The following is a 57,671-nucleotide window of genomic DNA, read 5'->3' on the forward strand; positions in this document are numbered from 1 at the left end:
TAACCTGACTGCCCCAAACGCAAAAGCCCCGGCCAAAAGGCCGGGGCTTTTCAAAAGTTTAATTTAGTTAAAAACTAAAATTAAGCTTTCTTAGGACGAACCAGAACGTCTACCAAAGTCCAAGATTTTTTCTTAGAGATCGGCGCACATTCACGGATAGTCACAGTATCACCTGCTTGCGCAGTGTTGCTCTCATCGTGTGCGTGCAACTTAGTTGTACGCTTGATGAATTTACCGTAGATCGGGTGCTTAACCTGACGCTCGATAGCAACAACGATTGACTTGTCCATTTTGTCGCTAACTACACGACCTTGAAGAGTACGGATCTTATCGCTCATTATGCACCTGCCTTCTGGTTGATAACCGTTTTAACACGCGCAATATTGCGACGTACTTTTTTCAGCTCGTGAGTTTGAGCCAGCTGACCAGTGCTCGCTTGCATGCGCAGGTTGAACTGCTCACGCAGAAGCTCTAGAAGTTCAGCATTTAGCTCTTCTACGCTTTTGTCTTTAAGTTCGCTAGCTTTCATTTACATTACCGTCCGAGTTACAAAAGTGGTTTTGAAAGGTAATTTACGAGCAGCTAGGTTGAATGCTTCGCGAGCAAGCTCTTCTGAAACACCTTCCATCTCGTAAAGTACTTTACCAGGCTGAATTTCAGCAACCCAGTATTCAACAGAACCTTTACCTTTACCCATACGAACTTCAAGCGGCTTTTCTGTAATTGGCTTGTCTGGGAACACACGGATCCAGATTTTACCTTGACGCTTGATGTGACGTGTCATAGCACGACGAGCTGCTTCGATTTGACGAGCAGTCATACGGCCACGGCCAGTCGCTTTCAAGCCGAAAGAACCGAAGCTAACTTTATTACCGCTAGTTGCAAGACCACGGTTGCGGCCTTTGTGCACTTTACGGAATTTTGTACGTTTTGGCTGTAACATTAGTCGCTACCTCTTACTTAGCACTTTTTTTAGCTTTCTTCGGAGCGCGCTTGGCTGGCTTCTCAGCTTCTTGTTTCAGTGGAAGACCACCGATAACTTCGCCTTTGAAGATCCAAACTTTAACACCGATGATACCGTAAGTGGTCAAAGCTTCAGAAGTTGCGTAGTCGATGTCAGCACGTAGAGTGTGTAGAGGTACACGACCTTCACGATACCACTCAGAACGTGCGATTTCAGCACCGCCTAGACGGCCGCTAACTTCAACTTTGATACCCTTTGCACCCAGACGCATTGCGTTCTGTACCGCGCGCTTCATCGCACGACGGAACATTACACGACGCTCTAGCTGTGAAGAGATACCGTCAGCAACTAGTTGTGCATCAAGCTCTGGCTTACGTACTTCTGCGATGTTGATTTGCGCAGGTACACCAGCAAGCTTAGTTACAGCGTGGCGAAGCTTTTCAACATCTTCACCTTTTTTACCGATAACAACACCAGGACGAGCTGTGTGAATTGTTACACGGATAGATTTAGCTGGACGCTCAATAACGATTTTAGACACAGAAGCGTTTTTCAATTCCTTAGTAAGGTATTGACGCACTTTGTGATCACCAAAAAGCTGCTCAGAGAAATCTTTTGAATTCGCGTACCAGGTAGAAACCCAAGGTTTAGAGATACCTAGGCGAATACCAGTAGGATGAACTTTTTGTCCCATTACTTATATCTCCTAGCTATCTGAAACCACAACAGTGATGTGGCTTGAACGCTTAAGGATGCGGTCTGCGCGTCCTTTAGCACGTGGCATAATACGTTTCATTGTAGGACCTTCGTCTACAAATACTTTAGCCACTTTAAGCTCATCAATGTCAGCACCTTCGTTGTGCTCCGCGTTAGCGATAGCAGACTCAAGTACTTTCTTAACTAATACAGCCGCTTTCTTTGGGCTGTACGCTAGGATTTCTAGCGCGCGATCAACCGGAAGTCCGCGGATCTGATCTGCAACTAGACGTGCTTTTTGCGCCGAACCAGAGGCGAATTTGTGTTTAGCTAATGCTTCCATCATACCCTCCGATTAACGCTTTTTAGCTTTCTTATCCGCAGCGTGACCGCGGTAAGTACGTGTAGGTGCAAATTCACCTAGTTTGTGACCGATCATTTCGTCTGTAACGAATACAGGTACGTGCTGACGACCATTATGGACAGCGATGGTCAATCCGATCATGTTAGGGATGATCATTGAACGACGGCTCCAAGTCTTGATAGGCTTCTTGTCACCGCTTTCCAACGCCTTCTCTACCTTCTTCAGCAAGTGTAGGTCAATGAATGGACCCTTCTTGAGAGAACGTGGCATGGCAATTCCTCAACTATTACTTAGTACGACGACGTACGATAAATTTATCAGTACGCTTGTTCTTACGTGTCTTAGCACCTTTAGTCGGCTTACCCCATGGAGACACAGGGTGACGACCACCAGATGTACGACCTTCACCACCACCGTGTGGGTGGTCTACCGGGTTCATGGCAACACCACGAACTGTAGGACGAACACCACGCCAGCGAGTTGCACCAGCTTTACCTAGTGAACGTAGCATGTGTTCAGCGTTACCTACTTCACCGATAGTTGCGCGACAATCCGCTTCAACTTTACGCATTTCGCCTGAACGTAGACGTAGAGTCACGTACTGGCCTTCACGCGCTAGGATCTGTACATATGCACCAGCAGAACGGGCAATCTGAGCACCTTTACCAGGCTTAAGCTCAACATTGTGTACCGTTGTACCTACTGGGATGTTACGCATAGGCATTGCGTTACCAGCTTTGATTGGTGCATCAACACCAGACTGGATTGCATCACCTGCTTTAACACCCTTAGGTGCGATGATGTAACGACGCTCACCGTCTGCATATAATACAAGAGCGATGTTTGCGCTACGGTTAGGATCGTACTCTAGACGCTCTACTTTAGCTGGGATGCCATCTTTAGTGCGTTTAAAGTCGATTACACGGTAGTGTTGCTTGTGACCACCACCGATGTGACGAACCGTGATACGACCGTTGTTGTTACGACCACCTGATTTAGAGTTTTTCTCTAATAGCGGAGCGTAAGGCTTACCCTTGTGCAGATCAGGGTTAACCACTTTAACGACGTGACGACGACCCGCAGAAGTTGGTTTACACTTTTGAAGTGCCATAATTCTAACTCCCCTTATTACTCGGCGCCGCCGACAAAGTCTAGCTCGCTGCCTTCTTTAAGAGTAACGTAGGCTTTCTTCCAGTCTGAACGACGGCCGAAACGCATGCCTGTACGCTTAGTTTTACCCTTAACATTTAGCGTGCGAACACCAGTTACTTCTACTTCGAAAAGCTTCTCAACAGCAGCTTTGATTTCTGCTTTGTTTGCATCTTTAACTACTTTGAAAACAATCGTGTTGTTCTCTTCAGCAGAGATAGTGCTTTTCTCAGAGATGTGTGGAGCAAGGATTACTTTTAAAAGACGTTCTTCACGGATCATGCTAGCGCCTCCTCAAGTTGCTTAACAGCAGCAGCAGTAATCAGTACCTTATCGAAAGCGATTAGGCTTACTGGGTCGATGCCAGCTACATCACGCGTGTCAACCTTGTACAGGTTACGTGCAGAAAGGAATAGATTCTCATCTACTTCTTCAGTCACGATTAATACGTCTTTAAGCTCAAGCTCTTTCAGCTTAGCTACTAGTTCTTTAGTCTTTGGTGCTTCTAGACCAAATTCTTCAACAACTACTAGACGATCTTGACGAACAAGCTCAGAAAGAATGCTCTTGATCGCACCGCGATACATCTTACGGTTAACTTTTTGGCTGTGATCTTGCGGCTTAGCTGCAAAGCTCACACCACCGCTGCGCCAGATTGGGCTGCGGATTGTACCAGCACGTGCACGGCCAGTACCTTTTTGGCGGAATGGTTTTTTACCACCACCAGCAACTTCAGAACGTGTCTTCTGAGCTTTAGTACCCTGACGAGCACCTGCTGCGAAAGCAACAACTACTTGGTGTACTAATGCTTCGTTAAACTCACGTCCAAAAGTAGCTTCGGAAACTTCAAGCGCACCAGCGCCTTTAATTGCTAATTCCATCACTAAATCTCCAGGACTTAAGCTTTAACAGCTGGTTTAACGATAACGTCGCCGCCGATAGCGCCAGGTACTGCACCTTTAACTAAAAGCAGATTACGCTCAGCGTCAACACGTACTAGCTCTAGGTTCTGAGTAGTTGTTTGCACATTACCCATTTGACCAGCCATTTTCTTACCTTTAAACACCTTACCAGGTGATTGGTTTTGACCGATTGAACCAGGAGCACGGTGAGATAGAGAGTTACCGTGAGTAGCGTCTTGCGTGCTGAAATTCCAGCGCTTAACACCACCTTGGAAACCTTTACCTTTTGAAGTACCAGTAACGTCTACTTTGTTTACTTCGTTGAATAGCTCAACAGTAAGCTCAGCACCTACTTCAAACTCACCTTCACCGCCGTTAAGACGGAATTCCCACAGGCCGCGACCCGCTTCAACACCAGCTTTAGCGAAGTGACCCGCTTCTGGTTTGTTTACACGGCTTGCTTTTTTCTCGCCTGCAGTAACTTGAAGCGCGTTATAACCGTCTGTTGCGTCAGATTTGATCTGAGTAACACGGTTAGGAGTCGCTTCGATAACTGTCACAGGGATAGATACACCATCTTCAGTGAAGATGCGTGTCATACCCACTTTACGACCGACTAGACCTAATGCCATTTTCCTAAAACCTCTCTAATCTTTCGATTAACCCAGGCTGATTTGAACATCAACACCAGCAGCAAGGTCTAGGCGCATTAGAGCGTCTACAGTCTTGTCAGTTGGTTCTACGATGTCGATCAGACGTTTGTGGGTGCGGATTTCATACTGATCACGCGCGTCTTTGTTTACGTGCGGAGAGATCAATACAGTGAAACGTTCAAAGCGAGTAGGAAGTGGGATTGGACCACGTACCTGAGCGCCAGTGCGTTTCGCAGTTTCCACGATTTCCGCCGTTGATTGGTCAATCAAACGGTGGTCAAAAGCTTTTAGGCGAATACGAATGCGTTGATTTGACATTCTTAAACCTCAATTAAAAGAGCATTTAAAAAGAGCATAAAAAAACCCCCGAGGCCATCTCAAAATATAAGAGGTCGGTTGTTCTTCTATTTCTACCATTGAACTCCAAATCGGAGTTCCTGTTTACGTGCCTGAAATCCAGGCCTATGTATGACTTTCTTGTGACGAATCACAGAAAGTTTGAGCATTATAATGAGACTGGCGATAAATGCAACAATTATTGCAAAATTATTTGCTGCATGCCTCGTCCTCACTGTAAGTGGCACAGGGCGTCTATACTTTGTACAAAGGATTGCCTACACCGTCCTTGTCATTGTACTGACACAAATGGTCAGTCCAGTTAAAGCCTGATATTCTATACAGCAAAAATACGAATCTGGTACTGCTATGCGCTTACTTTCTCAGGGGCTCAACCGAGTGGCCCAATGGACCAACTGCTTACTGGTCAGAAGCAAACTGTTGCCGGCTGACCCCGTGTCGCAGTTCAACCTGGACCCGAGCTTACCCACTTTTTACGTTGCCCGACTTAATTCTCGGGCAGATCTGGCTGCACTCAACGCGATGTGTAAGAAGCTGGGCTTGCCCAGCCCCATGCAAGATCAGGTTTTAGGAAGTAAAACACTGCCGCGCTTTATTGGTATCAAAAATCCAACGCCCCTGCTGAGCAAAACCGCGGGACCCAGCCCGGCTATTGATCAGGGTAAAGCGATTTTCTCTGCATTGCGTGCCCACCCGGACATCAAAGCACAAGTGATCCCCGTGACCGTGTTGTGGGGCCGTAATCCTGGTAAAGAAAAGCCCGGTATAGGCACCTTATTCAGCCACTCACTCACCCCCAGTTGGCTGCGCAAGGCTATGGTCGTGCTATTGTCTGGTCGCGATAACCTGGTGCGCTTCTCTGCCCCCATCGCTCTGGATCAACTCATGACAGACAAAGCGGACGTCGACGAGTTACCTCATAAACTGCTGCGTGTGGCTCGGGTACATTTTCACCGTCAAAAGTTGGCTGCAACCGGACCCAGGTTGCCGTCGCGCGAAGCTCTGTTCAATTCCCTGCTGGCTGCCCCCACAGTTAAACGCGCCATCGCCGATGAAGCCAAATCTAAGGGGCTAAGTCATGATGAGGCACGCTTAAAAGCGCTGGAGCTACTGGAGGAAGTTGCCGCCAACTATTCAGAAGCCATGGTTCGCGTGGGCGATCGCGTATTGACCTGGCTGTGGAATAAACTCTATAACGGCATCGAAGTAAAAAATGCCGATCGGGTGCATGACCTGGCCGATAAAGGCCACGAAATCATTTACGTGCCCTGCCATCGCAGCCACATGGATTACCTGCTGCTAACCTACGTGATTTATCACCAAGGCCTGGTACCGCCGCATATTGCAGCCGGGGTGAACCTGAACTTCTTCCCGGCCGGTGGCATTTTCCGACGCTGTGGCGCGTTCTTTATTCGCCGCTCATTTGCCGGTAACAAACTCTACTCCACCATCTTTAAAGAATATCTGACTCAGCTGTTCATCAAAGGTTATTCAGTCAAGTTTTACACTGAAGGTGGCCGCAGTCGCACAGGCCGCTTGTTGCCGCCCAAAACGGGTATGCTGGCTATGACGATGCAATCTATGTTGCGCGGGATCGATCGACCCATTTCTATAGTACCGGTTTACATTGGCTATGAGCATGTCATGGAGATCAATACCTACCTCAAAGAGCTGGCAGGCAACAGCAAAAAGAATGAATCCGTCGCAGGGGTCTTTAAGGCCATTAAAAACCTTAAAAACTATGGCCGGGGTTACCTGAACTTCGGTGAACCCATTCACCTCAATCAATATCTCAATGAACATCAGGCTGACTGGCGCGACGCCATCGGTCAGGGTGAGGGCGCCAAACCGCAGTGGCTCAATGGTCAGGTGGCTCTGGTGGCGGACCGTATCATGACCAACATCAATGCCAGCGCAGCACTGAACTCCATTAACCTGCTGGCTATGATATTGCTGTGTAATGAGCAATTTGCGCTGAGCCGACAAAAGCTGCTGACACAAATGCGCTTTTATCTCACCTTGCAAAGCCAGGCACGCTATGACGCCAATGTCACAGCGCCAAATGAAGATGCCGAGGCACTGTTGAATCACGCGCTTAAGCTGGATAAGTTCGATGTACTGGCGGATGAACTGGGCGAGATCATTACGATCAAAGAAAAAGAGCGCACCCTGTTTAACTATTATCGCAACAATATTTTGCATCTGTTTGCCGTTCCCAGCGTTATTGCGCAAATACTGTTTAACCGCTATAGCGTCACGGTCACTGAGTGTCAGGCGAGCCTGGGTACCTTATATCCGCTGTTTGCCAAAGAGTGGTTTATGCATGAGTTACGTGAAGACTACATTGAGGACGTATTAAACTGTTTCGCTCAGGAGGGCCTGATAGACTTTGATGGCCACCTGGCGACCGTCGTTAAAGACAACAAAGCACTGGCACAACTGGAGATGTTGGGTAAGGTGATCCATCTGACACTGGAACGCTATGCCATCAGTGTCAGCCTGTTGCTGCGTGATCAAGGCATTGCCCGCACCACACTGGAGAGTGAAAGTGAAGTGTTGGCTAAGCGACTGGGTACCTTACACGGCATTAAGAGCCCTGAGTTCTTTGATAAGAAGGTGCAGACTAACCTGATCAGCGTGTTACAAACACAAGGTTTTATCAGTATTTCTGAGCAGCAGACCATCACAGCGATGCCAACGCTCAGCACTTTGTCTGATCACCTCAATGATTTACTGCCAGCGAGGATCTGGCAGTCCATCCGCGATACCTTATAGAAGACGCTATGCTATAAAGGTATCATCTGTAGCGTCAGCGCGCTGCGCGCTGACGCATAACCCCTTCCTGAATAGTCGATGCCACTAACTCGCCCTGACGGTTAAAGAATTGGCCTCGAACCAGTCCACGACCATTGCTGGCACTGGGACTGTCTACACTGTAAAGCAACCACTCATCCATTCTAAATGGACGATGGAACCACATCGCATGATCTATGGTCGCGACCTGCATGTTTTTTTGCATAAAGGACACCCCATGTGGCTGCAACGCCGTGGGCAGGAACTCAAAATCCGACGCATAGGCCAGCAGGTAGTTGTGAATTCGACGATCGTCAGGCATGGCACCATTGGCCTTAAACCAGACATGGCGTGTGGGTTCCATCACCTCAGGCTGAAACGGATTATGAAACTCCACCGGACGCATTTCGATGGGCATCGGTTGAGTAAATTTAGCGCGTAGTGGCTCAGGAATTAAGTCTGCTTTGTCCTGATAGAACTCCAGCGATGATCGCAACGCTTCCGGGCCCGGAACCTCAGGCATCTCTGACTGGTGGGATAAGCCTGGTTCATCCCCCTGAAAAGACGCGGTCATATAAAAGATGGGTTTACCGTACTGAATAGCGCTGACCCTGCGAGTACTAAAACTGCGCCCATCACGAATATTCTCAACATCGTACACAATCGGTTTAGCCGCATCGCCGGGACGTAAAAAGTACGAGTGCAGCGAATGCACATAGCGCCCTTCTGGCAAAGTATATTTAGCTGCGGAGAGTGCCTGACCCATGACCTGGCCACCAAACACCTGCGGAAAGCCCAGATCCTGACTCTGGCCACGATAAATCCCTTGTTCGATTTCTTCGAGCTGAAGCAGCTCCAGCAACCCCTGTAATGCCTGACTCATTGCACACCTCTTACACTGTATAGCTAATCCTGTAATTATACACTATTGTGCAAGTAAAGAGAGGCATCACACGTTAAATCAGGCGCTTAACCCGGGCACGTAGCAGGCCGGACAAGAGTGCGATACACTGTGTGTCGGCTTATTCTGACAAGGTAACTGACATGGCATACTGGTTATTTAAAACCGAACCCGACGCATTTTCCATCGACGATCTACAGCAGGCACCACAGCAAAGTACGTTTTGGGAAGGAATACGCAATTATCAGGCCCGTAACTTTCTGCGCGATGATGTACAGGTGGGCGATCAGGTCTTTATTTACCACTCAAGCTGCAAAATCCCCGCTGTGGTCGGCATCGCCACGGTCACCAAAGGAGCAGAGACCGATCCCCATCAGTTTGATCTGAGCAGCGATTATTATGATGCCAAATCCAGTAAAGATAACCCTCGCTGGGTAGGCGTCACTTTATGCTATCAGCAGCATATGCCCCGACCAGTGACACTCAAAGCCATTAAAGCCGATGATGCCATCACAGAGCTTGCGCTAAAAAAGGCCGGGCGTCTGTCCATTATGCCTGTGACCGACGCTGAGTGGACACACATCTGCCAGCTCGGTGGCACTGAGTAACAGTGCCGGACCGGGAAGCAGCTCTGTCAGCGCTTTTTCTGCTTTCCCCCTTTGGGGATCATGGAAAAGTACAAGATCAGCGCCAGCCAGGAAAACAGCAAAGTGCCGATCAGCCAGCCATTTTTTTCATGACCCCGGGTGCGTTTGCTGCCAGCAACCAGTCCTATTGGCAGTAAATACAAGCACAAGGCCCCCATTAATAGCAGCAATTGATCTGTCATACTCGCTCCCAGTTCACTTCACTGTGAAGTACGCGTTGCGGTGCAATATAGTGTAATACATCGCCCCCCTGTAGCGCGTAATCCAGCGGTGGGTTTAAATCCATATCACGGCCACTGAGGTCGCGCGCCACCCCCAGTAAAATCGCATTATGATGCGTTTTGAAATACATAAAGAGCTGACCAAATGTCAAAGCTGTCAGCGACTTCGGCAACTGCAAACTAAACTGCGTGTCGCCATGTAGGGTAGAGAGTAGCTCTTCCTGAATACGACTTGAGCCCGGGTCCTGCATCGAACGCACCAGGATCTCAGCCGACATCGCTGTCGAACACTCCACATTACGGCAATGCTGGCGTAACAACTGTGCCTTGGTTTCATCATTAAAATGGGCACTGATGTGGGCAGCCTTTTTCACCATCGGACTCAGTTTCAGCGCTGTGGTAAAGGTTTGATCATCGTCCTGACCATCAACAATGATTTTATCCGCATTGGCTAACCCGGTGCGCGCCAACTGTTGATCATCGGTAAAGCTCAGCAGACGCACAAAATCCACCTCAGAAAAACGCAGCAGTGGGTGCTCCATCTCGTCACACACAGCCAATACAATGCGTCGTTCAATGCGTTTATTGTCGGCCAGAATATACTCAATCATGCGCTCAGTGCGTGTCGTGTGCCAGCCAAAGATGATGATATGATCGCTCAAATGTGAATAGTCTTTATCGCCCTTCATTGCTCTTTTTACCCAAATTGTAATTAACTGCCCAACTTTGCCTAGCAAAATGCCAAACAACGCCAGACCCAGCGGGATTTGAAATAAGGCCACAACCCAGCGTCCCAGATCGGTCGTGGCACTAAAATCACCATAACCCACTGTCGATGTGGTCACGACGTAATAATAGAAATAGGTACTGACAGGCAATAATGCGTGCTCCTGTGCCAGCCAGAGCAATGCCCAGGTCACGCACATATGCAACACAGTCGCCAGTCCAATCAGCGGCCAACTGGCCTGATCAATGTGCGTCTGTAATACCAACAACAAACGCTTAAATAGCAAAGGCATTGTCATTCCTATATTGCAAGTCTCTGATTTACCATACTGAATAATCAGGATTATGCAACTGAGTTAACCCGCTGTGCAGCACTTGCCAAACGCCATTGTTTGACTCAGCTTGATTGGGCTCAATTTGTGCGCACAGAAAGTATTAATTTATTTACTAATAAGTATATACTGAGGGAAGGTACATATATTAGGGTAGCTTTATGGCCGGAGTATTAGCATCCGTTGATCAACGCACACAACTGGTGGGAGAAAACCGCCTCGAGCTACTGTTGTTTCATTTACACAGCCGACATCTGTTTGCACTCAATGTGTTTAAAGTCAAAGAAGTCGTTAAGTTGCCGCATCTGAACAAGATGCCCAATGCCCATCCAAAAATAGCCGGGGTCACCACCATTCGCGGTGAGTCTATTCCGGTGATCGATTTACGCCAGGCGATCTGCATGCCACAGTGTGAATACGACAGTGACAGCAACTTAGTGATCACCGAATATAACCGTACCATTCAGGCATTTCTGGTGGGTAAAGTCGACCAGATAGTCAACACCACCTGGTCTGATATCATGCCGCCCCCGCGCTCAGTGGGTCGCAACCATTACCTCACCGCACTGACCAAGCTCAAACGCGGCGACCAGGAGTTACTGGTAGAGATCATTGACGTCGAGAAGGTGCTGGCCGAGATCATCGCGTACGACGTGGTGATCCCCGAAAATATCCTCGACAAAACTATCATCAATGAATTTCAGGGCCGCAAGATTTTGCATGTGGACGACTCTCCCACGGCACGTCGCCAGGTCTCCGATACGCTGGCTCAGCTGGGCATCGAAGTGCTACCTGCAACCGATGGCCACGAAGCCCTAAAGCTACTTCAGCACTGGGCAGATGAGGGCATAGACGTGAACAAAGAACTCATGGCAGTGATCACCGATGCTGAAATGCCGGTTATGGATGGCTACCGCTTAACCTACGAAATACGTAACGACAGCCGCCTGAAAGACCTCTATATCGTGCTCAATACCTCGCTCAGTGGCAGCTTTAACAAAGCCATGGTAGAGAAGGTGGGGTGTGATGTTTTCTTATCTAAATTTCAGCCGGACCGACTGGTTGATGAAATGCAACGCCGACTGAAAGACGTACTGAATCAATAACTGTATATAAAAACAGGTTTCGTAGAATTTAAACCTTATATTTTTCATATGGTTAATTTTAACCATGTGCAAAATACCCGCACCAAACTGGGCTTTGTGCCCTGCCCTAGGTATACTTTGCGCTGAATAAAGACGATGGGCGCAAAGATGGACGTATCAGAATTACTTGATGGCTTAAACGACAAACAACGTGAGGCGGTTGCCGCACCGCTACAAAATATGCTGGTATTAGCAGGCGCAGGCTCGGGCAAAACCCGGGTGCTGGTGCATCGCATTGCCTGGCTCATGCAGGTTGAGCAGGCTTCTGCGTACAGCATTTTTGCCGTAACCTTTACCAATAAAGCCGCCAAAGAGATGCGTACCCGGGTCGAAGAAACCTTACAAAACCCGGTCGGTGGTATGTGGATCGGCACCTTCCATGGCCTCGCCCATCGTATTTTGCGCGCCCATCATCGCGAAGCCAGGTTGCCGGAGTCGTTTCAGATTTTGGATTCCGACGACCAGCTGAGAATGATCAAACGCCTGCTGAAATCGATGAACATCGACGATAAAAAGTGGCCACCTAAGCAACTCAGTTGGTATATCAGCGCACGCAAAGACGAAGGTCAGCGCCCCAAAGACATCACCGCCCATGACGTCAACGAGCAATTGATGTTGCAGGTCTATACTGCCTATCAGGATGCCTGTGATCGCGCCGGCCTGGTCGACTTTGCCGAAATTTTGCTGCGCTGCTACGAGGTACTGCAACAAAACCCCACGCTACTGCGTCATTACCAGCAGCGCTTCCGCCATATGCTGGTCGACGAATTCCAGGATACCAACAGCATTCAGTATTTATGGCTAAAACTGCTCGCAGGCAGCGACAGCAACATCATGATAGTGGGTGATGACGACCAAAGTATTTACGGCTGGCGAGGCGCACGGATTGAGAATATCAAACGCTTTTTAACCGACTTCGACGCGCAAACGATTCGCCTTGAGCAAAACTACCGCTCCACCGGCACCATATTGAAAGCGTCTAATGCCCTGATCCAGAACAATGCTGAGCGTATGGGTAAAAGCCTCTGGACCGACGGTAATCAGGGTGAACCTATTTCCGTGTATGCCGCCTTTAACGAGCTTGACGAAGCCCGCTTTATGGTCGGTAAAGTTAAGTCCTGGCTCCAGGGTGGTAACGCACTGAGCGACTGTGCCGTGCTTTACCGCAGTAACGCCCAATCTCGGGTGCTGGAAGAAGCGCTGTTGCAGGAAGGCCTCAAGTATCGCATTTACGGCGGTATGCGCTTCTTCGAACGTCAGGAGATCAAAGACGCCCTGTCTTATCTGCGCCTGATCAGCAATCGCAATGACGACGCCGCGTTTGAACGGGTGATCAACACTCCGGCACGCGGTATCGGTGACAAAACCCTGAGCCATATTCGAGACTGTGCCCGGGCCGAGTCACTCCCCCTGTGGTACGCGGCCAAAGCCGTGCTGGAGCAAGGCCATCTGGCTGGCCGTGCCGCCACCGCCATTCGTCGCTTCATTGAACTGGTTGAACAGCTGGACGATAAATTGATGGAACTCGAACTGGCCGATCAAGCCAAGACCACCATAGAGCAATCCGGTCTGCTGGCCATGTATCAGGCTGAAAAAGGTGAAAAAGGCCGTGCCCGGGTAGAAAACCTCGAGGAATTGATCAACGCCTGTGGTCAGTTTGATTTACCCGTAGAAGAAGAGTTTACCTCGCCACTACAAGGGTTCTTAGCCTATACCTCACTGGAGTCTGGCGAAGGCCAGGCCGACGAACATGAAGATGCTGTACAGATGATGACGCTGCACTCAGCCAAAGGCCTGGAATTTCCATTGGTCTTTATGGTGGGCGTAGAAGAAGGCATGTTCCCCTCGCAACAAAGCCACGAGGAATCGGGCCGCCTTGAAGAGGAGCGCCGCCTGTGTTACGTCGGTATGACCCGGGCCATGGAAAAGCTTTACATCAGTCATGCGGAAAGCCGCCGTCTGTATGGTCAGGAAAAGTACCATAGCCCGTCACGCTTTTTACGTGAAATTCCCGAAGACTGCCTGGAAGAAATTCGCATCAAGACACAGGTTTCACGACCCGTGGCAAGTGGCCGCTTCAGTGCGTCAGTGAGCCATGCCGTCTTTGAAGACAGCAACTTTAATCTGGGTCAGCGCGTTTTACATGCCAAATTTGGCGCTGGCACAGTACTCAATTATGAGGGCTGCGGTGCTCAGTCACGCATTCAGGTAAACTTTGACGATGTCGGCAGCAAGTGGCTGGTCACCGCCTATGCCAGACTGCAAGAACTCTAAGCTTGCGCGCCTGCTCTCACAGCTTGAGCAGGCTCGACACCGTCAGCTGCTGCTGATCAGCGGCGAACAGGACTGGACCTACACTGAAGTACAGCGGCTGTTCCCTGCCATGCAAAATACAGCGTTAGTGCTGAGTAAGCACACAACACTGCCCGGGGCTTGCTGGCCAGAACATTTACATCAGGTGCTGGGCCAGGAATACACATTTGTTATCTATGACCTCTACAGTGGGCTGGTACCCAACACACTCGCTGCCGCCGCTGGCACTGTGCAAGCAGGCGGCCTGCTGATTGTGCTCGCCCCGGCGCTGTCACAGTGGCATAGCTGGTGCGATCCGGCGCTTGAGCGCTGGCTGTCCTATAACGAGACCGCGCACTCCAGCCCCTACCTGCAACGCTGGCAGACGCTGCTAAACAACGCTTCAGTATGGCAGATCAGCCAATCACAGGGCGACTTACTACCACCACGCTATGATGCACCGCACGCCACTTTGGATATCAGTGAGCAACAGCGCGCCCTCACTCAGCTAACCGCTCATTTGCAACAAGCGACTGCCGGGCCCGTATTACTGAGTGCCGATCGTGGCCGGGGAAAGTCCTCGCTGCTTGGCAGGCTGGCGGCTGACCTGCCCGAGCTGAGCTTTGTTTTATGCGCGCAGCAACGCCGTGCTGTACACAACAGCTTTGTTCACCTCGGCGCTGCACTTAATGAGCCGGTCACTGACAAACTCAATCAGCTTGCTAATCTGCGCTTTATACCGCCTGATCAACTGCTTGCACAGCGCCCAGGCTGTGATGTGCTGCTGGTTGATGAGGCCGCCGCAATTCCGGTACCGGTACTCATGGCGTTACTTAACGCCTATCCTAAAGTAGTGTTTTCCAGCACCTTGATTGGCTATGAAGGCAATGGCCGGGGCTATACACTGCGCTTTGCCAGACAACTTACACGCACCTACCCACAACACCTGAGCTTATCCCTTACTCAGCCGATCCGTTATGCCGAACGGGATCCGCTCGAAGCCCAGTTACGTCAGCTATTTGCTCTGGATTGTGATTATCAACGTGCGCTCACACCAACGGCCCCCTTAGCGTTCAGCGCGTGTTCGGGCACACAATTAGCAGTGGATGAAGATACCCTGTCTCAGGTGTTTGCTTTGTTGGTACTGGCACATTATCAAACATCTGTGAACGATCTGCGCCAGCTGCTCGACAGCCCGCATAATCGTTTATACCTTGCCCGACAGCAAGGGACTGTGGTGGCGGTGTGCCTGCTCAAACTGGAAGGCGGCTTTGATGCCGCACTCAGTCAGGATATTGCTGCAGCAACGCGACGTCCTGCCGGGCATTTAATGGCACAGCAGCTTGCGCAACTAACCGGTAATGCACAGCTGGCACAAAAGCGCGGGGCGCGGGTGGTGCGGATCGCCGTGTCACCACACCAACAAGGACAACAGATCGGCAGCCAGTTATTGCGCTTTGCCGAGCAGCAACTGAGTGACCAGGTTGACTATTTCGGTAGCAGTTTTGGCTGTAACGCACAATTGCTCAGATTCTGGCAGCACCACCAGTATCGGCCCGTCAAGCTGGGATTTAAACAGGATAAAGCCAGTGGTGAGTTTGCCGTTCTGGTGATCAAATCCTGTACTGAAACTGTCGCGCTTGAGCCACTACAACAGTGGTTTAAGCACCTGCTGTTCAACCAGCTCAGAGAGTTATATCGTGACTTTTCCTGTGCGTTGGTTATCGAGCTATGTAAAACCCTACCACAAAACGCGCCCGACCCTGTGCTGATGCAACAGCTAAATTACTTTGCACACACCACAGCAGGAGAGCAACAGATCACGGCCCTGATCAGTGCATTGTGTCACAATCACCCTGTACTTTTGGACCGATTATCAGCCAGTTCCCAAGTCACTACGATTCGGCTATTATTACAACGTCACCCACCAAAAGTATTAGATGATGCTTTGGACCTGGCTACAAAAAAACAACGACAAACCGCTTTGCGGTCAATAGTGACGGAAGTACATGCTGAAATTAATCTCAATCCTGAGTTGTTGCATCGCCTTGCTGGGCAGCCCTAAACTCATCGCTGACGAGGTGCTCAAGCTTGGCATGTCGGTTGCCCTGAGCGGACCGGCCAAAGACATTGGTCAGCAACTCAGACAAGGCGCCCAGCTGTACTTTGAGTATGCCAATGGCCTGCCAGACAGGTCCCACCCCAAAGTGTCGCTAATGGTCCTGGATGATGGCTATGAGCCCGCCCGCACCGTTGTAAATACCCGTTACCTGATTGATCAACACAAAGTCATGGCGCTCTTTGGCAATATGGGCACACCCACGGCACACGCTATTCAGGCAATCCTGACGCATCATCAGCTCCCCTTCCTGGTGCCCTTTACCGGTGCGGACTTTCTGCGCTTCAACACCCCCTACCCGGTGTTTAACTGGCGGGCCAGTTATCTGGACGAAGCCAATGAGCAGGTTCGCTACCTGGTGGATGAACAAGGGCATAAAGCCATTGCCCTATTGATCCAGGCCGATGAATTTGGCCTGACGCTGGAAAAAAGCTTTCGTCAAGCACTGACCGCCAGAGGCCTCAAACCCAAAGTAACAGCCCGCTTTCGGCGCAACAGTGCCGATATCAACAAAGCCCTCAAAGTGATCATGCGCAATGAAGTCACAGCCGTGGCGATGATAGGCACTTATCAGCCCCTCTCACTTTTTATTGATAAAGCGATGCACCGGGGGTTTAAAGGCACCTTTACCGGTGTCTCTTTCACTTCTTCCACTGCGCTGTTTGCCCAGCTGACCAGCAAACCAGCGCTGATGATCAGTGAAGTGGTACCCGACCCAGGCAAGTGCCAGGCACAATTATGTGCGTTATTTCGCTCTTTGATCCACAAACAACACTTAGCAACCAGTCCGCAGATCTTTGAAGGATTTCTCAACGCCGCCATTTTTATTTCAGCGCTCGACTACTGCCCCAGACCAGTCACGCGCGCGTGCCTGGCCGACGCAATGCAGCAGGTATTGGAAAAAGACCCGGCGATACGCACGATTTTTGGCCTCTCTGACACTGAGAATAAACCCCGTGTGTATCGATCTTACTTTCAATAATGTCTATGCTTAGGACATCAAGTTAACGTACAGAGGCAGACATGGACTTAATCAATTTTCGGGTAGGGAAAAAAACCATTTCATTAAAAATATTGGATATCCTGCTGACCGAGCGCTACGAAGGTAACCTCACCTCTCTGCCCAATGATAATCCCAGCTTTATGGGCGTAAAAGACTACATGGGCACACCCACTCCCATCTTTGACTTAGGTTTAATCTTAAATAACCAGTCTTCCTACGACATTAACAAGTCTCTGGTTACTATGTTGCAGGAGCGAGAACAAGATCAAAAAGCCTGGCTGGCCGAGCTGGAGCGCTGCATATACAACGACCAACCTTTTACCCAGGCCAAAGATCCTAAACAGTCCGCTTTTGGTAAGTGGTACTACAGTTTTAAAACCGACAACGATGACCTGCGCACGCTATTGGCGCGCTTTGAGGAGCCACACAATAAGCTGCATGCACTGGCTGACAAGTTGCTCACCATCAATGCCAAGGGCGATAAAACTGAAGCTTTGAGATTACTGGAAAAAGAAAAATCCACCACCTTTATGAAGCTGATCCGCCTGTTTGAATCGGCTCGTGACCAAATTATTCTCGATCATAAACCGATCATAGTCTTCACCACGCAAGATGGTCAGCGTCCACACATTGGCCTGCTGGTCGATCAGGTAGAAGACAACATTCACTGTGATGAATCAGACATCAAATCCTTGCACGAAATGACCAGTATGGGATTTGAGATTGACCCGCAAACGCGCAAGATGATGAAAGGGCTGATTAAACAAGGAGAACATCACAGCCTGGTACTGGACCCCAGCGCCATCTTCCGTCCGGATCATTTACAAGACTATGAACCGGAAGAAACAGAAGCCTATGGGTTATTCTGATCTTGCCAACTGCAGCAACAAAGATTAATCCGCAAGGTGAATAAAGGGCAGATAAAACAAGAAGTACAGCTTAGCCTGGTGCTGGATCCCAGCGCTATTTTACGTCCGGATCACTTACAAGACTATGAACCGGGGAAAGACAAAAGCCTACCAACTGTAGCAACAAAAAAACGCCGCTAATGCGGCGTTTTTAGTATTCGACAAGTAATTACTTACTTGGCCTGACGGCTCGCGCGCTTACGCTCGCTCTCTGTCAGTAGCTTCTTACGAATACGGATGCTTTCTGGTGTTACTTCTACCAGCTCATCGTCATCGATGAATTCAAGTGCCTGCTCAAGCGTCATGATGATTGGCGGAACCAGGTTCTGCGCTTCATCAGTACCAGATGCACGTACGTTGGTTAACTGCTTACCTTTCAGGGCATTAACTGTCAGGTCGTTATCACGTGCGTGAATACCGATGATCATCCCTTCGTACACTTCTACACCGTGACCGATGAACAACTTACCACGGTCTTGCAGGTTGAACAGAGCGTTAGTCAGCGCTTTACCCGCTGCGTTTGCAATCAGTACACCGTTCTTACGCTGACCGATGTTGCCACCTTTGTGTGGGCCATAGTGATCAAACGTGTGGTACATCAGACCAGAGCCAGAAGTCAGCGTCATGAAGTCAGTCTGGAAACCGATCAGGCCACGAGAAGGCATCACGAAGTCCATACGGATACGGCCTTTACCATCTGGAGCCATGTCTGTCATTTCTGCTTTACGCAGACCCAGTTGTTCCATGATTGAACCCTGGTGCTCTTCCTGAACGTCAACCGTCACGGTTTCATACGGTTCTTCCAGTTGACCGTCTACTTCGCGCAGGATTACCTCTGGACGAGATACTGCCAGCTCGTAACCTTCACGACGCATGTTTTCAATCAGAATACCTAAGTGCAATTCACCACGGCCAGATACGCGGAAGCTATCCGGGTTATCAGTTTCTTCAACGCGCAATGCAACGTTGTGTACCAGTTCCGCCTGAAGACGCTCAAGAATGTTACGTGAAGTAACGAATTTACCTTCCTGACCTGAGAACGGAGACGTGTTTACTGAGAAGGTCATGGTTACTGTCGGCTCATCAACCGACAGCGCAGGTAGTGCTTCTACTGCGTTTACATCACACACAGTGTCAGAGATTTTCAGCTCACCCAGGCCTGTGATAGCGATGATGTCACCCGCCTGTGCTTCTTGTGCTTCGTGACGATCAAGACCCAGATAAGTCAGAACCTGACCTACTTTACCGTTACGTGTCGTGCCATCAGCACCAACAATGGTCACCTGCTGGTTAACTTTAACGGTACCACGCTTGATACGACCTACACCAATTACACCGATGTATGAGTTGTAGTCCAGCTGAGAGATCTGCATCTGGAAGTCACCCTCTGGATCTGCATCCGGCTGGCCAACTTGCTCTACGATAGCTTCAAACATAGGCTGCATGTTGTCAGACGGCTCGTCCAGATCTAATGTCGCCCAACCGTTAATCGCTGATGCGTAGATAACCTGGAAGTCCAGTTGCTCGTCAGTGGCACCTAGGTTATCGAACAGGTCAAATACCTGATCCATAACCCAATCAGGACGTGCGCCTGGCTTGTCGATTTTGTTGATAACAACGATAGGCTTCAGACCCAGTGCGAATGCTTTTTGCGTTACGAAACGCGTTTGTGGCATTGGACCTTCTTGGGCATCAACCAGTAGCAATACTGAGTCAACCATTGAAAGTACACGTTCTACCTCACCACCAAAGTCGGCGTGTCCCGGGGTGTCTACGATATTGATGTGGTAGTCATTCCACTCGATGGCGGTGTTTTTCGCCAGGATGGTGATGCCACGCTCTTTTTCAATATCATTCGAGTCCATGACACGCTCTTCGTTGCCACCGCGTGTCTCTAATGTGCCAGATTGTTCCAGCAGCTTATCGACTAGGGTAGTTTTACCATGGTCAACGTGCGCGATGATCGCGATATTTCTTAACTTTTCAATGCTCATATTTTTACTCAGAGAAGTTGGCCCTCAGTGATCCTAGTCGAATCGCGCAAAAATGCGCACCTAAGATGCCGATCCACAATTAAAGGTCGCGTATTATCCCCTAATAATGTGACAGATGAAAGTTTATCCAGCGTTTTTTTCTGCTCAGTATGCCTAAACACGCAATTGTCTGCGCCCAATGAACCGACTCGGAAGAGCAAAAACAGTAAGGACTGTTATTAAGGCAACAAGTGTATACCTGAGCACCTGCTCCCGAATCCGGCCACAAACTTTAATCCTGACAGACAAGCGTGAAGTCAGTATGACGGCTCGCATCGTATTGAAAGAAATTGACTATTGAGTCAAAAACCCCGCTCAGACCAAGATAATCTGAACCTTGCTCACAGCCTTTGCTCATGCTGGTTGCACTCTGACATATCACAGCAAGCTCCGGCATTATGTCCTTATAAGATACGACTCATCGGGTCTGTGCACTGCCGTTCAGGCTCCTTAATTCTGTCCATGTAACTTGCCACCCCGGCGAAAAATAAAATACGCGCTCACCCGCCGGATACGGTTTCAACTGTGCTAGATTAAAACCGTGCATAACGCACCTATGTGGTGCATTAACAGCATTCTTAACGCACCAAATTAGTGCAAAACTGTTTTTTATTTGTTTAGACACAAACTAAATCCTTTATAAACATGTAGTTAAAAAATTGGCACGAATAACGCTTAGTAGTGCGCAAATGCAGAGCACTGCAACAAAATATAACCCTACGAGTCGGAGGACACATGTCACAATCGGTTTTAGATCTTATTAAAGAACATGACGTTAAATTCGTTGATTTACGTTTCACGGATACTAAAGGTAAAGAGCAACACGTTTCTATTCCTCATCACCAGGCCGATGAAGACTTCTTTGAAGATGGCAAAATGTTCGACGGCTCATCTATCGCAGGCTGGAAAGGCATCAACGAATCAGACATGGTACTGATGCCAGATGCAACGACTGCTAAATTAGACCCTTTCTCAGAAGAGACCACACTGATTGTACGTTGTGACGTGCTTGAGCCTTCAACCATGCAAGGTTACGAGCGTGATCCGCGCTCTGTCGCAAAACGTGCTGAAGACTACATGCGTTCAACTGGCATTGCTGACACAGTATTGTTTGGCCCAGAGCCTGAGTTCTTTCTGTTTGACGACGTGAAGTTCAAAACAGATATGTCTGGCTCTATGTACAAAATTGATGCACAAGAAGCGAGCTGGAACTCAGACAAAAGCTACGAAGAAGGCAACATGGGCCACCGTCCTGGCGTCAAAGGCGGCTACTTCCCGGTTGCACCAGTTGATTCGTCAGGTGACTGGCGTAGTGCAACCTGTCTTGTTCTGGAAGAAATGGGTCAGGTTGTAGAAGCACACCACCACGAAGTAGCAACAGCGGGTCAGAACGAGATCGCAACGCGCTTCAATACAATGGTTATCAAGGCTGACGAAATTCAGGAAATGAAATACGTTATCCACAACATGGCACACCTGTATGGCAAAACGGCAACCTTCATGCCTAAGCCAGTAGTTGGCGATAACGGTTCAGGTATGCACTGTCACCAGTCACTGGGTAAAGATGGTAAAAACATCTTTGCTGGCGACAAATACGGCGGCCTGTCAGAAGACGCGCTTTACTACATCGGTGGTATCATCAAGCACGCTAAAGCCATCAATGCTTTCGCCAATGCTTCAACTAACTCTTACAAGCGTTTGGTACCTGGCTTCGAAGCACCTGTTATGCTGGCGTACTCTGCACGTAACCGTTCAGCATCCATCCGTATTCCGGTTGTACCGTCTGAAAAAGCACGTCGTATTGAAGTCCGCTTCCCGGATCCAACTGCCAACCCTTACCTGGCATTCTCTGCCATGCTGATGGCAGGCCTTGATGGAATCAAAAACAAGATCCACCCTGGCGATGCAATGGACAAAGACCTATACGACCTGCCAGCTGAAGAAGCTGCAGAGATCCCTACCGTTGCCTCTTCACTGCAAGAAGCACTGGACTCTCTGGACGCAGACCGTGAATTCCTGATCCAGGGTGGCGTATTCACTAACGACCTGATCGACGCGTACATCGCATTGAAATCTCAGGAAGTTGAAAAGCTGAACATGACAACTCACCCGGTTGAGTTCGAAATGTACTACAGCGTATAAGCTGGTTTTCAGTGTTCTGGTGTGTGTGAGCTGCTATAGCTGACACACTGCGCGATCCGGAATGCTTATTTCAGCTGTATTCACTCACTGATCAGTTCGCTGGTCGTGAAAGAACAGGCTGACTCTGCGCTCTTAAATCATATGTGTTCTCAAGCCCGCAATGCGGGCTTTTTTGATGCCGGTGCAATGGTAAACTTGCGCTAAAAGCACTAAAGTTATAGCTGGTAATGTGTGTCTTTTAAGCAAGGTGAAATCGTGTTGCGGCTTTATTGGGTGATTCTCTGTTTGGTGTTCAGCGCAAGTGCTGTGTCAGATCAAAAGGTCTACCGCTGGAAAGACGAAAACGGCAACTGGGTCTACTCAGACGTGCCGAAAAAAGGCTCTGAGAAAGTAAAACTGAGCACCAATATGCTCACCATGCCTGCCACCGACACCAGTATTTTAACGCCCACGCAATCCACACCCACCGTCTCTTATCAGGCAAAAATTACGGCCCCCAGCGATCAGCAAACTCTGCGTGAAAACAGCGGTAGTGTGTATGTGAACGGCTTAGTGACCCCGCGCTTTGCAAACGGTTTTCAGGTTCAGCTGTTTCTTGATGGTAAAGCAACCGGGCCCAAACAGAGCACCGCATCGTTTGCGTTACGCGATGTGCCCAGGGGGGAACACAAATTGCAAATGAAAGTATTTAATGACAAAGGCATGCTGGTTGCCCAAAGTGCAGTAACCACCTTTTTTCTGCACCGCGCCAGCGTGCTCAACCGTTGATTATAATAATAGGTGTGCTAATCTGCTGTGCACCAACTTGGTGCAAGGCGATCCAATATGGCACAACCCTCCTCAGAATTAATACATGAATTATGGCAAAATTTATCCACTGCAGTGATCTTACTGACCGAAGACCTGACCATCTATTTTGCCAACAACAGCGCCAGCGAACTCCTTGGCCTGGGCAGTAAACGCTTATTAAATCAGCCATTCGAAGCGATTTTTCATCACCATATGATCGACATGAAGCGGCTTCAGCGTTACGTACTGGAAGACGGTGTGGATTGCCAGCAACACAAGGTTGACGTGGTCTTCATTGATAATCGCGCCAGTACACTGAACCTGTTTGCACGCCGCTTTATGTTGCAAAACCGGGCATTTATCCAACTGGAATGTCGGCGTATCGATGAAGAGCTGCGATTCGATCAGGCCTTTAATCAGGCACATCAATATCAGGCTGCCCGCAACCTGATCCGTGGCCTGGCACACGAAATAAAAAATCCGTTGGGCGGGATCCGAGGAGCGGCGCAATTATTGCAGTATGAAGTGCAGCAGGAAGAACGGGACGAGTGCGCAGAGTTAATTATTGAACAAGCGGACCGCCTGACCGAACTGGTAGACCGGCTACTGGGCCCCAATGAGTTGCCCCGCAAAGAGCCTTGTAATGTCCACCGTATGCTGGAATCGGTGATCCGGCTCAGTGAACTCGATGGTGCCGCAGGGATCCGTCTGGTCAAAGACTATGACCCGAGCATTCCGGATGTGATTATGGATGAGGCGAAGATCCAGCAAGTGGTATTAAACATTATCCGCAACGCACAACAGGCACTGGGTGAGCAAGGCGAGATAAAAGTATCCACCCGGATCCGTCATCGTATCAGACGCGGTAAGCAACTGATGAAAAAAGCGTTGCAGATCAGGGTTACAGATAACGGCCCAGGCATTGCTCAGGAAATGCAGGCCACCTTGTTCTACCCTATGGTAACCAATAAGGAAGGCGGTTCTGGATTAGGCTTGTCTATTGCCCAAACACTGGTCGAGCAACACCATGGTTTCATCGATTGCGACAGCTGGCCTGGCCATACTGAGTTTGCCATCTACCTGCCCTTTGAAGCATAAACGCGTCTTGTGACGTGCGTTCATAACCTATTTTGAGAAGTGGGATCACACCATGAAAAATGTTTGGCTTGTCGATGATGATGCATCTATTCGCTTTGTTCTGGAAAAAGCGCTGGCGCGTGCAGACTTTCAAACTGAGAGTTTCTCTAATGGCCAGGATGTACTCACCGCACTGACCTATGATCAGCCTGCAGTATTGATCTCAGACGTCAGAATGCCCGGCATAGATGGCATGGCTTTGCTGGAAGAAATCGCAGAGCAGCACCCCAACCTCCCGGTGATCATCATGACCGCCCATTCCGATCTCGATTCTGCGGTCAATGCCTTTCAAAAAGGGGCGTTTGAATATCTTGCCAAACCGTTTGATCTAGACGAAGCCGTCTCTTTGGTAGAACGCGCTTATCAGGCCAGCTCACAAAATAACAAAGCGAAGCGCCCCAGCAACAATGCAAAACAGCCCGATATCATTGGTGAGGCGCCGGCCATGCAGGAAGTTTTCCGCGCCATTGGTAAACTCTCTGTCTCCAGCATGAGCGTATTGATCAATGGAGAGTCGGGCACAGGTAAAGAACTGGTGGCAGGCGCTTTGCACAACCACAGTCCGCGCCGGGAGCAGCCGTTTATCGCACTAAATATGGCAGCCATTCCCAAAGACCTCGTTGAATCTGAGCTCTTTGGACACGAAAAAGGCGCCTTTACCGGTGCAGACAGCATACGCCGCGGACGATTTGAGCAGGCCAATGGCGGTACGCTGTTTCTGGATGAAATCGGCGACATGCCACTGGATGTGCAAACCCGCCTGCTCAGAGTGCTGGCTGATGGCGAGTTTTATCGGGTCGGCGGCCATCACAGTGTTAAGGTCGACGTGCGGATCATTGCGGCCACCCATCAGGACCTGGAGCGCCTGGTAGAACAAGGGGAGTTTCGTGAAGACTTATTCCACCGCCTGAATGTCGTGCGGCTTAAGCTGCCGCCGCTGCGTGAACGCCGAGAAGACATTGCCAAACTGAGTGAGAACTTTCTCGTGCGCAGTGCCAAAGAGTTAAAAGTGCCTTGCAAAATACTAACAACCGAAGCGCTGCATGTTATGCAGGCATTTCACTGGCCAGGTAACGTGCGTCAGCTTGAAAACAGCTGTCGTTGGTTAACAGTGATGGCACCCGGTGATGTTATCAATGTTGCCGATCTGCCAGAAGAGCTGAACCAGCCAATCAAAACCACCGCAGTGGACACCATCGAAGGCGACTGGCTGGATGCCTTTCAAAACTGGCTGGAACAGGAACTCCATCAGGGCAAAGAAGACATCTGGCCTCAGGTACAGGCTCAGCTGGAAACCCGCCTGATCAAAACTGCACTGGCCGTATGCCATGGTCATAAACAAGAGGCGGCACTGAAAATTGGCTGGGGCCGTAATACCCTGACTCGCAAATTGAAGGAACGTAATTTTACCTGAGAAAAGCGTCGTCTGTATGAAAAAACATCACTTGTTCCTAAAAGCTTGAACTCGTACTTTTAATAGGTGCACTTTGCACACTAAAACTACAACATTTAAGGAACGACTATGAAAATCAGCTTACAGAAAAAATCGCTCAAACGCCTGAATAACAAAACCCCATTGGCTCAGGAACTGACGCCACAAGCTGCAGGCGGCATGTATGCCAGCTCGCCATACAACCCTGGATGTATGACCTATCAGGGACTAACTTGCCCAACTTCTCCGTATGATCCGGGCTGCTAAATATGCACCTGACTGCCGAGCAACAGCCCGGCAGTTTCTGCACCGGCTTGCGCCTTGACCCCATTGTAAAAAGCAAGCACTATGCAGTCATAATGATCTGAACTTGCTTTATACCATGAAATTACTGGAGCATATCCCACTGATCAAACAGTTGGAAATTCTCAACAGACTCACCTTTTTCAAAGAGTTTACCCTGTCCGAGCGCCAGGTGCTGCTCGAATCCTTTAGCCACCTGTATCTGGTCAGCAAAGACAGACATGCATTTCGGCGTTTTGATAAAGATAATCGCCTGTACATTGTGCTCAGCGGAGAGCTGTCAATCTACAACCAGGATCAGCACCATGCCATTGGCCGGGTCGGCCCCGGTGAATTTCTCGGAGAAGGCGCTTTTATTTCTCACCGGGAACGCAGCACCAGCGCGCTGGCATGCAAAGACACCATCCTGCTGGCGATTACACCCGATGCACTGACACGTTTGCCTAATGTGATCAGAGAAAAAATCAAAGATAAGATCATTGAAGGGATGAGCGCGCGGATCAGTCAACTCAACCATTATATTGAAGACCATTTATGAGCGCTCAAAAAAGGCGCCCTCAGGCGCCTCTTTAGTATTACTGTGCCAGTAATGCTTCGAAGTGTCCGAACAAGGTGTCCAGCTCTTCAATTGTGTTGTAGTGCATACAACCGATACGCACAACACCACCACTTTCCATCACACCCAGTTGCTCACATAAGCCCTGCGCATAAAAGTTACCATCCCATACACAAATATGTTGCTTACCCAGGTATTCAGACACAGCACGCGGTGCGATGCCATCAAAGGTCAATGCAAACGTAGGGGTCCGCTCGGCAAGGCGCGCCATGTCTTTGATACCATACAAACGGATTTGCGGAAATGCCTGCAGACGTGACAAGAAGTGTTCGCTTAAAGCCATTTCATGGGCTTTAGTATTGGCAAAAGCCACACCCAGAAGTTCACGTCGCGGGGTATCTTCAGGTAATCCACTCAGCGAGGCAATATAGTCAATGGCCGCCACAACACCCGCCAGGCCTTCAAAGCTCTGAGTGCCCGTTTCCCAACGACCCGGTACCACATCTTTTGCAGGTTCGACTTTGTACGGCGTAAAGCCGGCCAGATGGGCCATTTTACCGTATACCACACCGACATGTGGACCAAAGAACTTATAAACAGAGCACGCCAGGAAGTCACAGTCCAGCGCCTGTACATCGATCAGCTCATGAGGTGCATAGTGCACGGCATCGACATATACCAGTGCACCAACCTGGTGCGCCAGCTCGACGATCTCTTTGATGTCATTAATTGAGCCGGTGGTATTAGACGCATAGGTCACTGCCACCAGTTTAGTTTTGCTGTTGAGCAGGCTACGGAAATGCGCCATATCCAGCGTGCAATCGGCTTCATTCACCTTCACTGCATGTACACTCGCCCCTTTGTCCTCAGCAGCCTGACGCCATGACGAGACATTGGAGTAATGATCTGCATTGGTAACAATGACTTCATCACCGGCCTGCCAGTCGCGTGAAATCGCGCGACTAAAGCTAAACGTCAGGCTGGTCATGTTGGCACCAAAAACAATCTGCTCTTTGGCTGGCGCATTGAGCAAGTCCGCCACCGCCTGACGCGCATTGTCCATCAGCTCGACGGTTTTATCACTGGAGAAGAAGGCTCCACCCAGGTTGGAGTTAAAGTAACCCAGATACGCAGACATGGCACTCAGCACAGACTGTGGCACTTGTGAGCCACCCGGGCCATCCAGGAAAATAGGGGAACGGCCTGCCACTTGTTGCATCAGGGCAGGAAACTGACGACGCACTTGATTCAGATTCATAATGGCCTCTTACGCGGTAAACACAAAACAGTCCAGATACCCGGTCTGCGTGGCATCCAGCTTGTTCATTGGCGTCGCGTTGTGCCAAACCTCACGGTCATTGACCAGGGCAAACAGACCATCTTTGATCTCCATCTTAAAACATGGCTCAGCGTCTTTGTGCTCGTATACCAGCAGCTCACCACCCGCGATGTTCTCATGCGACACACCACATACGCACACATGATCAAAACCATCCTGATGTACGCCCTCTGGTGCTGGCGGTGTATCACTCTCAATGGCCAGCATGCGGAACTGATGCACTTCAATATCACGCTCATCGCTGATACCTGTCATTGCTCTAAACTCATTCAGCAGGTGCTTAAAGCCTTCACTGTGGATCAGGTCTGCTTCCAGATTTTCATAAACGCGCTCAATGTTGCCCTGAAAGGTGTTGATTGAGTCGTCCTGCACAAAAGCTTTAGTCGGCTGTAAAGCCACTTCACCATTGGCAAATTTCAATACGGAATAACGACGTTTACGGAATGCACCATCCGCATAAGGGTTATCTGGCAGACGGTTAAACGAAGGTTTAACCGCATCGATGTGCGTTTGTTGAATAAAACGAAGTTGTAGCAAATTCTGGTTGTTTACTGCGGTCATTTTGCTCTCGCCTAGGGATGACAATTTGGCGGAGATCTTAATCCATTTAAAGGGGAATTGTGATTTTGAATCTGTCTATTTAGTCGGTTTAAAAGAATAATTAGCCTGTTTTTTGCAATTTTTTAAATCAAAAATACACAAGCTGAAAGTTCAGTGTTTACTGCATACAAAAACAGGACTTTGCACGCAAAGTCCTGTTTTAGCGTCAGCGTTGTGGCAATCTGGGTGACGTTGCAAAACGCTGGGTGAGTACAGGGTTATGGTAGCGGCACAAATTCCACCTGCAACACACAGAAACCTTGCAGTGGGCCAAGTCGATAAATCGTGCCCATTAACTCGCCCGGACAACCTGTGACACGACCAACCTGATGACCAGCATCTGGCTGCAAGATAAGTTCCAGAGACTGATTGTTGTCAAGCTCTACAGCAGACTCACTGACACTGCCCTGCCCTGTGATAGCAATCTCAGCCAGAGAAGATTGACTGTAAGTCAGGTTATAGTACCCGTCGTTTTCCAACTGTAACAGGTAAGAAACGGTATCATTACTGAGCGGGTTTAAGCCAAGATCCAGCTGTACATCTTTATTCTCTATCGCCTCAATCCCGGTTACTGAATGCAGTGCGTTGGCCTGCGTATAGACATATTGCAGGCGCGGGTTATGCTGCAAATCTAATTCGGTAATGGACGTGTAGGAAAAAGACAGGCTATCCAATTCAATGTTATGGCTCAAATCAATTTGCGTTAGTGGATTATGACCGACGGCCAGATTTTGGAGTCTGGTCAGGCTGGACAAATCAATCTGCTCCAGTGCGGCCCGCTGCCAGACTAATGATATCAGATTCGGATACTGCGCCAGGTCCACCCAACGAGCATCAACTCCACTGATATCCAAAGTAGATAGCTGGCCGCCATTGAACTGCCCCAACTGACTCACCAACAGAGGGCTATAACCCACATTCAGATATTCAAGCTGCAATCCATCAGCCAGTGTGAGAGACTGTAAGCGACCATTGTTGCTAATGTCCAGGTTTGTCAGCTGCGAGTTCTGACTCAGATCTAACTCGGCCAGAAACGGCATGCTGTCAACGTAAAGCAATAGCAACTTACGATTAGCGGACAGGTCCAACTGGTCGAGTTGTGTAGCGCTAATATAGAGCATCTCCAAGTTAGGATTATGAGCAACATCCAGCTGTGTCAGATTATTATAATGTAGCTCTAGCTCATTTAACCCTGGCATTCCTTCCAGCTGCACTGCTGTGAGTCTATTCTGTCCAGCAATGAACCTGCTCAGCATAGGATGTTCACCGGCCAATACTTGTGTTAAGTGATTTCCAGAAAGCTCCACACCGTACAGTGCGGTATTCTCAGTCATGTCCAACTGCGCTAATGCGTTCCAACTGGCGTCCAAATAACGCAGCTGCACATTGTTTTCAATACTCAGCGCACTCAGCGAATTCATGCTGACATTCAGGTCATGTAACTGAAGATTGTGCTCAAGGTTAAGTCCTTCGAGTCGGTTGTCTGACAATATCAGGGTTGTCAAATCGGGCCAGCTTTGTGCGTCGAACGTGCTTAGCGCATTGCCGGATAAATCCAGTCGATGCAGTGCTGTGAAACGTGCCAAACCTAGCGATGCCAGCGTCTCATCATTCAACCCAGCACTTTGCAATTTCAGCTCCAGTAGCTGCTCTGGGTGAGACACAGTCAAGGCAGAAATACCATGTACGCTCCCCTCAATGCTGAGAGATGTCAGTTGGCTCAAACCAGACAGGTCGAGCTCGGTGACAGCCACAAAGCCAAGTGTCAGCTCTTGTAACCCAGTCAAATTATTCAACCCGTTCAGTGACTGGATAGCGTCATCCGGTACACAAGATAGTGAGGTAATTTCCTGAAGAGACTGCACTGACATCTTGTTTACGCACTCTGCGAGGCGGAGATCCGTGATACCGGCCAGCTCTGCCAGATTGGGCTTTTCAACAAAAGTGGCGGTAATTTCACAATCCGTATCACGTACTGGAATGTGATAACTCGGCTCGGATAGTTCACCATCACAGCCAGTGATGCTCTGCAGCATATAACCTGCCTCGGGCTCAACATAGACATGCGCAGAGTGTCCTTCAGGGATTTCCTGATAGGCGGGATAAAAATTGCCCTGACCTATCGTCTGAGTCGTGATCGCGTAACCATCAAAGTCGTAATACCACTGTTGCTTATCAGACTCCTGACACCCCTGGCTGGCAGCATATAGACAGATCTGCATACCCCTAACGTCATAATTCAGGAGCTCCACATAATGCAGTTGCTCGTCGAGCATGATGGCTAACTTACCATCTTCTAATGCGTACTGATACACAACACCATCGATAACCAACTGATCTTTGCGACTATCAGAATCCCAATAAATAGGTCCAAAAATCACCTCGTACCAACCCGAAGTCTCATTTTGTGCCCACATATAGTGAGCCTCATCCAGATTGCTTGGCAAGAACTCGGTTTGCGTTATTTCGGGGGTGTAGTGATAGACCAGCAAACTGTGGTACAAAGAGGTTGTGTTACCCTCACTATCAAACCGTTCAAACTGACGACTTACATAATAGTAATCATCAGATTGTGCTACTAACTGGTGTGTAACTTTAGCCTGCAAAGTGCAGTCTGGCATATTTGGCTTACACTCTGAGGTGCTTATGCCGTAATTTTCGTCATATCTGTAGCGTTCTCGTATTAACTCACCCTTGTCGACACGCCAGGCATATTGCCAGTCAAAAGTATCAATATACAGCTCACCACTGCTAAATAGATCCATATCGAAAGCGGCCTGGTTCATGCCAATGAACCCCTGCCAACGACCAACCACGTTGTTGTCGGTGAATACCGCCTCCGGCTGCTGTTTGACCAGGATCCCATAGCGCGTATCTGCCATGCCAGCCTCCCCCTTGGCCAGGCTGACATATTGATAAGCCGCTCCGAGCTTTTTGGTTATCCAGAACACCTCTGTCACAGTGTGCTCGCCCGCTCGATAGTCAACCTCAAGCGTATTGCCATTTACCCGCCAGGCCAGTACCTCTCTCTTGGGATCCACAATGGGGGTAGAGATTTCTCCATTCTGCTCCAGCTGATACTGATCCGGGAAACCACGACCAGTTTGACCATCGCTTTCGCGCACCTCAATATGCCACAAACCCTGCATCTCTTCGTCACCCGGCAGGGCCAGGGTCATCCCTTTATCCAGCAAATTACTGGTATAGGCTTTTTCATATGGTTCTGTATATGGGTCATTCCCGCCGAAAACAGCGATGCCCTGTTCAACAATGTCGACCGTTCTGAACACGGCATTTTCCGCCAGAATCGTCATTTCCAGTGAATCAATGTAGACAGAGTGTGCTGGATCACTCACCCGGGTTGAGATGTGTAGCGGCTCCGCCAGGGTGATCTGGACTGTGTTGTTATCTTGTTTCCAGCTTTTGACCTCCACGGTATTGATTGCGGACAGCGTACCTTTTCCAGAATCGCTCAAGCTAACATGATATGCAGCAGCATTGAAGTGTTTCACGGCTTGCAGAATAAACTCGCCCCCAACAGGGGTAGTCGTGTCGTCAATCAGGTCAACATCTTGCTTTATTGCAGCCTTCGTCGACTCAATCAGCGCAGGATCTGCAGCATTGACGTCATTCTCAAATTGTTGAGCGGTGTGCTCGTCATCGACCAAATCCAATGTCGTCTTCACGCCTTCAGGGAGGCTATAATCACTATTATCAACAACAATCTTAATCAACGAAGCCAGCGACATTTTTTCGTCGGCATCGACATTTAATAACGCCTGGTTTAATTCGGCATCACTGGTCGGCGCAGCACCTGCGCGCGCCATTAACGCATATTCCGCAGTCGAAACGTTCGTGACATTAACGCCAAAGTTCTCTGTCTTATCAAGCTGACCATCTTCACCCGCTTGTTGCACCAACTGTGCCATGGAATTCAGCACAGAAACAAACTCCACCTGGCTCTGTGCATCCACACCGGTTGCTGAAATCATGACCGGGTAGTTTGCCTCACTCTCATCGACAACCAATGTTGCAGAATACAGGCCTTCTCCGTTTGCCTTGACCTGTACCTCAGCACCGCCCGCAGACACAACCACATCAGCATGAGCAATCGGCTCATCCGTCACGCGTCCATTCAGGGTAACTGACGCTGTATTACGCTTGATCAGCACACTTTGACTAGATTGCTGAGTCGCCCCCTGATCGTCAGTCACCATCACCGTAAAGGTAATAGTCGTATCTTCGTGGATATCTGGTACCGTGTAAGTCGGCGTGGCCGTGTCCGTGCCTACTTCTGTCAAAGAAAGCGATGAACTGTGAGACCACGCGTAACTGGCCACTTTACCATCAGAGTCGCTTGCACTGGCTGTTAGTGAAAATGCGAGGCGCTCTTTTTGTTCAGACAAAGCTGCGATGCTCACCACCGGCGCCTGATTCTGTTTAGGTATGACAGTGCCTTGACCTGAGTCAGAGTCAGAACCTGAGTCTGATCCCGTGTTGTCACTGCCCCCTCCACACCCGCTCAGTGCGAACGCTAAAGCCACAGTAAGTGGCCACCCACTTTGGCCTGTAGCCATTAACCCCTTAATTCTAATCATTATTATACTTCCTGCATCGAGGCTATCCATCCTCGTAGTATTATGTTGTGTCTAATCGCTGTTGTAGCGCATTTTCAACATCCATATTAACATCGTTTCTATTTTTTCAACAGATGCATAAAAGGCAATTATTTTTATTGCGGGTGATTAACAATGTAACCTATTGATAATACTATGATGATGGAAAGGGGCTGGTGCAAAAAACTGGACTTTGTGAGCAAGGCCTGGTTTGGCTTCAGTTCTGTGACAATGTCGTTTACATTTCAAAGAACCGCAATACCGGACGATTATAACAAGGGCACAAATTCCACCTGCAACACACAGTCGCCTTGCAGTGAACCGAGCCGGTATGCCGTCAGATCTAACTCAGTGACAGACAGGCCCCAGCGTCTCCAAACGGGTAAGGTTAACTAACTCAGTAACCGAGCCAATATCACCATAATGGAAGCAACGTAGATCTATCTCTTCTTTACTGCGGTCACTTTGCTCTCGTCTAAGGATGACGATTTAACGGAGGTCTTGGTCTATTCAATGGGAAGTTTTGACTTTTAATTTCTTACTTCACCCACAAAATGGAAATAATACTTCTAAAAAATACAAATTCAGTACATAGCAAGCCCAATCACAATGATAACGGCGCCCCAAACAGGTAAGATAAAAAACAGGGTCTGGAAACCAGGCCCTGTCAATGCTGCCCTTTTCGGGGCAAATACCATCACGATTGCGCTTATTCGCTCACGGTAACGGGATGAACTCAACCTGTAACGCGCAGTATCCCTCAAGTGGTCCCAGTAAATAGATGTTCCAACCCAGCTCTCCCGGGCAGCCGCTTACACTGCCAACCTGATATCCAAAGTCAGGATACAGTTGGATAGGATAAGTTTCCCCCACACTCAACTCTACCCAAGAGGTACTGACACCACCTTCGCCCGTCAATTGAATAGAGGCCAGAGATCCAATACTAAACGCCAGGTTTTCGTAACCCAGTGCCTGTGTGTTTGTCAGATAAGTGACCGTCTCTTCATTCAACGGGTTACTGGTAAGGTTTAGATAGGCGCCTTTATTTGTAACCGCTTCAATACCTGATACTGAGACTAGCGAGCCGCCAATAGCATTCACATGCCAAATTAGCGGATTATTTTGCAGGTTTAGTTCAGTGATCTTCGTGTTACTGATGGATAGGCTCTGAAGGCGACTAAGCTGACTGATATCAAGCTCTGTGACTAATGTACGATACAGATTAAGCGAACTCAGTCGCATATTCTGGTTAAGATCGATGGTCTGTAATGGACTGTTAGTAATCTCTAAGTGCTGTAGTTTCTGCAACGCGGAGACGTCGATTTCAGTCAATGCGGTGCTGTACAGAACAAGCGTCGCCAGTTCTGGGTTCTGGCTGACATCAAGCGCCAATAACGGGTTATTAGACAGAATCAAATAACGTAACTGTGTCAATGCCGATAGATCTACATCAGTCAGATCCGCATCACGCCATGTCAGGTTTTGCAATTCAGGGAAATTTGACAAGTTAACATGCTGCTGGCCAATCTGACTAATATGTAATTCACGCAATGAGGGTAAAGGCAGAGCGGTTACCTGCTCCAGAAGCACTGGGTTCTCTGAAACGCCTAAGTAACGTAAACCCGGCAAAGCCTGTACGGAGATCTGTTCCCAGCCAGGATTGGACGCAACATCAAGCACTTCAAGCTTTGTATTGTGGCTCAAGTCCAGGCTACTGAGTTGGCTTAAATTTACAGCATGTAGTTCTCTTAACTCAGTGTTTGCAGACAGATCCAGCTTTGTCAGGTGTACATTGTCAAGGAACAACTCCTGCAACTCTGGGTTAGCCAATACGTTTAACTCAACAAGCGGGTTGTTGCTCACATACAGCTTATTGAGCTGTGGCATATTACCCAGGGATAACCCGCCGAGTTCATTATATCTTACATCCAGATCGGTTAAGTGTGGATGTGTGCCAGTCACCATCTCAGTCAGTTGATTGCTATCCACATAAACTCTGACTAGTTGGGTATTTGCCGAAATATCCAGGTGAGTTAGCTGGTTCGAGCTAACGTACAGAGCCTGCAATGCTGTATTCTGATCAATTTTCAGTGTTTCGAGCTCACCCCACCCTAACTTTAGTACCACCAAATCGGGAAAGGCATCTCCGTTAAACTCAGTGAAGCGATTGCCAAACAGTTCAAGTCGTTCCAGGTGTACGAAACGCGCTAAATCGAGCCTGCTCAACTCACTGTCAGTCAATTCCTGATTGGTTAATTGCAGTGACTTTAACTGCGTATCCGGGTGCACAGTCAGCGTACTGAGTTTAACCCAATCAACTGCCAGGTCCGTCAGCCCGGGGAGCGCACTTACGTCCAGTTCAGAAGCAGTCAGCTTCTCTAAATACAGTGCTGTCAGGTTTGTAAACGCAGCTAATTCTGAAAGCTTGCTGGGATCGACTTCTTCATAACAACTTAATCCAGTAACTGCTCCAAGACTGTTATAGTTGGCTTTATCTACGCAGGCGCTTAAGCCGGGATCACTGATATTGGCTTGCTCAGAAAGCGGGACAAACTCGACAAATGTGACTGTTAGGGTGCAATGCTCCGTCAGCGGTTCCAGCCGATAGGCTTCCCCCAGCCAACGACCCGGGCAACCGCTCACCTCGCCAAGCATATGGCCGGCATCAGGTAAAAATTCAATCACTTTATATGGTGCGTCTTCATCTGTGTAAGTATAAATATAAGCCTGACCAGGACCTGATAACTCTACTGTAACCAGGTACTCAGAATCAAACTGTAACTGGGTATAGCCCTGCTGGTGTTTCAGCGCCTCCAGATACGGCCAGAGCGCATCATCCAGCGGGTTGCCACGTAAGTCAATGTGCACCCCATTATCCAAATGTTCGATTCCGGATACGTTTTCCAGCGCGCCATTTGCAGCCTCTACCCAATACAACTCAGGGAGGGTACCAAACACCAGAGACGTTATCTGACTCTTTTCTATGTTTAACTCAAACAACGTGGAAAGTGCACTGATGTCCAGACTGGTTAAGGCGGTCTCTTTGAGCTCAAGCCGTTCCAACTGCGCATTTTCGCTCAGATCTATCTCCTGAAGCGGATTACCCGACAGGTCTAGCCCCGTTAAATGCTCATTAACAGATAAATCCAGCTCTGTCAGGCCAGCATTGCGCCATGAAAGGTATGTCAGTTCGGGAAAGCCTGTCAGTGTTATCTGCATCGGATCAACCCCATCCAGGTATAATTTCTGAATTGCGGGCAAAGGGGTCTGAGCAATCTCACTAAAAACCTCAGTACTTCCTGACGCATTCAAAAAATATAACTGAGGTAAAGCAGTTAGCGATACGCTTTCCCATGCTGGGTTATCTGCAACATTCAGTACCTGTAGCTGCTGATTATGGCTGAGATCCAAGGTAGCCAATTGAGGTAAGTTTCGCACAAACAGTGCGTTGAGCTGTGTATTTGCCGAAAGGTCCAGAGACGTTAGTGGATTATTGTCCAAGCGCAGCTCTGATAACAACGCATTACCTCGTACATTTAACCGCGTTAAATGGTTATCGTTCACATTCAGGTTTTTTAGGTTGGGAAAAGCTGCACCATCAAAGTGTGTGAGCTGATTGCCCGATATATGGAGCATTTCCAGAGCAGTAAATCGAGACAGGTCAAGTGCTGCCAGTTCATCGTCCGTCAACCCAAGGTATGACAGGCCCAGCTCCTTCAGCTGAGCATCCGGATGCAGCGACAATGCTGTTATCTTACTATTCACATAGAGAGCGGTTAAAGCCGGGATAGCACTGAGATCAAATGCTGTCAGCGCGTCATAACTTAACTTAATTGCCGTTAAATTTGGAAACACTGCCAACTCTGAAAAAGGACTAATCGTCGCATCGCCATAACAGTTGAGATTAGTAACCTGTTCCGGTAACTGATATCCCGAGTTATCGACGCAGGTACTCAACCCAGGATCCTCAATCCCGGCTAATTCAGAGAGCGGCACGAATTCGATGAATGTTACCTGCAAGGTGCAGCTTTGAGTCAGGGAATCCATAATAAAGTTTCCCGACTCCCACCGCCCGGGACACCCGCTGACGTTACCCAGCATATAGCCCTCTTGTGCGCTAAAGTAAGCGGCATAACCAAGCCCAATGTCAACCGGATCCCGCTCTAGAACAACGTCACCTGGGCCAGTCACATCTAGTGCAACAGTATTGCCCCTGAAGAAGTTTAGCCCGGTATACCCTTGTTCATCTTCTAAGTTTTCCAGATAGTGCCGGGTGTCTTCAGTCAATGGGGCGTTCCACAGGTTGATGTTCACCCATTTATTAACCAGCATTTCGATACCTGACACCGTGCTTATGTTTGTATCACTCGCGGATACGTAGTTTAATGCAGGGTTGTTTCCAAGCTCCAAATTAACGAGTGGTGTTGAATCGACGTCAAGCCCTCTTAGCTCAGATAGTGTGCTGGTGTCCAGGCTGGTTAAATCCGTCCCGGTAAGCATCAGCTGCTCTAATTTGGGTTGCGCACTCAGGTCGATCTCTGTGAGTGGGTTACCACTCAAATTCAGCGAAGACAGTGGCGATATTTCGGACAAGTCTATTTGTGTTAGTCCCCCCTCAATCCATGTTAAAGAGTTCAGATGCGCATACTGAGTGAAATCAATCTTATCGGCACTTTCGCCGCGCATACTAAGCGTTTTTAGCTGGACTAACGCTGCTTTATCCAGCCTGTTGAACAAACCGGGGGCATCCAGAATATCTAACAACTCCAGCACCGGCTCCTCAGGGAGAGCCAGGCTTTGCCAGTGATCGTTGTAACTTACAAATAGCTCTGTCAGACGGCTGTTTTCTTTCAGGTCCAGTTCGCTCAGCAGGTCTAAGCTCTCCGCTTTCAGTGTTAACAAGTTGCTGTTATGCGACAAATCTAAGCTGGCCAAGTCCGTGTCGCTGACCGCAAGCAAGGTCAACTCAGGGTTTTGAGAAGTATCAAGGCTAACAAGGGGGTTCTCACTGACATGCAGAGATTGCAGTGCCGTCATGTTAGCCAATGACAGTCCATTTAAGTGGTTTCCGTTGGCAGTGAACGACGTCAGCATCGGGTGCTCCCCCAGGATCAGCTGGGTCAGTTCATTATAATCAACATCTACATCCTCAAGGACTATATTGGTTGAAATATCGAGTTGAAAGAGTGTATTCGAAGCAGCATAAAGTCTCTGCAAATGCGTATTTTCACTGACTTTCAGTATGGACAGCACGTTACTATTCACATTCAGATCGATTAACTGGGGCCAGGAAGCTGCGTCCAACGCCGTCAGCTGATTGCCCGACAAGGTGAGCCACTTTAGTCCTGTAAAACGAGCTAAATCCAAGTCAGCCAGCTGTGCATCGTTTAACTCATTATAGCTTAAGTTCAGCTCAACCAGCTGCTCTGGATGAGCGACGGTCAGCCCGGTGAGTCCATTGCGACTGTTCGAAATTTCTAATGCAGTGAGCTCAGTCAACCCGGACAAGTCCAGCTCAGCTTCCGCTACCGAGTCCAGGTACAGAGTCTGCAACGCAGTCAGATTATTCAGCCCAGCAAGTGATTCAATTTGCTCGCCTTCAAAACACCACAACTCAGTGACCTCTTCATGTGAGCGCGCGGATATCCGATTCAGACACCGGGCAAGCACGGGATCGGTCACACCGGCCATGGCAGCCAGAGCTGGCGGAGGCATAAAAGTCACCGAGATCTCACAAGATTGTGTTACTGCAGGGATCACATAGCGGCCCTCAGTCCACTCACCATCACAGCCCTCAATGGTATCGAGCACATAATCCATGTCCGGCCAAACAAATAACTCTGCCTGCTGGCCCTCTATGATCTCCTGGTATTCCGGGTGCACCTCACCGTGTTCTCCTGAACTGGCGGTCACGACAAACCGGGTTGGCTCATAGAACCAGTCTCGTTGATCTGCTGCCCGGCACCCGTTTGTCGCTAGGTACACACACACCTGTATTTTTTGTGCATCATAAGCCAGCAGCTCGACCAGGTATTCTTCGTCACCCATAGTGAATGACAACTTACCAGCGCTTAAAACGGTGGGATACGCCAACCCGTCTATGATGAGCTGATTTTCAGCGTCAGAGGCATAATCGGTGCCAAACGTCACCTCCAGCCAGCGTCCTTCATCATTGTGCTCCCAAAACTGCTGTCTCCTCGCCATATTTCTGGGGAAAAATTCTTGCTGCTCAATGGTTTCACTGTACTGGTAAATGAAGAGATTCGATCCTGAATAAATAGGTTCACCGGCCCTGTTATAATTATCAAAAGTCTGTACCACATAACGATAATCTCCTGACACCGCGACCAGTTGATACTTGATTCGTGCAGTAAGCGTACATTGCGGGGAGCTCATATTGCAGTCTTCGGGGCCCGGCCAGGTGCTTGACCGGAAATAGTCTCGATATAGTTCGCCCCCTTTGACGTACCAGATTGACTCATCAGAAGACATGTTAAAAACCGTTTTCCCGGAATCAAACAAGTCCATATCGTAACGCGACGTGCGCCCAATAAGGCCATGCCAGCGACCTGCTGCGGTGTCTTTGCTCAGAGCCAAATCTTGTTGTGCAGCTATCAGCAAACCAAACTCAGTGTCCGGCCATTGCGCTGTGCTGGTATTCAGTGTAACTATCTGATAACCGGCTCCCAGTTTTTTGGTAAACCAGACAGTGATAGCGCCTGACTTTTGCGGATCCTGATAATCTATCACCAACGCGTTGCCGTCCAGTCGCCAACTAATCTCTTCGTCAACATCCGGGTCGTCCAGTGCGATGACCTTGCCATCTGCTTTAAACTCAAAATGCTGTGGGGGATCTTTTTCTGTCGTGCCATCGGCGTCTGTGATGTCCATATACCACACACCCACCAGCTCCTCTGCACTGGGCTGCGCCGTTTTCGATTTACTTAACAGGTTACTGGTAAATGCTCTGCTATATTCTACCAACGTCGCAGGGTTTTCAGTGGTCGTGGTCCAGCCTTGTTCCTGAACATCTACCGTTCTGAACACGTCATTCTCTGCCAATATGGTCAGTTCAAGCGAGCTGATGAATACAGAGCGATCGGAATGATTTTCCTTCAAAGATATGTGCAGGGGCTCTTTCAGTGTGATCGACACTGTGCTGTTTTCCTGTGCCCAGCCTTCAATTTCGACCGTGTTGATAGCAGACACGGACCCTAAACCAGATCCATTCAGGCTGATATGGTAAGGGCGCGCATCATAGTGTTTCACAGCTTGCAGGATAAAGTCACCATTGAGCAACGTTACAGAGTCGTCAATCAGATCAGCGTCTTCTTTGATGTCTTTCTTAGTGTTTTCAATAAGGTTCGGATCGGACGCATTGACTTCATCTTCAAACACCAGAGCCGTTTGTTCATCAGCAACCAGATCTAACGTTGAATTGACCCCCTCAGGCAAAGCGTAACCGTCGTTATCAACCACAATCTTAATCAGAGATGCGAGGGTGATCTTCTCGTCAGCATCTACATTTAGTAACGCTTGGTCCAATTCTGCATCCGTTGTCAACGGTGCACCTGTGCGTGTCATCAGGGCATATTCGGCAGTGGTCACATTGGTGATATTCACAGCAAAGTTTTCTTCTTTGTCCAGTATGCCATCTTCACCAGCCTGCTCAGTCAGTATGGCCACTGAATTTAACACCGAAACAAATTCAACGCTCTGTTGTGCACCGACACCCGTAGCCAATATGTGCACCGGGTTGTTCGCTTCGCTTTCGTCAACTATCAGAGTTGCGGTGTAACGGCCTTCTCCGGAAGCCGTCACCCGCGCCTCGACGCTGCCAGTGCTGATTGTTACATTTGCGTTGGCAATAGGTTCGTCGGTCACCAAGCCGTTTAGTGTTACTGAGTGTACTTTTCGCTTCACCAGCACTTCTTTGCTGGTACTGTTAGTCGCGCCCTTATCATCGGTCACGGTAACAGTAAACGTGATAGTGACATCTTGCTTAATATCCGGGATGATATAAGTCGGTGACGCTGTATTTATATCTGCTTCCGAGAGCTGAAGTGAGGAATTATGAGACCACGCGTAGCTCGCAATCTCGCCGTCATCACTGGCATTCGCTGTCAGCGAAAACGCATTCTGCTCCAGCTGCTCTGCCACCTCCCCAATACTGACTTGAGGGAGCTGATTATCCGGCGTGGGTTTAGGGTTTTCCGACTTAGGTTGAGGATTGCCTGATGTACCTGTCTGCTTGGCTGACCCGGCCCCACCGCTATCGCCGCCACCGCCGCAGCCGCTTAAGGTCAGGGCCAACGCCGTGACAAAGGTCAGACTGTATAGCCTGAGACTCATAAACTCTCTCATTTTTATCCCTGCTGTAAAATTTATTTAATCCTGAGAATGACATGCGGTGCTGAACTGCACTTTCACGCTTTGTCAGTGTTTTCGGCAATGGGCACTGGTGACCACCATTCAGTATAACCTGGCCGAAATTACCCTTTATGAATACAGCTTATCAGTTGTTCCAAAAATTGAAAAGACGAGAAAACAGCCCCCTCAAAGAACCTGCCTAACGGGTTATCTTTCTGTTTAATAAGAAAAAGCAGAGCTTTGAAAACAAAGCTCTGCTTTTAAACACGTGTGCCATCAAAGGCACTTAAATTCGCCTGAAAAGGCTGGTACTTTACTGCACAGGCACAAACTCAACCTGAAGCGTGCAATTGGCTACTAATGGCCCCAGCAAGAAGCTGGTTCCTGACAATTCTCCGGGGCAACCGGTCGCATCGCCAACCTGAAAGCCTGTATCCGGATACAGCTCAACATTAGTCATCTCTCCGAATAGCAGCATCACTTCAGACTGGCTAAAACCGCCGTTACCTAATGACTCCATTCTGGCAGTATATCGCTGATTAAAATACAGATTGCTATATCCCTGCTCCCGGAGCTGAGTAAAGTAAGTAACTGTCTCCATGTTCAGCGGGTTATTATAGAAGTACAGATATGCCGCAGGATTCTCCAGCATTTCCAGACCCGTCACAGATTCTAGAGCCCCATTATCAGCATTCACATAGTTTAACTGGTGATTTTGCTGCAGATCCAGTGCTGTTATTTGTGAGTGGCTGATTGCCAGCGACTCAAGTTTGCTCAGATTGCTGGTATCCAGGCTGGTTAGTGCTGTATTTTCCAGGGTCAGCCATTCCAGATGCATACCCTGATTGACATCGAGTGATTCCAACGGGTTATCCGATAAGTCCAGGGAGACTAATTCCGGGAGCTGAGCCACATCTAAAGTTGTTAACCCGGCTGAACGCCAGCTAAGTGTTTTCAGCGCAGGGAAATACGCCAGGTTGACCAATGCACTGGATATCCCTCCAATCTGCAACTCACTTAAAGCAGGTAAGGGTTGCTTAGCAATGTCAGTATATAATTGCGGGCTTTCGTTTACCCGCAGGTACTCAAGCTGAGATAAGTCAGGCACAACAACACGCTCCCAGTGCCCGTTATATGAGAGGTCAAGTGATTCAAGCTGACTGTTCTGGCTCAGATCCAACTGACTGAGCAGCTCAAGCCTTTGCGCGAATAAATACTTAAGCTGTGTGTTTTTAGATAAATTCAGTGAAGTCAATTTATTGTGATTTATCCATAAGGTTTCAAGATTCAGGTTATTCGTCACATCAAGCTGTGCAAGTTGATTCTGCTCTATATCCAGGTCAACAAGCTGCGGCATATTGGCCAGCGTCAACGCTGTCAGTTGATTATTCCAGGCTCCCAATCTGACTAAATTCGGATGGGACCCGATCACCAGCTGGGTTAATTGGTTGTTCTCGATGTGCACACTTTCCAAAAGCGGGTTACCTGAAATATCCAGTTCCGTTAACTGGTTTTCACTGACATCCAGATACTGCAGCTGTGTATTGAGATCCAATTTTAGTGTCGTCAGCTGTCCAAAATCATACCCGTTTTGAATTGTCAGACTGGTCAGCCCTGGGTATTCATCCCCAATAAAACCCGTTAGTAAATTTTCCGACAAGTCCAGCTCGCTTAAATTTGCATAGCGAGGCAAATTGAGCCCGGCAAGTTCAGTATCACTCAGCTGAACCTGGATAAGCGCCAGGGCGTAGAGCTGCTCGGCTTCAGGCAGAACCAGTGACTGATATTGACTATATTCGATGCTTAAACGCGTGAGTTGCGTCAGGACAGATAAGTCCAACTCACCGTCCATCTTCACGCTTAAGGACAATGACTGCACATTGGTAAGCTGATCTAATCCAGCAATTGAGCTGATCATATCACTGTTACGTACGGTCAGCTCAGTGAGCAGGGGCAGCTGCGCCAGCAAAGACAAGTTCAGCTCACCGGGCGAGTTCATCGTTAATCGTACAGTCCGCAAGTTAGTGAGTTGATCTATCCCAACGATGGACTCAACGGACTCAATATTAAATAACTCCAGGTAATTAAGCTGTGTCAGTGCAGACAGATCAAGTGTACCGTCCAGATCCAGAGTTAGGGAGAGTGAATGCAAATTTGTCAGTTTATCGAGTCCTGTCGTTGACATAACAACATTCTGATAACCACAGAATAATCGGCGCACCGAGTTCAGATCAGGTGCATCACTATCGTCAACACATTTAGCTAATACGGGATCGGTGATCCCGGCTTCAGCTGCTAAGCTTTCCCGTATTTTAAACGTCGCGGATACCTGACATGACTCAGTCACCGCAGGGATCATGTAGTCATACCCCGCAAGCTCACCGTTACAACCTTCAATAGTATCCAGTCTATAACCCGAGTTAGGTTCTACGTTTAATATGGCGCTATGTCCTTCTACCACTTCCTGCCAGTCCGGTGACAGATACCCGTTGCCGTCTGTTTCAGTGCGTACTTCAAATACAGTAGGGTGATAGTACCAGTCTTGTTTGCTGGCTTCCTGACAGCCTTTGCTTGCCTCATAGACACACACCTGCATTCTTTCGGCATTGTAATCCAGTAACTCAACATAATGAGGTTGTTCGTCTCGGGTAAAGGCCAACTTGCCATCGCTCAGAGTGTAGGTATAACTTTCATAACCGATGACCAATTGGTTATGCCACTCTCCAGGCTCTGTCGGCTTTTCTACTCTGCCGAAATCGACAGACACCCAAGATTTGGCTTCCTCATCCCGTGCCCACATTGTGCGACTGTGCTCCAGGTTTCGGGGTAAAAACTCTGTCTGTGAGATGGTTGGATTGTACTGGTAAATAAACAAGCTTGAATCAAAGTACGTTGGATTTCCCTCGCGGTCAAAGCGTTCAAAGGTACGTGTGACATAGTAGTGGTCATCCGCAACGGCAATGAGACGGTGCGCAACACGCGCTTCAACAGAGCAGTTACTTGCGGTCACATCACAATGACCGACCCACTGGTCGCCTTGCCAGTAGCGGTTACGATAAAACACTTTCCCTTCTTCACCCAGGCTCCATGTGTACGCATAATCAAATGTATTAATGTACAGTTCCCCGGTGCTGAACTGATCGATATAGAAGCGTTCTTGCTGTCTACCGATAAAGCCGTGCCAGCGCCCTGCCACAGTTTCTTCAGTCCAACGTGCGTCAGGCTGTGCCTTAACAAATAATCCAAATTCAGTATCCGGCCACTCAACGTCACTGGTATCCAGAGTCACCACCTGATAGCCCGCCCCCAGTTTTTTGGTAAACCAGAATGTGATTGTGCCCGACTCTTCCGGGTCCTGATAATCAATCACCAGGGTATTGCCGTCCAGACGCCAGTTTATCTCCTCATCAACATCCAGGTCGTCCAGCGCAACGATTTGGCCATCCGCTTTAAATTCAAAGTGCTGTGGGGGATCCTTTTCTGTATTGCCATCGGCGTCGGTGATATCCATGTACCATACACCCACCAACTCCTCCGTGGTGAGCTGCGCCGTTTTCAATTTACTCAGCAGGTTACTGGTGTACTTCCGCTCGTATGATTCCGTACTTGGCATATCTCCGACCGTAATTGTTGACCCCAGCTCTACGATATCGACCGTTCTGAATACGTCATTTTCTGCCAATATAGTCATCTCGAGTGAGTTGATGAACACAGAGACGTCATGATTGTTTTCCGAGGTGGAAATGTGCAGCGGTTGTTTCAGCGTGATCGAGACCGTGCTGTTTTCCTGCTTCCAGCTCTCAATGTCGACGGTGTTAATGGCCGACACAGAGCCCGTACCATCTTCATTCAGGCTGACATGATAAGGCCGTGCATCATAGTTTTTCACTGCCTGCAGAATGAAGTCACCATTGAGTGAGGCAACTGAGTCGTCAATCAGGTCATCGTCCCCTTTGATCTCTTTCTTGGTGTCTTCGATAAGGTTAGGGTCCGATGCATTCACATCATCTTCGTACGCCTGGGCCGTTTGCTCATCATCAACCAGATCTAAGGTCGAGCTTACCCCTTCAGGCAAGGAGTAGTTGTCGTTATCAACCACAATCTTGATCAGAGACGCCAAAGTGATTTTCTCGTCGGCATCCACATTAAGCAAAGCCTGCTCCAACTCGACATCGGTCGTCAGCGGTGCACCGGTGCGTGTCATCAGGGCATATTCGGCTGTGGTGACATTGGTAATATTAACGCCAAAGTTCTCTTCTTTGTCGAGAACACCATCTTCACCGGCCTGTTCTGTCAGTGTCGCGACTGAGTTCAATACTGAGACAAACTCAACCACGTCCTGTGCACCCACTCCAGTCGCAGAAACACGTACCAGGCTGTTCACTTCACTTTCGTCTACAGTCAGGGTTGCAGTGTAAAGACCTTCCCCTGAGGCCGTTACCTGTGCCTGAGCACTCCCCGCACTGACCACCACATTGGCATTGCTGATGGGCTGATCCGTTACGATGCCATTTAATGTCACTGAATTCACTTTGCGTTTTATCAGCACGTCTTGGGTGGCACTGTTGGTTGCCCCCTTATCATCGGTTACTGTAACAGTAAACGTGATGGTGACATCTTGCGTTATGTCCGGCACGGTATAGGTGGGAGTGGCGGAGTTTGTATCTGCAGCGGTTAGCTGTAAAGAGGAGCTATGCGTCCAGGCATAACCCGCAATCGAGCCATCATCACTGGCATTGGCAGTCAGCGAGAACGCCTTCTGTTCAAGCTGAGCTTCAACATCCGCAATGCTCACTGTTGGAAGCGGATTGTCTTTATCTGAAGGTTTTGGATCTGGTGCTTTATCTGCAACGGGGGCGGGTGTATCACTCCCCCCGCCACATCCAGCTAATGCCATTGACAACGCGATCACTAGCGAAAGCGCGTTGCAGCGCCCTTGAGTTGGTAATGTCATTGTATTCCCTATTGAGTTTATTGTGTCTTCCCGAGTGAGGTCGATGCCCTCATTTAGAATTTTTAGTTTCTTTGTTGAACAGGCTCCGGCAGTCACTTGCCGGAGCACATGCTTGGCTGGTTATTATAGCTTGCTATTAATTGCCTCCAATTGCTCACTAAAGCTCAAATGGCGTAGATCACCTAATCCTGCTTTTTGCGTCATGTTGAATAACTGGCTTTCCAGCTCTAACAGTGGCGCTTCAATTTGCTTGTCATCCACTGCGGCCTTTCTCCTCAGATACTCATTAAATAATTGGTCTATTCTTTGGACCTGTAACTCAGTCAGCTTGACCTGCTCTTTGATGTCGTCATATGCACGCACGTTTTGGCGAATAAAACCCTGAGTGGACTCGGTCAGTACTTTCACGTCCTGGTAGACCCTTGGTAACCTGTCTGCTTTTTCTGAGTTTGCCAGTGTACGAACTTTATCCAGTACTTGACCCAAAAAATAGTGCTCTGCGGCGTCCTGTTCCAGGGTATGAAGCTGTGATTGCAATTCCGGCAGGTACTCCTCCACCTGTGGCTGCTTGCCTTCCACCAGCATGCGCTTAAGTTTGTCATGCTGGTCATCCAGTCGCTCATAACGGCTTTCGAAATGTGTTTGCGTCTCCAGCTTATCCAGTACTGCAAAGTGAGAACGAACTGGTTCAAGTACACTGATGATGGCTCGCTTAGCGCTGTGGGCCGCGGTAATAAGCGCAATAATTTCCTGGCTGCCCTCCATCACTTCGTCCGCTTTCGTATCAGAAGAGAACAATGAAGCACTTTCCAGTGACTCCGCGGGGTTAGCCTGTAACTCCGCAAAATCCTCCTGCAGCGACTGCCATAACTTGTTGGCATCAGTTGTGCGCTCGATATCATAGTCTGCTAACGCCTCTTCAGCAGACAAGGTCATTGCCTGTTGCGCTTCCTGATAGGCGGCCTCAGCTTTACTGTACGCCGCCTGGATCTGCTCCGGGGTGGCCTTATCACTGCTGACAATATTGCTCACTGAATCCAGCGTTTTACACCCGCCTAATAAGGTTACTGCCAGTAATAAGGCGATACTGCTTTGTTTGTACATTAATAACTCCATTGGATCCCAGCTGACAGGGATATATTGGTATACTCTATGTCAGGGACAGTACGACGGCTGCCATCTGACTCAGAGATTGCATCACGTTCTTTGTAAGATACATCCAGCCCCGCCATCACAGCGATGCTCTCAAAAACCTGGTAACGGACGCCAGCACGCCCCTGCACACCCCAGCCGTTAAAAGTTTCGCTGAGTGTTCTTTCAATAGTGCGGGTATTCTGTACTCGGGTATAAACAGGCAGTGTCACTTCGGCGTCTGCATACCAGCTAAACTTATTCGATGGTTCCTGTAATTTACTATCATACCTTAACCCGGCCGCGGCAATAATGCTCAATTGATCTTCTGTGGTAGAAACCGCGGGCTGCAAATTGCCTGGCAAGCCTTCCAGGTCCCCTGTGCCGGTATTATTTTGGCCGGGCAAATTGAAACGCGCGACGGGGTCGCCATCACCACGCGGGGCAGACTGTAAGACCTGATCAAACTGACCTGCCCCTGGCTGTGCGAACCGAAAATCCGAACGGGTAAAACTGGCAGTGAATATCCGCCCGCCCATAGTGACTTGCAATGCGCGTGTCATGTTATAGGCAGCACTCATCGCTATCTCGTTCGACTTTAATTTGAAATCGTTATGCTGCACGGCGCCAAACTGATGTGTCACCGCGCTGTCGTTGGGATCCTGAAAATCATTGACATACCAGGTTTCAGTATCCAGACCCGGATATATGGTTGCAGCAGTCCCGATATAGACACCCCAGTCATCATTAATACCAGAGTAGGACAATTGCCTGATTGTGGGGTTACGCACTTTTGCGTCCTGAGTCAGACGACCCAGTCCGCTCAAATCATTGAGCGCTTCGCTGTATTCAATGGATTCAAAACCGAGTCGAATTTCACTAAAAGAAGGGTTAGGTGCTGCCACAGCGCTGCCTGAAACCAGACAACACGCCATAATAAGCGATTTATTCATAACGTTAGACCTTGCGCAGAGTAGACTGGAATGTAACCCAAGGACCAACGCACCACTCCCTGGTTACAGATTCTTACATTATTGTTCAATAATAAATCAACAAATCAGATAGTCAAGAGACGAGATATGACTTCGAGCTGCCTGAGATGGACATCAATAAATATTTAAATACTAATAATATATAGATACTTACACGGCAGTCATGAACATATTGATTAAACCAGAGCCAGCTTCAGCTGGCTCTGTGGCAGGGTAGGCTATTTAAACCGCTTGCTGAATAATCACATCATCCGCTTTTTTAGTGTACTGAGGCATTTTGTGGAAATTCAGATAACGGTAGGTATCCGCAGCTGTGGCGTTGATCCGCTCTGCGTATTGTTGATACTCCGCCGGGGTTGGCAGCTTACCCAAGATTGCTGCAACCGCAGCAAGCTCTGCCGAAGCCAGGTAAACATTGGCACCGGTCCCTAAACGGTTAGGAAAATTACGTGTAGAGGTCGAAACCACGGTTGCTTTATCCGCGACCCGGGCCTGGTTACCCATACACAAAGAACATCCCGGCGTTTCAATACGCGCACCAACACGGCCGTAAATACCGTAATACCCTTCGTCTGTTAGTTGATCTCTGTCCATCTTAGTCGGCGGTGCAACCCAAAGCTGTGTGGGTAACCGTGCACCAAAGTTGTCGAGCAGTTTACCTGCAGCCCTGAAGTGACCAATGTTGGTCATGCAGGATCCGATAAACACCTCATCAATTGTTTCACCGGTTACCTCGGACAACAGACGCGCATCATCCGGATCGTTTGGCGCACACAGAATAGGCTCTTTAATTTCAGCCAAATCAATCTCAATAGTGTGCGCATATTCTGCATCGGCATCTGCCACCATCAGCTCAGGTTCCGCCAACCATGCTTCCATCTTGGTGATACGGCGCTCGATGGTACGGACATCACCATAACCCTCTGAAATCATCCACTTCAGCATGACAATATTGGAATTCAGGTACTCTTCAATCGACTCCTGGGATAACTTAACCGTACAACCCGCAGCCGAGCGCTCAGCCGATGCATCGGACAATTCAAATGCCTGCTCTACGGTCAGGTGCTCAACCCCTTCAATTTCAAGAATGCGGCCAGAGAACTCGTTGATCTTGCCTTTCTTTTCGACCGTGAGTAAGCCTTGCTTAATCGCATAGTAGGGGATCGCATGAACCAGGTCGCGCAACGTGATCCCGGGTTGCATCTCACCTTTAAACCTCACCAATACGGATTCTGGCATATCCAGTGGCATCACACCGGTTGCTGCTGCGAATGCCACGGCACCCGATCCGGCCGGAAATGAGATTCCCAATGGGAAGCGGGTATGGGAGTCACCACCTGTCCCCACAGTATCTGGCAGCAACATGCGGTTCAGCCATGAGTGGATCACGCCATCGCCAGGACGCAGTGAAACGCCACCGCGATTCATGATGAAATCCGGCAGAGTATGATGGGTATTCACATCAATAGGCTTAGGATAAGCCGAGGTGTGACAGAATGACTGCATCGTCAGATCCGCCGAAAAGCCCAGACATGCCAGATCTTTCAATTCATCTCGTGTCATTGGTCCTGTGGTATCCTGCGAGCCCACAGTGGTCATTGTTGGCTCACAATACTGACCGGGACGCACCCCTGGCATATTACAGGCTCGACCAACCATTTTCTGCGCCAATGTGAACCCTTTACCTGAGTCCTCGACCAATTTAGGTTTACAGAAGATATCTTCCTGGTCCAATCCCAGCGCATGCCGAGCTTTGTCAGTCAGCCCACGGCCAATGATCAAAGGAATACGACCACCGGCACGTACTTCATCCAGGATCACGTCTGACTTCAAACTAAATGTGGTGATCACTTCATCGCTACCATGGCGCTTAACGACTCCTTCGTATGGGTAGATATCAATCTGGTCACCCATGTTGAGATCATCAACCGGCAGCTCAATAGGTAAAGCGCCCGAATCTTCCATGGTATTGAAGAAAATAGGTGCAATCTTGCCACCGAGGCACACACCACCCACGCGCTTATTTGGCACAAACGGAATATCGTCACCCATAAACCATAGCACAGAGTTAGTTGCTGACTTACGTGAAGAACCAGTGCCTACAACATCACCGACATAGGCCAGTGGCAAGCCTTTTTGCTTCAGCGCTTCTAATTGGCTAACCGGACCAATTTCGCCCGCTCTGTCAGGCGTAACACCATCCCGCTCATTTTTCAGCATAGCCAGCGCATGCAGCGGAATATCGGGTCGTGACCAGGCATCCGGTGCCGGAGACAAGTCATCCGTATTGGTTTCGCCCGTCACCTTAAAGACCGTCACAGAGATTTTATCTGCGACTGCTGGCTTTTCCAGGAACCACTCGGCGTTTGCCCAGGATTCAATGACCTGCTTAGCAAATGCATTACCTGCTTTGGCTTTTTCCTCAACATCATAGAAGGCATCAAACATGAGCAAGGTGTGTGATAAGCCTTTAACCGCTATCGGCGCTAATGTTGCGTCATCCAGCAATTCAATCATAGGTGCAATGTTGTAACCACCCAACATAGTGCCCAGTAGTTCTGCGGCATAAGCTTTAGAGATTAGGGGAGAGGTTGCTTTGCCTTGTGTAACTGCCGCTAAAAAGCCCGCTTTAACGTAGGCTGCATCATCCACACCGGGTGGTATACGATTGATAAACAGATCGACGATGAACTCTTCTTCACCTGCTGGTGGCGTTTTCAATAACTCGATCAGTTCTGCGGTTTGTTGCGCATCCAGCGGTTTGGGAACAATCCCTTGCGCTGCGCGCTCCTCAACATGGTTACGATATTCTTGAAGCACAATTATGCCCTCTTGGTGACGTGAACAGGTAATTAATTTTTAGGGTTAAAAACCCTAAAAAAATTGCTTATATGTAAAATATGATGATTTATTATAAGGTCTTAGAGTATAGATGAAAATCAAACGGCCACTTTGCCGCCTTATAGTGACTATAACCTATGTGAATACCAAGAGTTAAAAACAACGTTTACATGAATGGCTTAAGGCAAGAAAAAGAGACAAAAAGGCCCGGATCATCCGGGCCCGAGTAGAATAAACAGGGGTTAGCGCTTTACTTTAACACGCTCGACAGATTTTACTTTTGCTTCAACACGGCGGTTTTCAGCGTGCGCTTGCGCGGAATCATCGGTATTTTTCAGACGTTCTTCACCGTAGCCCACTGTTGTGATGCGCATTTCATCAATGCCTTTCTCGATAAGCTGTTTTGCAACAGCATCGGCACGTTTCTTAGACAACCATTTGTTATAGTCAGCTTTACCCACAGCAGAAGTATGCCCTTCAAGTACCACTGTGGTTTCAGGGTGCTCATTCAGGAAGCTTACAACAGCTTGAATATCATTAAGATACTGCTGTGATACGCTTGAGTTATTGTTCGGGAAACGCACCAACAGGCTGACAGTCACCTCTTTGTCTTCGTACAGAGTACACCCTTGTGCATCCACTGCATCACTCATTGGTGTATTGGCACACTGATCATCCATGTCATAAATGCCATCTTTGTCCGTATCGACAGGCGCTGCAACAACGGCCACTGGCTCAGGTTGCGGCGCCGGTGCAGGTTCAACAGGTTTGCTGCTGCTCGCACCGCCAAAGAAGTAGTTAATACCAAGCTTTGCACCTACATCGGTGTAACCCCGGTCAACCCCCTGATAAATAGCCGTTTCAAAGTTAGCAGCAAAGTTGTCGCTGAAATGATGACGATAACCCGCGCCTACATTGGCAAAGGTGTTATTGTCGAACACATCGATTGATTTCAGACCAAATAGTGCATAGAAAGGGCCACCATTAAAGTGGTAAAGGCCATCAATGCCAATTCTATCACCGTCTACAGAGTCGCTGCGTAATCCTGACAAATCAAAGTCCATGTCAGCATACTCAAGACGAGCACTCCAATATTTGCTAAAACGATATCCCAGCTCGGCACCCCACCCCATTGAATCATCAACGGTGACGCCAGCTGCATCCCGGCTGTTTTCCCAATCAGCCTTATAGTAGTCACCAAAGACGCCCAAATAAACGCCTTCTTGGTGGTCATCCGCATACGCACTGGTTGCCATCAAAGCTGTTACAACAACGCTTAGCATTCGTAGTTTCATCATCCTTCCCTCTCTAAAATAATAATGCAATCTGATATTTGCAGTAATAATAGTAGATTATGTCTTAATATTTACTTAACACAAAATAGGAATTTTTTGTTAATTTTAAATTCAGCTCTGATGACCAAATAGCACCCGATATAACCCCTGCTCCGCAACCAGGCTATGATGGTCTCCAGCCTGGCTCACAACGCCATCATCCAGTACATATATTTGATCCGCCTGACGAATTGCACTCAGTCGATGAGCAATGATGAGCGTCGTCCTGCCTGATAAGAAAGTATTCAAATTACGATGTATTTTGGCCTCAGTTTCCACATCCAGCGCAGACGTGGCTTCATCCAGCACAACCACTTTTGGATCCGCGGCAACCATACGGGCAATAGCCAGGCGTTGCTTTTGTCCGCCGGACAGTCTCACCCCATTACGACCCACTACTGTATCGAGCTGTTGAGGCATGTCAGTGACAGTGTCAGCCAGTTCCGCCACCTTTAACGCATGCCATAACAACTCATCATCACAGGCTTTACCCATAGCCAGATTTTCCCGAATGCTGGCATTAAATAGAATGGGCTGTTGAAGCACAGTCACGACGTGCTCCCGAATGGCATGAAAACCAACCTCTTCGGCAGGCACGTCATTAATCAAAATATCACCGGACTGCTTCTGATATAACCCAAGCAGCAACTGCACAACGGTCGACTTACCACCGCCTGATACCGCAACTAACGCTGTTTTCTTACCGCTGGGCAAGCTCAAAGACACATCATTGAGTACCGGCAAGCCATCTTGATAGGCAAAACTAACATGACGAAAATCGATGCGGATCGTCGGTTGTTTGAATACCTCGCTGTTCGCAGGCTGTTGAGGCTCTGTACTGAATGCCAGCACCTGATTCAGACGCTGAAGCGCAGCGGTCGCGCCATAATAAGCATACTGAATACTCAGGATCTCCTGTACTGGTCCCATCATAAACCACAAGTAGCCAAATACCGCGAATATCTGACCTACTGTTAAGTCAGAGAAAACCACCATCAGCATAGCGATGGCACGAAAAACTTCAAATCCCAACAAGAAAACGGTGAAGCTGAGACGATTGACTGCATCTGTTTTCCACTGTGACTGTACAGAGTGGTAACGAAGCGATTTCGCTGCCCCCACAACCGTATCGAAATAACTTTGCTCGCGGCGCATTGCCTTGAGCTGCGCGATGGCATCTAACGTATCGACTAGTGCACTCTGAAATGCCTCGAATGCATTATTCTGACGCTTCTTCAAATCTTTAACGCGCTTCCCGAATTGCCGGGAAAAATAAATCACAGCAGGATTGAGTGTCAGAATGATCAAGCCCAACAGCCAGTCGATCCATAGCAGCACCACTGCCGTCCCGACTATAGTCAAAATGCCTATCAAGAAACGAGACAAGGTTTGGCTGATAAAGCCATCTAGCGTCTCAATGTCTGTGATACATCGTGAACTGATCGCCGCAGCGCCCTGAGTTTCATATTCCTTGAGCTGCACCTTTGCCAGATGGCCAAGCAGCCTTTCCCGGATCCGATAAGAAATGTCCTTTCCTATGATTGTGAACTGACGTGACTGCGCAACACCCAACACCAGTGCCCCCAAGCGCATACACACCACCGCTATCAGGATAGAGACAATATAACCCGTCGCGCCGTGCCACTGAGCAGGCAATATATGATTGAGGGTCTCAACTGCAGCACCAGGGCGTGCCAGTAACACTTCATCCACTAATAAAGGCATCATGAGTGGAATAGGCACGCTCACCAGAGCGGCACAAAAAGCAATCAGATGTGCGTAAATCAAGGGGGTTTTATGTGTCAGGATCTGTCGCTTGATTTCCTGCCAGGTCAATGCCTGGTTGCTCTGCTCACTCATAGCTTACGTTCCACAAAACGTCTGATAGGCTTGTTCATGTGCCATAGTCGCCGTCCATTGAACAGGATAGGCTTGATAGGTATAGGGAGTCTTCAGCGCAGTTAGCCAGTCAGTAAACTCATCACTCTGAGTGCCTTCATTAAACTGGGCAATAAATCGCTCCACCAGATCATTACGCGGAATAATAGCCGGATTTACAGATTGCATCAGCGCCAGTGCCTCAGCTCCACTGTGTCCGCTAATCCGCTTTCGCCACTTACTCACCCAGTCAGCTAACACTTCCGGTAAAGGATAGGTTGTTAGCGGACTGGCGTGTAATGCGTTTGTCAGAGCAGCAAACGTGTTGGTGTAATCCAGTTTATTTTGCTGCATCAGCGATAACAATTCACTCAGTAATGCCTGATCTGATTCCTCCCAGGTGCCTATCCCAAGCTTTTTAGACCACATCACTTGGTAGCCCTCATTAAAGCTCTCAGCAAACTGGCTTAGAATACTTGAAAAGCGCTCCAGCGCTGCGTCTTTATCCTCAATCAACACCATCAAAGACTCCGCCAGACGCCCACAATTCCAGCTGGCAATGTTCGGTTGCTGACCAAAGGCATAGCGTCCTTGACGATCAATAGAGCTAAACACCGTATCGAATGAAAAAGACTCCATCATCGCACAGGGGCCATAGTCAATCGTCTCACCATTTATCAGGGTATTGTCGGTATTCATAACCCCGTGAATGAAACCAACCTGCATCCATTTTAAAATAAGTGCACACTGGCGCTGACATACCTGCGTGAAGAAATCAAAGATACGCGCTTCACCACTGGACGTAATGTCACTATAGTGTTCACGGATACATAGTTCGACGAGCTTACTCATCGCAGCAACATCCTTATTCATTGCCATCAGCTGAAAGGTGCCAACCCGGATATGGCTTCGGGCAATGCGACATACAACAGCGCCGGGCTCTGGCGTCTGACGTATCACCTGTTGACCAGTGGACAAGACTGCCAGACAGTGAGTCGTTGGTACACCCAATGCTTGCATTGCATGGCTCATAATGTACTCCCGAATAGCGGGGCCCAGTGCACACAAGCCATCCCCCCCACGCGAGAAAACTGTCGCGCCGGAGCCTTTAAGGTGCATGTCATAGTTGAGACCATCCGCTGCGGCGATTGACGCAATTAAGTGTGCTCGTCCATCACCAAGTTGCGGGTTAAAATGACCAAACTGATGGCCGCAATAGGCCATTGCAACTGGCTGAATGCGCTCGACCTGAGATACACCTGCAAGGTAGTCACGCAATGCTTGCTGATCGATCTCAAAGCCTAATTCAGTTAACAATGGCTGATTGGTAAGTAGTAATTGAGCCTGCTCAAACTGATAAGGCTGCTGTGGGACCAGATAAGTCTCTCCCAACTCGGTGTAGCGGGTAAAAAACTGGCTCATGATGTTACTCCTAGCACGTTGTCACCCACACTATAAGCGACAAGCTGACTTAATTTTTGCAATGAATAACCACTTTGTCCACGTAACTCATTGAAGAAGGCTTGTGCAGAGCGCAGTGATTTCTGACTATGCAGACCACCTGAGATCACCTCATGGGCGCGTAGATAGGCTTCTACATCCCGGCTCAGAATAAACGTATCTTTACCGACAGCTCTCAGCGCATAAGGGCCGGTATTGCCCCCTAATCGACTTCCTTGCTTTTTGAGTAACAGCCATAGTTCAATAATGTTTTCCTCCGGCCAATTGGCAACAAGCTTACTGAAAGTGCCATGCTCTAGTGCCAATTCATGGATCATCAGACAGTTATGGGCAATGCTTTGTACTTTTTTATAGTTACGTACAATACGCTCGTCCTGAGCGCGCTGTTCAAACATCTCAGGCGACATATAAAGTAACTTCTCAACAGAAAAATCCCAGAACACGTCACGAAAACCTGGCCATTTGGCATTAATCACTGACCAATAAAAACCACTTTGAAATATTTTACGAGTAAACTCTTCCAGCCAGACATCATCGGGAAGCATGGCAAGTTGCGTTTTTGATACTGGCTCACTGAGTAATGATTCCAGTATGTCCTTCGAACCTTTTCGCGCGCACGCTCGTTCATAAATATCTAAAAAACTCTCCACAGCTTAGCCTTTTAATTTTGATCAATGGGATAGACGCTTTTGTTGGTCGATTCGTTTTATTCAACAATAAGCGCTATAGTTTTGTTTAGCCCGGTTTTCAGAGCGTTGTCAGTGAAATACATTATTTTTGCTTTATTTTATAGTTTTACGTTAAGTGCTGAAACAGTGCATATTACAACTGGTCAATGGCCTCCATACGTAGACCGGCATCGTGAGGATCAAGGGTGTACCGCTCAGCTTATCCGAGATGCCTTTGCTTTGCACGGGATCCGTGTTCGGTTTGTATTTATGCCCTGGCAACGCGCATATGAAGAGGGAAAAAAAGCAGAGTTTATTGGTAGTGCTTATTGGTATTACAATGAAAAAAGAGCAACCGAGTACCTGTATACGTCATACCCGCTCACCTCTGAAGTTTCCCACTTTTATCACCTGGATAGTATACCGTTTAAATTTAACTCCTATGCCGACCTAAAGCCATACAGATTACTTCTCAATAAAGGTTTAACGTATCCAAAAACACTATGGCAGGCGATCAAAGAATATGAAATTGAAGTGATGGAGGCGACCTACACCACAAAAAATTTGCAATTCCTGCTGCGTCAACGCGCGGATATTGCCGTTCTGGATGAACAAACTGAGAGAGAGTATGCAAAAGCCCTGTCTAACTCTGAGGTAAAACGTCTGGTACGGCAACCCAAACCAGCATTCGTCAATCAGGGATTTTTACTGATAAACCAACACAACAAAAAATATGTGACACTCTTTAATAACGCACTCCAGCAGCTTATCTCAAACAAACGCTATCTTGCACAGTATCAAACTAATTGCTCATCGATTAGTACCCAGTGATTGTTCCTCATACGCATAAGCACAGCTTTAAAGATCGCTTTATCAGATACCTGATCATTACTGCCAGATGGAAGTACGATTCATACTCATCG

At 48.6% G+C, this 57,671-nt stretch carries 41 protein-coding genes; 14 read left to right on the forward strand and 27 right to left on the reverse strand.

Features of this window, described 5'->3' with window-relative positions:
* Positions 1 to 80: 80 nt before the first annotated feature.
* Genes rpsQ through rpsJ form a run of 11 tightly spaced genes read right to left on the reverse strand, consistent with a single transcriptional unit; the run spans position 81 to position 5,046 of the window.
* The gene (gene rpsQ / locus QNM19_RS23120) at positions 81 to 338 is read right to left on the reverse strand and encodes a 30S ribosomal protein S17 (protein ID WP_049863782.1); all 258 of its coding nucleotides are present in this window, start codon (positions 336 to 338) and stop codon (positions 81 to 83) included.
* Entirely contained in the window at positions 338 to 529 is a 192-nt protein-coding gene (gene rpmC / locus QNM19_RS23125; RefSeq protein ID WP_010376372.1) for a 50S ribosomal protein L29, read from the reverse strand. Before rpmC ends, rpsQ begins: the two co-directional genes overlap by 1 nt.
* Positions 530 to 943, reverse strand: coding sequence for a 50S ribosomal protein L16 (rplP, locus tag QNM19_RS23130; protein WP_049863781.1), 414 nt, complete (start codon positions 941 to 943; stop codon positions 530 to 532). It abuts the gene before it with no gap.
* Between the two features lie 13 nt (positions 944 to 956).
* Positions 957 to 1,658 (reverse strand): 30S ribosomal protein S3, encoded by a 702-nt coding sequence (gene rpsC / locus QNM19_RS23135; protein ID WP_010386168.1) that lies wholly within the window; start codon positions 1,656 to 1,658, stop codon positions 957 to 959.
* A gap of 12 nt (positions 1,659 to 1,670) precedes the next feature.
* Entirely contained in the window at positions 1,671 to 2,003 is a 333-nt protein-coding gene (gene rplV, locus QNM19_RS23140; protein WP_010386167.1) for a 50S ribosomal protein L22, read from the reverse strand.
* A gap of 12 nt (positions 2,004 to 2,015) precedes the next feature.
* Positions 2,016 to 2,294: a 30S ribosomal protein S19 gene (gene rpsS, locus QNM19_RS23145; protein ID WP_010367084.1), complete on the reverse strand. Its 279-nt coding sequence runs from the start codon at positions 2,292 to 2,294 to the stop codon at positions 2,016 to 2,018.
* 16 nt (positions 2,295 to 2,310) lie between these two features.
* Positions 2,311 to 3,135 (reverse strand): 50S ribosomal protein L2, encoded by an 825-nt coding sequence (gene rplB, locus QNM19_RS23150; protein ID WP_049863780.1) that lies wholly within the window; start codon positions 3,133 to 3,135, stop codon positions 2,311 to 2,313.
* A gap of 17 nt (positions 3,136 to 3,152) precedes the next feature.
* A complete protein-coding gene (rplW, locus tag QNM19_RS23155; protein WP_049863779.1) occupies positions 3,153 to 3,455 on the reverse strand; it encodes a 50S ribosomal protein L23 in 303 nt (100 codons plus the stop codon).
* Entirely contained in the window at positions 3,452 to 4,054 is a 603-nt protein-coding gene (gene rplD, locus QNM19_RS23160) for a 50S ribosomal protein L4 (protein WP_010386164.1), read from the reverse strand. Before rplD ends, rplW begins: the two co-directional genes overlap by 4 nt.
* A 17-nt stretch (positions 4,055 to 4,071) precedes the next feature.
* Positions 4,072 to 4,707: a 50S ribosomal protein L3 gene (rplC, locus tag QNM19_RS23165; protein ID WP_049863778.1), complete on the reverse strand. Its 636-nt coding sequence runs from the start codon at positions 4,705 to 4,707 to the stop codon at positions 4,072 to 4,074.
* A gap of 27 nt (positions 4,708 to 4,734) precedes the next feature.
* A complete protein-coding gene (gene rpsJ, locus QNM19_RS23170) occupies positions 4,735 to 5,046 on the reverse strand; it encodes a 30S ribosomal protein S10 (protein ID WP_005495349.1) in 312 nt (103 codons plus the stop codon).
* 387 nt (positions 5,047 to 5,433) lie between these two features.
* Here rpsJ and plsB point away from each other — a divergent pair, with 387 nt between their 5' ends.
* Positions 5,434 to 7,860 carry a glycerol-3-phosphate 1-O-acyltransferase PlsB gene (gene plsB / locus QNM19_RS23175; protein ID WP_049863777.1) on the forward strand — a complete coding sequence of 809 codons (2,427 nt, stop codon included), beginning with the start codon at positions 5,434 to 5,436 and terminating at the stop codon, positions 7,858 to 7,860.
* Positions 7,861 to 7,894: 34 nt separating this feature from the next.
* Here plsB and tesB read toward each other — a convergent pair whose 3' ends face one another.
* Complete coding sequence (gene tesB / locus QNM19_RS23180; RefSeq protein ID WP_049863776.1) at positions 7,895 to 8,761, reverse strand: acyl-CoA thioesterase II; 867 nt, start codon at positions 8,759 to 8,761, stop codon at positions 7,895 to 7,897.
* A 161-nt stretch (positions 8,762 to 8,922) separates the two neighbouring features.
* On the opposite strand from tesB, the gene QNM19_RS23185 reads away from it, so the two are divergent.
* Positions 8,923 to 9,387, forward strand: coding sequence for an EVE domain-containing protein (locus QNM19_RS23185; RefSeq protein ID WP_049863775.1), 465 nt, complete (start codon positions 8,923 to 8,925; stop codon positions 9,385 to 9,387).
* Positions 9,388 to 9,413: 26 nt separating this feature from the next.
* On the opposite strand, the gene QNM19_RS23190 is transcribed toward QNM19_RS23185, so the two are convergent.
* Positions 9,414 to 9,608, reverse strand: coding sequence for a hypothetical protein (locus QNM19_RS23190; protein ID WP_010386157.1), 195 nt, complete (start codon positions 9,606 to 9,608; stop codon positions 9,414 to 9,416).
* Positions 9,605 to 10,666, reverse strand: a complete 1,062-nt coding sequence (locus QNM19_RS23195; RefSeq protein ID WP_049863774.1) for a potassium channel family protein — start codon at positions 10,664 to 10,666, stop codon at positions 9,605 to 9,607. The genes QNM19_RS23190 and QNM19_RS23195 overlap by 4 nt, the downstream gene beginning before the upstream one ends.
* Before the next feature lie 200 nt (positions 10,667 to 10,866).
* On the opposite strand from QNM19_RS23195, the gene QNM19_RS23200 reads away from it, so the two are divergent.
* The 5 genes from QNM19_RS23200 to QNM19_RS23220 all read left to right on the forward strand — a co-directional run bounded on the left by QNM19_RS23200 (position 10,867) and on the right by QNM19_RS23220 (position 18,133).
* Positions 10,867 to 11,811 carry a chemotaxis protein CheV gene (locus tag QNM19_RS23200; RefSeq protein ID WP_049863773.1) on the forward strand — a complete coding sequence of 315 codons (945 nt, stop codon included), beginning with the start codon at positions 10,867 to 10,869 and terminating at the stop codon, positions 11,809 to 11,811.
* A 147-nt stretch (positions 11,812 to 11,958) separates the two neighbouring features.
* Positions 11,959 to 14,124: a DNA helicase II gene (uvrD, locus tag QNM19_RS23205; protein WP_284027264.1), complete on the forward strand. Its 2,166-nt coding sequence runs from the start codon at positions 11,959 to 11,961 to the stop codon at positions 14,122 to 14,124.
* Positions 14,072 to 16,207: a GNAT family N-acetyltransferase gene (locus tag QNM19_RS23210; RefSeq protein ID WP_284027265.1), complete on the forward strand. Its 2,136-nt coding sequence runs from the start codon at positions 14,072 to 14,074 to the stop codon at positions 16,205 to 16,207. Before uvrD ends, QNM19_RS23210 begins: the two co-directional genes overlap by 53 nt.
* Positions 16,152 to 17,243, forward strand: coding sequence for an ABC transporter substrate-binding protein (locus QNM19_RS23215; RefSeq protein ID WP_284027266.1), 1,092 nt, complete (start codon positions 16,152 to 16,154; stop codon positions 17,241 to 17,243). The genes QNM19_RS23210 and QNM19_RS23215 overlap by 56 nt, the downstream gene beginning before the upstream one ends.
* Positions 17,244 to 17,284: 41 nt before the next feature.
* On the forward strand, positions 17,285 to 18,133 hold the full coding sequence (locus tag QNM19_RS23220) for a chemotaxis protein CheW (protein ID WP_010386146.1): 849 nt from the start codon (positions 17,285 to 17,287) through the stop codon (positions 18,131 to 18,133).
* 212 nt (positions 18,134 to 18,345) lie between these two features.
* Here QNM19_RS23220 and typA read toward each other — a convergent pair whose 3' ends face one another.
* Entirely contained in the window at positions 18,346 to 20,166 is a 1,821-nt protein-coding gene (typA, locus tag QNM19_RS23225) for a translational GTPase TypA (protein ID WP_049863695.1), read from the reverse strand.
* 774 nt (positions 20,167 to 20,940) lie between these two features.
* On the opposite strand from typA, the gene glnA reads away from it, so the two are divergent.
* The 6 genes from glnA to QNM19_RS23255 all read left to right on the forward strand — a co-directional run bounded on the left by glnA (position 20,941) and on the right by QNM19_RS23255 (position 26,546).
* The gene (gene glnA, locus QNM19_RS23230; protein WP_010386144.1) at positions 20,941 to 22,347 is read left to right on the forward strand and encodes a glutamate--ammonia ligase; all 1,407 of its coding nucleotides are present in this window, start codon (positions 20,941 to 20,943) and stop codon (positions 22,345 to 22,347) included.
* A 231-nt stretch (positions 22,348 to 22,578) separates the two neighbouring features.
* Positions 22,579 to 23,115, forward strand: coding sequence for a DUF4124 domain-containing protein (locus tag QNM19_RS23235; protein WP_284027267.1), 537 nt, complete (start codon positions 22,579 to 22,581; stop codon positions 23,113 to 23,115).
* A gap of 57 nt (positions 23,116 to 23,172) precedes the next feature.
* Positions 23,173 to 24,234 (forward strand): nitrogen regulation protein NR(II), encoded by a 1,062-nt coding sequence (glnL, locus tag QNM19_RS23240; RefSeq protein ID WP_049863696.1) that lies wholly within the window; start codon positions 23,173 to 23,175, stop codon positions 24,232 to 24,234.
* Between the two features lie 52 nt (positions 24,235 to 24,286).
* A complete protein-coding gene (gene ntrC, locus QNM19_RS23245) occupies positions 24,287 to 25,687 on the forward strand; it encodes a nitrogen regulation protein NR(I) (protein WP_058796885.1) in 1,401 nt (466 codons plus the stop codon).
* 108 nt (positions 25,688 to 25,795) lie between these two features.
* Positions 25,796 to 25,972, forward strand: a complete 177-nt coding sequence (locus QNM19_RS23250; RefSeq protein ID WP_155946308.1) for a hypothetical protein — start codon at positions 25,796 to 25,798, stop codon at positions 25,970 to 25,972.
* Between the two features lie 115 nt (positions 25,973 to 26,087).
* Positions 26,088 to 26,546, forward strand: a complete 459-nt coding sequence (locus tag QNM19_RS23255) for a cyclic nucleotide-binding domain-containing protein (RefSeq protein WP_010386139.1) — start codon at positions 26,088 to 26,090, stop codon at positions 26,544 to 26,546.
* A gap of 37 nt (positions 26,547 to 26,583) precedes the next feature.
* Here the strand turns inward: QNM19_RS23255 and QNM19_RS23260 are convergent, their stop codons facing one another.
* The 12 genes from QNM19_RS23260 to QNM19_RS23315 form a co-directional block, all read right to left on the reverse strand.
* The gene (locus QNM19_RS23260; RefSeq protein ID WP_049863697.1) at positions 26,584 to 27,822 is read right to left on the reverse strand and encodes a cysteine desulfurase-like protein; all 1,239 of its coding nucleotides are present in this window, start codon (positions 27,820 to 27,822) and stop codon (positions 26,584 to 26,586) included.
* A gap of 9 nt (positions 27,823 to 27,831) precedes the next feature.
* Positions 27,832 to 28,464 carry a 2OG-Fe dioxygenase family protein gene (locus tag QNM19_RS23265; RefSeq protein WP_010386136.1) on the reverse strand — a complete coding sequence of 211 codons (633 nt, stop codon included), beginning with the start codon at positions 28,462 to 28,464 and terminating at the stop codon, positions 27,832 to 27,834.
* A gap of 257 nt (positions 28,465 to 28,721) precedes the next feature.
* Positions 28,722 to 33,101 carry a leucine-rich repeat domain-containing protein gene (locus QNM19_RS23270; protein WP_156202190.1) on the reverse strand — a complete coding sequence of 1,460 codons (4,380 nt, stop codon included), beginning with the start codon at positions 33,099 to 33,101 and terminating at the stop codon, positions 28,722 to 28,724.
* A gap of 735 nt (positions 33,102 to 33,836) precedes the next feature.
* Positions 33,837 to 41,471 carry a PKD domain-containing protein gene (locus QNM19_RS23275; protein WP_284027268.1) on the reverse strand — a complete coding sequence of 2,545 codons (7,635 nt, stop codon included), beginning with the start codon at positions 41,469 to 41,471 and terminating at the stop codon, positions 33,837 to 33,839.
* A gap of 331 nt (positions 41,472 to 41,802) precedes the next feature.
* Positions 41,803 to 46,443: a leucine-rich repeat domain-containing protein gene (locus QNM19_RS23280; protein ID WP_284027269.1), complete on the reverse strand. Its 4,641-nt coding sequence runs from the start codon at positions 46,441 to 46,443 to the stop codon at positions 41,803 to 41,805.
* A 123-nt stretch (positions 46,444 to 46,566) separates the two neighbouring features.
* Positions 46,567 to 47,547, reverse strand: a complete 981-nt coding sequence (locus QNM19_RS23285) for a hypothetical protein (protein WP_049863702.1) — start codon at positions 47,545 to 47,547, stop codon at positions 46,567 to 46,569.
* Positions 47,547 to 48,527, reverse strand: a complete 981-nt coding sequence (locus QNM19_RS23290) for an autotransporter outer membrane beta-barrel domain-containing protein (RefSeq protein ID WP_049863703.1) — start codon at positions 48,525 to 48,527, stop codon at positions 47,547 to 47,549. The genes QNM19_RS23285 and QNM19_RS23290 overlap by 1 nt, the downstream gene beginning before the upstream one ends.
* A gap of 261 nt (positions 48,528 to 48,788) precedes the next feature.
* On the reverse strand, positions 48,789 to 51,386 hold the full coding sequence (gene acnB / locus QNM19_RS23295) for a bifunctional aconitate hydratase 2/2-methylisocitrate dehydratase (protein ID WP_284027270.1): 2,598 nt from the start codon (positions 51,384 to 51,386) through the stop codon (positions 48,789 to 48,791).
* A gap of 263 nt (positions 51,387 to 51,649) precedes the next feature.
* A complete protein-coding gene (locus tag QNM19_RS23300; RefSeq protein WP_049863704.1) occupies positions 51,650 to 52,702 on the reverse strand; it encodes an OmpA family protein in 1,053 nt (350 codons plus the stop codon).
* A gap of 111 nt (positions 52,703 to 52,813) precedes the next feature.
* Positions 52,814 to 54,601, reverse strand: coding sequence for an ABC transporter ATP-binding protein (locus QNM19_RS23305; RefSeq protein WP_284027271.1), 1,788 nt, complete (start codon positions 54,599 to 54,601; stop codon positions 52,814 to 52,816).
* A gap of 3 nt (positions 54,602 to 54,604) precedes the next feature.
* Positions 54,605 to 56,041: a protein adenylyltransferase SelO gene (locus tag QNM19_RS23310; protein WP_284027272.1), complete on the reverse strand. Its 1,437-nt coding sequence runs from the start codon at positions 56,039 to 56,041 to the stop codon at positions 54,605 to 54,607.
* Complete coding sequence (locus QNM19_RS23315) at positions 56,038 to 56,730, reverse strand: DNA-3-methyladenine glycosylase I (protein WP_049866444.1); 693 nt, start codon at positions 56,728 to 56,730, stop codon at positions 56,038 to 56,040. The genes QNM19_RS23310 and QNM19_RS23315 overlap by 4 nt, the downstream gene beginning before the upstream one ends.
* 111 nt (positions 56,731 to 56,841) lie before the next feature.
* Here QNM19_RS23315 and QNM19_RS23320 point away from each other — a divergent pair, with 111 nt between their 5' ends.
* Entirely contained in the window at positions 56,842 to 57,579 is a 738-nt protein-coding gene (locus QNM19_RS23320) for a substrate-binding periplasmic protein (RefSeq protein WP_049866443.1), read from the forward strand.
* Positions 57,580 to 57,671: the final 92 nt, after the last annotated feature.

The sequence above is a fragment of the Pseudoalteromonas ardens genome (assembly GCF_030125445.1).
Lineage (GTDB): Bacteria > Pseudomonadota > Gammaproteobacteria > Enterobacterales > Alteromonadaceae > Pseudoalteromonas > Pseudoalteromonas ardens.

Excerpts from the sequence above, each read along its gene's own strand:
- rpsQ (WP_049863782.1), bottom strand. The coding sequence starts at position 338 with ATGAGCGATAAGATCCGTACTCTTCAAGGTCGTGTAGTTAGCGACAAA.
- rpmC (WP_010376372.1), bottom strand. The coding sequence starts at position 529 with ATGAAAGCTAGCGAACTTAAAGACAAAAGCGTAGAAGAGCTAAATGCT.
- rplP (WP_049863781.1), bottom strand. The coding sequence starts at position 943 with ATGTTACAGCCAAAACGTACAAAATTCCGTAAAGTGCACAAAGGCCGC.
- rpsC (WP_010386168.1), bottom strand. The coding sequence starts at position 1,658 with ATGGGACAAAAAGTTCATCCTACTGGTATTCGCCTAGGTATCTCTAAA.
- rplV (WP_010386167.1), bottom strand. The coding sequence starts at position 2,003 with ATGGAAGCATTAGCTAAACACAAATTCGCCTCTGGTTCGGCGCAAAAA.
- rpsS (WP_010367084.1), bottom strand. The coding sequence starts at position 2,294 with ATGCCACGTTCTCTCAAGAAGGGTCCATTCATTGACCTACACTTGCTG.
- rplB (WP_049863780.1), bottom strand. The coding sequence starts at position 3,135 with ATGGCACTTCAAAAGTGTAAACCAACTTCTGCGGGTCGTCGTCACGTC.
- rplW (WP_049863779.1), bottom strand. The coding sequence starts at position 3,455 with ATGATCCGTGAAGAACGTCTTTTAAAAGTAATCCTTGCTCCACACATC.
- rplD (WP_010386164.1), bottom strand. The coding sequence starts at position 4,054 with ATGGAATTAGCAATTAAAGGCGCTGGTGCGCTTGAAGTTTCCGAAGCT.
- rplC (WP_049863778.1), bottom strand. The coding sequence starts at position 4,707 with ATGGCATTAGGTCTAGTCGGTCGTAAAGTGGGTATGACACGCATCTTC.
- rpsJ (WP_005495349.1), bottom strand. The coding sequence starts at position 5,046 with ATGTCAAATCAACGCATTCGTATTCGCCTAAAAGCTTTTGACCACCGT.
- plsB (WP_049863777.1), top strand. The coding sequence starts at position 5,434 with ATGCGCTTACTTTCTCAGGGGCTCAACCGAGTGGCCCAATGGACCAAC.
- tesB (WP_049863776.1), bottom strand. The coding sequence starts at position 8,761 with ATGAGTCAGGCATTACAGGGGTTGCTGGAGCTGCTTCAGCTCGAAGAA.
- QNM19_RS23185 (WP_049863775.1), top strand. The coding sequence starts at position 8,923 with ATGGCATACTGGTTATTTAAAACCGAACCCGACGCATTTTCCATCGAC.
- QNM19_RS23190 (WP_010386157.1), bottom strand. The coding sequence starts at position 9,608 with ATGACAGATCAATTGCTGCTATTAATGGGGGCCTTGTGCTTGTATTTA.
- QNM19_RS23195 (WP_049863774.1), bottom strand. The coding sequence starts at position 10,666 with ATGCCTTTGCTATTTAAGCGTTTGTTGTTGGTATTACAGACGCACATT.
- QNM19_RS23200 (WP_049863773.1), top strand. The coding sequence starts at position 10,867 with ATGGCCGGAGTATTAGCATCCGTTGATCAACGCACACAACTGGTGGGA.
- uvrD (WP_284027264.1), top strand. The coding sequence starts at position 11,959 with ATGGACGTATCAGAATTACTTGATGGCTTAAACGACAAACAACGTGAG.
- QNM19_RS23210 (WP_284027265.1), top strand. The coding sequence starts at position 14,072 with ATGTCGGCAGCAAGTGGCTGGTCACCGCCTATGCCAGACTGCAAGAAC.
- QNM19_RS23215 (WP_284027266.1), top strand. The coding sequence starts at position 16,152 with ATGCTGAAATTAATCTCAATCCTGAGTTGTTGCATCGCCTTGCTGGGC.
- QNM19_RS23220 (WP_010386146.1), top strand. The coding sequence starts at position 17,285 with ATGGACTTAATCAATTTTCGGGTAGGGAAAAAAACCATTTCATTAAAA.
- typA (WP_049863695.1), bottom strand. The coding sequence starts at position 20,166 with ATGAGCATTGAAAAGTTAAGAAATATCGCGATCATCGCGCACGTTGAC.
- glnA (WP_010386144.1), top strand. The coding sequence starts at position 20,941 with ATGTCACAATCGGTTTTAGATCTTATTAAAGAACATGACGTTAAATTC.
- glnL (WP_049863696.1), top strand. The coding sequence starts at position 23,173 with ATGGCACAACCCTCCTCAGAATTAATACATGAATTATGGCAAAATTTA.
- ntrC (WP_058796885.1), top strand. The coding sequence starts at position 24,287 with ATGAAAAATGTTTGGCTTGTCGATGATGATGCATCTATTCGCTTTGTT.
- QNM19_RS23250 (WP_155946308.1), top strand. The coding sequence starts at position 25,796 with ATGAAAATCAGCTTACAGAAAAAATCGCTCAAACGCCTGAATAACAAA.
- QNM19_RS23255 (WP_010386139.1), top strand. The coding sequence starts at position 26,088 with ATGAAATTACTGGAGCATATCCCACTGATCAAACAGTTGGAAATTCTC.
- QNM19_RS23260 (WP_049863697.1), bottom strand. The coding sequence starts at position 27,822 with ATGAATCTGAATCAAGTGCGTCGTCAGTTTCCTGCCCTGATGCAACAA.
- QNM19_RS23265 (WP_010386136.1), bottom strand. The coding sequence starts at position 28,464 with ATGACCGCAGTAAACAACCAGAATTTGCTACAACTTCGTTTTATTCAA.
- QNM19_RS23270 (WP_156202190.1), bottom strand. The coding sequence starts at position 33,101 with ATGATTAGAATTAAGGGGTTAATGGCTACAGGCCAAAGTGGGTGGCCA.
- QNM19_RS23275 (WP_284027268.1), bottom strand. The coding sequence starts at position 41,471 with ATGAGTCTCAGGCTATACAGTCTGACCTTTGTCACGGCGTTGGCCCTG.
- QNM19_RS23280 (WP_284027269.1), bottom strand. The coding sequence starts at position 46,443 with ATGACATTACCAACTCAAGGGCGCTGCAACGCGCTTTCGCTAGTGATC.
- QNM19_RS23285 (WP_049863702.1), bottom strand. The coding sequence starts at position 47,547 with ATGTACAAACAAAGCAGTATCGCCTTATTACTGGCAGTAACCTTATTA.
- QNM19_RS23290 (WP_049863703.1), bottom strand. The coding sequence starts at position 48,527 with ATGAATAAATCGCTTATTATGGCGTGTTGTCTGGTTTCAGGCAGCGCT.
- QNM19_RS23300 (WP_049863704.1), bottom strand. The coding sequence starts at position 52,702 with ATGAAACTACGAATGCTAAGCGTTGTTGTAACAGCTTTGATGGCAACC.
- QNM19_RS23305 (WP_284027271.1), bottom strand. The coding sequence starts at position 54,601 with ATGAGTGAGCAGAGCAACCAGGCATTGACCTGGCAGGAAATCAAGCGA.
- QNM19_RS23310 (WP_284027272.1), bottom strand. The coding sequence starts at position 56,041 with ATGAGCCAGTTTTTTACCCGCTACACCGAGTTGGGAGAGACTTATCTG.